Origin of the sequence: Pseudomonas putida (assembly GCF_001941965.1) — a bacterium.
Taxonomy (GTDB): domain Bacteria; phylum Pseudomonadota; class Gammaproteobacteria; order Pseudomonadales; family Pseudomonadaceae; genus Aquipseudomonas; species Aquipseudomonas putida_L.
In genome coordinates, this window is record NZ_MKZO01000001.1 from 112,733 (window position 1) to 166,808 (window position 54,076).

The 54,076-nt window shown below is 62.0% G+C and carries 59 protein-coding genes, 1 tRNA gene and 5 pseudogenes (2 of these 65 cut by a window edge); 38 read left to right on the forward strand and 27 right to left on the reverse strand.

Going from position 1 to position 54,076, the window contains the following annotated elements; genetic code table 11:
* Positions 1 to 129: the start of a fatty acid--CoA ligase gene (locus PSEMO_RS00485; protein ID WP_075801246.1), read on the reverse strand. 1,554 nt of this gene lie to the left of the window's left edge; 129 of the gene's 1,683 nt are visible here — the first part of the coding sequence; the start codon lies at positions 127 to 129; the stop codon falls past the left edge of the window.
* Between the two features lie 137 nt (positions 130 to 266).
* Positions 267 to 892 (reverse strand): annotated as a pseudogene (locus PSEMO_RS00490) (LysE family translocator).
* Positions 893 to 1,131: 239 nt separating this feature from the next.
* On the opposite strand from PSEMO_RS00490, the gene PSEMO_RS00495 reads away from it, so the two are divergent.
* The 5 genes from PSEMO_RS00495 (at position 1,132) to PSEMO_RS00515 (ending at position 4,942) form a co-directional block, all read left to right on the forward strand.
* Positions 1,132 to 1,707, forward strand: coding sequence for an NAD(P)H-dependent oxidoreductase (locus PSEMO_RS00495; RefSeq protein ID WP_075801247.1), 576 nt, complete (start codon positions 1,132 to 1,134; stop codon positions 1,705 to 1,707).
* A 13-nt stretch (positions 1,708 to 1,720) separates the two neighbouring features.
* Positions 1,721 to 2,077 carry a MerR family transcriptional regulator gene (locus tag PSEMO_RS00500; RefSeq protein ID WP_075801248.1) on the forward strand — a complete coding sequence of 119 codons (357 nt, stop codon included), beginning with the start codon at positions 1,721 to 1,723 and terminating at the stop codon, positions 2,075 to 2,077.
* Between the two features lie 19 nt (positions 2,078 to 2,096).
* Positions 2,097 to 3,053 carry a 2-hydroxyacid dehydrogenase gene (locus tag PSEMO_RS00505; protein ID WP_075801249.1) on the forward strand — a complete coding sequence of 319 codons (957 nt, stop codon included), beginning with the start codon at positions 2,097 to 2,099 and terminating at the stop codon, positions 3,051 to 3,053.
* Positions 3,054 to 3,105: 52 nt separating this feature from the next.
* Positions 3,106 to 4,104 (forward strand): class I SAM-dependent methyltransferase, encoded by a 999-nt coding sequence (locus tag PSEMO_RS00510; RefSeq protein ID WP_075801250.1) that lies wholly within the window; start codon positions 3,106 to 3,108, stop codon positions 4,102 to 4,104.
* Positions 4,105 to 4,357: 253 nt separating this feature from the next.
* Positions 4,358 to 4,942 carry a TMEM165/GDT1 family protein gene (locus PSEMO_RS00515; protein ID WP_178391948.1) on the forward strand — a complete coding sequence of 195 codons (585 nt, stop codon included), beginning with the start codon at positions 4,358 to 4,360 and terminating at the stop codon, positions 4,940 to 4,942.
* 136 nt (positions 4,943 to 5,078) lie between these two features.
* Here PSEMO_RS00515 and PSEMO_RS00520 read toward each other — a convergent pair whose 3' ends face one another.
* On the reverse strand, positions 5,079 to 5,897 hold the full coding sequence (locus PSEMO_RS00520) for a M48 family metallopeptidase (RefSeq protein ID WP_075801252.1): 819 nt from the start codon (positions 5,895 to 5,897) through the stop codon (positions 5,079 to 5,081).
* A gap of 1,243 nt (positions 5,898 to 7,140) precedes the next feature.
* Between PSEMO_RS00520 and PSEMO_RS34105 the strand changes: the two are divergent.
* Both PSEMO_RS34105 and PSEMO_RS34110 read left to right on the forward strand, forming a co-directional pair.
* Positions 7,141 to 7,341 (forward strand): annotated as a pseudogene (locus PSEMO_RS34105) (HAMP domain-containing protein); the annotation flags it as partial.
* A 114-nt stretch (positions 7,342 to 7,455) separates the two neighbouring features.
* Positions 7,456 to 8,199, forward strand: a complete 744-nt coding sequence (locus tag PSEMO_RS34110) for a methyl-accepting chemotaxis protein (protein ID WP_372239085.1) — start codon at positions 7,456 to 7,458, stop codon at positions 8,197 to 8,199.
* An 87-nt stretch (positions 8,200 to 8,286) separates the two neighbouring features.
* On the opposite strand, the gene PSEMO_RS00530 is transcribed toward PSEMO_RS34110, so the two are convergent.
* Genes PSEMO_RS00530 through PSEMO_RS00540 form a run of 3 tightly spaced genes read right to left on the reverse strand, consistent with a single transcriptional unit; the run spans position 8,287 to position 9,366 of the window.
* Positions 8,287 to 8,913 carry an SOS response-associated peptidase gene (locus PSEMO_RS00530; protein WP_075801254.1) on the reverse strand — a complete coding sequence of 209 codons (627 nt, stop codon included), beginning with the start codon at positions 8,911 to 8,913 and terminating at the stop codon, positions 8,287 to 8,289.
* Between the two features lie 10 nt (positions 8,914 to 8,923).
* Positions 8,924 to 9,184: a putative signal transducing protein gene (locus PSEMO_RS00535; RefSeq protein ID WP_075801255.1), complete on the reverse strand. Its 261-nt coding sequence runs from the start codon at positions 9,182 to 9,184 to the stop codon at positions 8,924 to 8,926.
* Positions 9,184 to 9,366: a CPXCG motif-containing cysteine-rich protein gene (locus PSEMO_RS00540; protein ID WP_075801256.1), complete on the reverse strand. Its 183-nt coding sequence runs from the start codon at positions 9,364 to 9,366 to the stop codon at positions 9,184 to 9,186. The genes PSEMO_RS00535 and PSEMO_RS00540 overlap by 1 nt, the downstream gene beginning before the upstream one ends.
* 107 nt (positions 9,367 to 9,473) lie before the next feature.
* Here PSEMO_RS00540 and PSEMO_RS00545 point away from each other — a divergent pair, with 107 nt between their 5' ends.
* Entirely contained in the window at positions 9,474 to 10,640 is a 1,167-nt protein-coding gene (locus PSEMO_RS00545) for a 1-acyl-sn-glycerol-3-phosphate acyltransferase (RefSeq protein WP_075801257.1), read from the forward strand.
* A 103-nt stretch (positions 10,641 to 10,743) separates the two neighbouring features.
* Here PSEMO_RS00545 and PSEMO_RS00550 read toward each other — a convergent pair whose 3' ends face one another.
* Entirely contained in the window at positions 10,744 to 11,004 is a 261-nt protein-coding gene (locus PSEMO_RS00550; protein WP_075801258.1) for a hypothetical protein, read from the reverse strand.
* A gap of 158 nt (positions 11,005 to 11,162) precedes the next feature.
* Here PSEMO_RS00550 and PSEMO_RS00555 point away from each other — a divergent pair, with 158 nt between their 5' ends.
* Positions 11,163 to 11,369: a hypothetical protein gene (locus PSEMO_RS00555; RefSeq protein ID WP_075801259.1), complete on the forward strand. Its 207-nt coding sequence runs from the start codon at positions 11,163 to 11,165 to the stop codon at positions 11,367 to 11,369.
* 161 nt (positions 11,370 to 11,530) lie between these two features.
* Here the strand turns inward: PSEMO_RS00555 and PSEMO_RS00560 are convergent, their stop codons facing one another.
* Complete coding sequence (locus PSEMO_RS00560) at positions 11,531 to 12,115, reverse strand: YajG family lipoprotein (RefSeq protein ID WP_009405912.1); 585 nt, start codon at positions 12,113 to 12,115, stop codon at positions 11,531 to 11,533.
* Between the two features lie 172 nt (positions 12,116 to 12,287).
* On the opposite strand from PSEMO_RS00560, the gene PSEMO_RS00565 reads away from it, so the two are divergent.
* Together PSEMO_RS00565 and mqo are read left to right on the forward strand one after the other, a co-directional pair.
* Entirely contained in the window at positions 12,288 to 12,521 is a 234-nt protein-coding gene (locus PSEMO_RS00565; RefSeq protein ID WP_075801260.1) for a hypothetical protein, read from the forward strand.
* A 605-nt stretch (positions 12,522 to 13,126) separates the two neighbouring features.
* Entirely contained in the window at positions 13,127 to 14,632 is a 1,506-nt protein-coding gene (gene mqo, locus PSEMO_RS00570; protein ID WP_075801261.1) for a malate dehydrogenase (quinone), read from the forward strand.
* A 173-nt stretch (positions 14,633 to 14,805) separates the two neighbouring features.
* Here the strand turns inward: mqo and PSEMO_RS00575 are convergent, their stop codons facing one another.
* The 4 genes from PSEMO_RS00575 to PSEMO_RS00590 all read right to left on the reverse strand — a co-directional run bounded on the left by PSEMO_RS00575 (position 14,806) and on the right by PSEMO_RS00590 (position 16,728).
* Positions 14,806 to 15,096, reverse strand: coding sequence for a PA4642 family protein (locus PSEMO_RS00575; protein ID WP_075801262.1), 291 nt, complete (start codon positions 15,094 to 15,096; stop codon positions 14,806 to 14,808).
* 61 nt (positions 15,097 to 15,157) lie between these two features.
* Positions 15,158 to 15,625: a hypothetical protein gene (locus PSEMO_RS00580; RefSeq protein WP_075801263.1), complete on the reverse strand. Its 468-nt coding sequence runs from the start codon at positions 15,623 to 15,625 to the stop codon at positions 15,158 to 15,160.
* A gap of 67 nt (positions 15,626 to 15,692) precedes the next feature.
* Positions 15,693 to 16,166, reverse strand: coding sequence for a WbuC family cupin fold metalloprotein (locus PSEMO_RS00585; protein ID WP_075801264.1), 474 nt, complete (start codon positions 16,164 to 16,166; stop codon positions 15,693 to 15,695).
* 4 nt (positions 16,167 to 16,170) lie between these two features.
* Positions 16,171 to 16,728 (reverse strand): hypoxanthine-guanine phosphoribosyltransferase, encoded by a 558-nt coding sequence (locus PSEMO_RS00590; RefSeq protein ID WP_075801265.1) that lies wholly within the window; start codon positions 16,726 to 16,728, stop codon positions 16,171 to 16,173.
* A 165-nt stretch (positions 16,729 to 16,893) separates the two neighbouring features.
* On the opposite strand from PSEMO_RS00590, the gene upp reads away from it, so the two are divergent.
* Positions 16,894 to 17,532: a uracil phosphoribosyltransferase gene (upp, locus tag PSEMO_RS00595; protein WP_075801266.1), complete on the forward strand. Its 639-nt coding sequence runs from the start codon at positions 16,894 to 16,896 to the stop codon at positions 17,530 to 17,532.
* 2 nt (positions 17,533 to 17,534) lie between these two features.
* Positions 17,535 to 18,809, forward strand: a complete 1,275-nt coding sequence (locus PSEMO_RS00600) for a uracil-xanthine permease family protein (protein ID WP_075801267.1) — start codon at positions 17,535 to 17,537, stop codon at positions 18,807 to 18,809.
* 68 nt (positions 18,810 to 18,877) lie between these two features.
* Here PSEMO_RS00600 and hemH read toward each other — a convergent pair whose 3' ends face one another.
* Together hemH and PSEMO_RS00610 are read right to left on the reverse strand one after the other, a co-directional pair.
* Positions 18,878 to 19,891, reverse strand: a complete 1,014-nt coding sequence (gene hemH / locus PSEMO_RS00605; protein WP_075801268.1) for a ferrochelatase — start codon at positions 19,889 to 19,891, stop codon at positions 18,878 to 18,880.
* A gap of 12 nt (positions 19,892 to 19,903) precedes the next feature.
* The gene (locus tag PSEMO_RS00610) at positions 19,904 to 20,806 is read right to left on the reverse strand and encodes a TIGR01777 family oxidoreductase (RefSeq protein WP_075801269.1); all 903 of its coding nucleotides are present in this window, start codon (positions 20,804 to 20,806) and stop codon (positions 19,904 to 19,906) included.
* Positions 20,807 to 20,998: 192 nt separating this feature from the next.
* Between PSEMO_RS00610 and PSEMO_RS00615 the strand changes: the two genes are divergently transcribed.
* From PSEMO_RS00615 to PSEMO_RS00635, 5 genes are all read left to right on the forward strand, one after another.
* Positions 20,999 to 21,985, forward strand: a complete 987-nt coding sequence (locus tag PSEMO_RS00615; protein WP_075801270.1) for an NAD(P)/FAD-dependent oxidoreductase — start codon at positions 20,999 to 21,001, stop codon at positions 21,983 to 21,985.
* A gap of 110 nt (positions 21,986 to 22,095) precedes the next feature.
* Complete coding sequence (locus PSEMO_RS00620) at positions 22,096 to 23,052, forward strand: YbgA family protein (RefSeq protein ID WP_075801271.1); 957 nt, start codon at positions 22,096 to 22,098, stop codon at positions 23,050 to 23,052.
* Complete coding sequence (locus PSEMO_RS00625; RefSeq protein WP_075801272.1) at positions 23,042 to 23,953, forward strand: MerR family transcriptional regulator; 912 nt, start codon at positions 23,042 to 23,044, stop codon at positions 23,951 to 23,953. Before PSEMO_RS00620 ends, PSEMO_RS00625 begins: the two co-directional genes overlap by 11 nt.
* On the forward strand, positions 23,944 to 25,383 hold the full coding sequence (gene phrB / locus PSEMO_RS00630) for a deoxyribodipyrimidine photo-lyase (protein WP_075801273.1): 1,440 nt from the start codon (positions 23,944 to 23,946) through the stop codon (positions 25,381 to 25,383). The genes PSEMO_RS00625 and phrB overlap by 10 nt, the downstream gene beginning before the upstream one ends.
* Positions 25,373 to 26,074: an SDR family NAD(P)-dependent oxidoreductase gene (locus PSEMO_RS00635; protein ID WP_075801274.1), complete on the forward strand. Its 702-nt coding sequence runs from the start codon at positions 25,373 to 25,375 to the stop codon at positions 26,072 to 26,074. Before phrB ends, PSEMO_RS00635 begins: the two co-directional genes overlap by 11 nt.
* A gap of 145 nt (positions 26,075 to 26,219) precedes the next feature.
* Here the strand turns inward: PSEMO_RS00635 and PSEMO_RS00640 are convergent, their stop codons facing one another.
* From PSEMO_RS00640 to hemA, 6 genes are all read right to left on the reverse strand, one after another.
* Positions 26,220 to 26,738: an acyloxyacyl hydrolase gene (locus PSEMO_RS00640; protein ID WP_075801275.1), complete on the reverse strand. Its 519-nt coding sequence runs from the start codon at positions 26,736 to 26,738 to the stop codon at positions 26,220 to 26,222.
* Between the two features lie 122 nt (positions 26,739 to 26,860).
* A complete protein-coding gene (murI, locus tag PSEMO_RS00645) occupies positions 26,861 to 27,658 on the reverse strand; it encodes a glutamate racemase (protein ID WP_075801276.1) in 798 nt (265 codons plus the stop codon).
* Positions 27,651 to 28,406 (reverse strand): molybdopterin-synthase adenylyltransferase MoeB, encoded by a 756-nt coding sequence (locus tag PSEMO_RS00650; protein WP_075801277.1) that lies wholly within the window; start codon positions 28,404 to 28,406, stop codon positions 27,651 to 27,653. The genes murI and PSEMO_RS00650 overlap by 8 nt, the downstream gene beginning before the upstream one ends.
* Complete coding sequence (gene prmC / locus PSEMO_RS00655) at positions 28,400 to 29,230, reverse strand: peptide chain release factor N(5)-glutamine methyltransferase (RefSeq protein WP_075801278.1); 831 nt, start codon at positions 29,228 to 29,230, stop codon at positions 28,400 to 28,402. The genes PSEMO_RS00650 and prmC overlap by 7 nt, the downstream gene beginning before the upstream one ends.
* Complete coding sequence (gene prfA, locus PSEMO_RS00660; RefSeq protein ID WP_075801279.1) at positions 29,231 to 30,313, reverse strand: peptide chain release factor 1; 1,083 nt, start codon at positions 30,311 to 30,313, stop codon at positions 29,231 to 29,233.
* Positions 30,310 to 31,587, reverse strand: a complete 1,278-nt coding sequence (gene hemA, locus PSEMO_RS00665) for a glutamyl-tRNA reductase (RefSeq protein ID WP_075801280.1) — start codon at positions 31,585 to 31,587, stop codon at positions 30,310 to 30,312. Before hemA ends, prfA begins: the two co-directional genes overlap by 4 nt.
* 303 nt (positions 31,588 to 31,890) lie before the next feature.
* Here hemA and PSEMO_RS00670 point away from each other — a divergent pair.
* The 9 genes and pseudogenes from PSEMO_RS00670 to PSEMO_RS00710 all read left to right on the forward strand — a co-directional run.
* Positions 31,891 to 33,498: pseudogene (locus tag PSEMO_RS00670) on the forward strand (tetratricopeptide repeat protein); the annotation flags it as partial.
* 4 nt (positions 33,499 to 33,502) lie between these two features.
* Complete coding sequence (gene lolB, locus PSEMO_RS00675; RefSeq protein ID WP_075801282.1) at positions 33,503 to 34,120, forward strand: lipoprotein insertase outer membrane protein LolB; 618 nt, start codon at positions 33,503 to 33,505, stop codon at positions 34,118 to 34,120.
* 1 nt (position 34,121) lies between these two features.
* On the forward strand, positions 34,122 to 34,967 hold the full coding sequence (gene ispE / locus PSEMO_RS00680) for a 4-(cytidine 5'-diphospho)-2-C-methyl-D-erythritol kinase (RefSeq protein ID WP_075801283.1): 846 nt from the start codon (positions 34,122 to 34,124) through the stop codon (positions 34,965 to 34,967).
* Positions 34,968 to 35,001: 34 nt separating this feature from the next.
* Positions 35,002 to 35,076, forward strand: a tRNA-Gln gene (locus PSEMO_RS00685).
* A 48-nt stretch (positions 35,077 to 35,124) separates the two neighbouring features.
* Entirely contained in the window at positions 35,125 to 36,066 is a 942-nt protein-coding gene (locus PSEMO_RS00690; protein WP_009405962.1) for a ribose-phosphate pyrophosphokinase, read from the forward strand.
* A 140-nt stretch (positions 36,067 to 36,206) separates the two neighbouring features.
* Positions 36,207 to 36,803, forward strand: a complete 597-nt coding sequence (locus PSEMO_RS00695; protein WP_075801284.1) for a 50S ribosomal protein L25/general stress protein Ctc — start codon at positions 36,207 to 36,209, stop codon at positions 36,801 to 36,803.
* Positions 36,804 to 36,879: 76 nt separating this feature from the next.
* Positions 36,880 to 37,464 (forward strand): aminoacyl-tRNA hydrolase, encoded by a 585-nt coding sequence (pth, locus tag PSEMO_RS00700; RefSeq protein WP_075801285.1) that lies wholly within the window; start codon positions 36,880 to 36,882, stop codon positions 37,462 to 37,464.
* Between the two features lie 21 nt (positions 37,465 to 37,485).
* Complete coding sequence (gene ychF / locus PSEMO_RS00705) at positions 37,486 to 38,586, forward strand: redox-regulated ATPase YchF (RefSeq protein ID WP_075801286.1); 1,101 nt, start codon at positions 37,486 to 37,488, stop codon at positions 38,584 to 38,586.
* Between the two features lie 187 nt (positions 38,587 to 38,773).
* Positions 38,774 to 40,018, forward strand: a complete 1,245-nt coding sequence (locus PSEMO_RS00710; protein ID WP_009686181.1) for a tyrosine-type recombinase/integrase — start codon at positions 38,774 to 38,776, stop codon at positions 40,016 to 40,018.
* Here the strand turns inward: PSEMO_RS00710 and PSEMO_RS00715 are convergent.
* On the reverse strand, positions 40,015 to 40,305 hold the full coding sequence (locus tag PSEMO_RS00715) for a hypothetical protein (RefSeq protein ID WP_009686180.1): 291 nt from the start codon (positions 40,303 to 40,305) through the stop codon (positions 40,015 to 40,017). The two genes, PSEMO_RS00710 and PSEMO_RS00715, sit on opposite strands and share 4 nt — an antisense overlap.
* Before the next feature lie 58 nt (positions 40,306 to 40,363).
* On the opposite strand from PSEMO_RS00715, the pseudogene PSEMO_RS33695 reads away from it, so the two are divergent.
* Positions 40,364 to 40,486: pseudogene (locus PSEMO_RS33695) on the forward strand (integrase); the annotation flags it as partial.
* Between the two features lie 97 nt (positions 40,487 to 40,583).
* Here PSEMO_RS33695 and PSEMO_RS00720 read toward each other — a convergent pair.
* The 5 genes and pseudogenes from PSEMO_RS00720 to PSEMO_RS00740 all read right to left on the reverse strand — a co-directional run.
* A pseudogene (locus PSEMO_RS00720) lies at positions 40,584 to 41,394 on the reverse strand (ISL3 family transposase); the annotation flags it as partial.
* A gap of 128 nt (positions 41,395 to 41,522) precedes the next feature.
* Positions 41,523 to 42,044 (reverse strand): signal peptidase II, encoded by a 522-nt coding sequence (gene lspA, locus PSEMO_RS00725; protein WP_008930575.1) that lies wholly within the window; start codon positions 42,042 to 42,044, stop codon positions 41,523 to 41,525.
* Positions 42,045 to 42,097: 53 nt separating this feature from the next.
* Positions 42,098 to 43,537, reverse strand: coding sequence for an apolipoprotein N-acyltransferase (gene lnt / locus PSEMO_RS00730; RefSeq protein WP_009686176.1), 1,440 nt, complete (start codon positions 43,535 to 43,537; stop codon positions 42,098 to 42,100).
* A gap of 294 nt (positions 43,538 to 43,831) precedes the next feature.
* On the reverse strand, positions 43,832 to 44,590 hold the full coding sequence (locus PSEMO_RS00735; RefSeq protein ID WP_008928738.1) for a ZIP family metal transporter: 759 nt from the start codon (positions 44,588 to 44,590) through the stop codon (positions 43,832 to 43,834).
* Between the two features lie 145 nt (positions 44,591 to 44,735).
* On the reverse strand, positions 44,736 to 45,632 hold the full coding sequence (locus PSEMO_RS00740; protein ID WP_008928737.1) for a cation transporter: 897 nt from the start codon (positions 45,630 to 45,632) through the stop codon (positions 44,736 to 44,738).
* A 98-nt stretch (positions 45,633 to 45,730) separates the two neighbouring features.
* On the opposite strand from PSEMO_RS00740, the gene cadR (PSEMO_RS00745) reads away from it, so the two are divergent.
* From cadR (PSEMO_RS00745) to PSEMO_RS00765, 4 genes are all read left to right on the forward strand, one after another.
* On the forward strand, positions 45,731 to 46,138 hold the full coding sequence (cadR, locus tag PSEMO_RS00745; protein WP_009686174.1) for a Cd(II)/Pb(II)-responsive transcriptional regulator: 408 nt from the start codon (positions 45,731 to 45,733) through the stop codon (positions 46,136 to 46,138).
* 675 nt (positions 46,139 to 46,813) lie between these two features.
* On the forward strand, positions 46,814 to 47,011 hold the full coding sequence (locus PSEMO_RS00755) for a hypothetical protein (protein ID WP_009686170.1): 198 nt from the start codon (positions 46,814 to 46,816) through the stop codon (positions 47,009 to 47,011).
* Positions 47,008 to 47,451 (forward strand): disulfide bond formation protein B, encoded by a 444-nt coding sequence (locus PSEMO_RS00760; RefSeq protein WP_081430179.1) that lies wholly within the window; start codon positions 47,008 to 47,010, stop codon positions 47,449 to 47,451. The genes PSEMO_RS00755 and PSEMO_RS00760 overlap by 4 nt, the downstream gene beginning before the upstream one ends.
* Complete coding sequence (locus tag PSEMO_RS00765) at positions 47,448 to 48,092, forward strand: DsbA family protein (protein ID WP_009686168.1); 645 nt, start codon at positions 47,448 to 47,450, stop codon at positions 48,090 to 48,092. The genes PSEMO_RS00760 and PSEMO_RS00765 overlap by 4 nt, the downstream gene beginning before the upstream one ends.
* An 81-nt stretch (positions 48,093 to 48,173) precedes the next feature.
* Here the strand turns inward: PSEMO_RS00765 and cadR (PSEMO_RS00770) are convergent, their stop codons facing one another.
* On the reverse strand, positions 48,174 to 48,626 hold the full coding sequence (gene cadR / locus PSEMO_RS00770; RefSeq protein WP_009686167.1) for a Cd(II)/Pb(II)-responsive transcriptional regulator: 453 nt from the start codon (positions 48,624 to 48,626) through the stop codon (positions 48,174 to 48,176).
* A 235-nt stretch (positions 48,627 to 48,861) separates the two neighbouring features.
* On the opposite strand from cadR (PSEMO_RS00770), the gene PSEMO_RS00775 reads away from it, so the two are divergent.
* The 6 genes from PSEMO_RS00775 to PSEMO_RS00800 all read left to right on the forward strand — a co-directional run.
* Positions 48,862 to 51,144, forward strand: a complete 2,283-nt coding sequence (locus PSEMO_RS00775) for a heavy metal translocating P-type ATPase (RefSeq protein ID WP_047149787.1) — start codon at positions 48,862 to 48,864, stop codon at positions 51,142 to 51,144.
* 16 nt (positions 51,145 to 51,160) lie between these two features.
* Positions 51,161 to 51,523 carry a DUF3703 domain-containing protein gene (locus PSEMO_RS00780; protein ID WP_009686164.1) on the forward strand — a complete coding sequence of 121 codons (363 nt, stop codon included), beginning with the start codon at positions 51,161 to 51,163 and terminating at the stop codon, positions 51,521 to 51,523.
* Positions 51,524 to 51,531: 8 nt separating this feature from the next.
* The gene (locus tag PSEMO_RS00785) at positions 51,532 to 51,990 is read left to right on the forward strand and encodes a hypothetical protein (RefSeq protein WP_009686163.1); all 459 of its coding nucleotides are present in this window, start codon (positions 51,532 to 51,534) and stop codon (positions 51,988 to 51,990) included.
* A 224-nt stretch (positions 51,991 to 52,214) separates the two neighbouring features.
* Positions 52,215 to 52,775 (forward strand): hypothetical protein, encoded by a 561-nt coding sequence (locus PSEMO_RS00790; protein WP_009686162.1) that lies wholly within the window; start codon positions 52,215 to 52,217, stop codon positions 52,773 to 52,775.
* Between the two features lie 370 nt (positions 52,776 to 53,145).
* Positions 53,146 to 53,475 (forward strand): hypothetical protein, encoded by a 330-nt coding sequence (locus PSEMO_RS00795; RefSeq protein ID WP_074918679.1) that lies wholly within the window; start codon positions 53,146 to 53,148, stop codon positions 53,473 to 53,475.
* A gap of 97 nt (positions 53,476 to 53,572) precedes the next feature.
* On the forward strand, positions 53,573 to 54,076 hold the 5' portion of the coding sequence (locus PSEMO_RS00800) for a DUF932 domain-containing protein (protein ID WP_075801287.1). It continues 465 nt past the right edge of the window; only the first 504 of its 969 coding nucleotides appear in the window; the start codon lies at positions 53,573 to 53,575; its stop codon lies off the right edge, out of view.

Consider the following 54,076-nt stretch of genomic DNA (forward strand, 5'->3'; position numbering starts at 1 on the left):
GCGCAGCTGGTCGCGATAGACGATCTCGCGGGTTTTCTCGTAGCGGCTGCCGGACATCAGCAGGCGCTTGATCAGCAGCGGGAACTGATACGCACCCTGGGCGGGAGCAATGACACGGGTCTGCAACATGGGAATCCCTTTTCTGGAGTTGCACGAGACATTGGACAAGCGGTCCTTACTCTAGAACGGGGCTGCGGCGGCAAAATCAGCCAAAGGAATGATTTGCCCGCCTTTCGACCGAACGGTCATGCCGTCCGGCCCTCTGTTCAGCGCATTTCGCTGAAGGCGATCTTGATCCCCAGGGCGATCAGCACCGCGCCCATGGTGCGGTCGAACCAGTGGCCCATACGGGCGAACGCCGCCCGCACCCGGGCCTGGCTGAAGAGCATGGCGACCAGGCAGAACCACAGGCCGGTGGCCAGGGCCAGGTACACGCCGTAGCCAGCCTGGACCAGCAGCGGGGTGTGCGGGTCGATGACCACGGTGAACAGGGAGAGGAAGAACAGGTCGCCTTGGGGTTCAGGCCGTTGGTCATGAAGCCGGCGATGTAGGCAGCGCGCGGGGTGCGCTCGACAGTGGAAACCTGGATCGCCTCGCCCGCTGCAGCCGGCCGGGCGCGCAGAGCCTTGAAGCCGATGTACACCAGGTAGGCCGCAGCGGCCCATTTCAGCGCGTTGAACAGCATGATCGACTGCGACACGATCAGGCCGATGCCCAGCAGCGAGTAGCCGACGTGGAGGAAGATCGCGGTGCCCACGCCAAAGGCGGTCCAGGTGCCGGCGCGGCGGCCATGGGTAACACTTTCCCGCACCACCACGGCGAAGTCGGGGCCGGGGCTGGCCACGGCGAGCAGGTGGATGAGTGCGACGGTGAGGAATTCTGCCCAGTACACGAACGGGGGCTCCTGGTGAGGAAGTGGGTCGACACCTTAACACCTTGTTACAACTTGAGCTGGGAAGGTGACCTCACTGGCCTCATCGCTGGCAAGCCCAGCTCCCACAGTGATCGCGGTGCACACGGACCCTGTGGGAGCTGGCTTGCCAGCGATGAGGCCCTCAGCATCACCACAAAACTTGACTCTCCCCCACAGGTCACATCCCAACCTGCCCGCTTTTCAGGCAGGAACCCACCATGACTCAACGCATCCTCATCCTCCTCGGTCACCCGTCCAGCGACAGCTTCTGCGCCGCCCTCGCCCGGCACTACCAGGACTCCGCCCGCCAGGCCGGCCACGAAGTCCGCACGCTCCATCTCGGCGATCTCGACTTCGACCCCATCCTGCGCCAGGGCTACCGCCAGCCCCAGCCCCTCGAAGCGGACCTGCTCGACGCCCAGCAGGCCATCACCCGGGCCACCCGTCTGGTCCTGGTCTTCCCCATCTGGTGGGGCGGCATCCCGGCGCTGCTCAAGGGCTTCCTCGACCGCATCCTGCTCCCGGGCTTCGCCTTCCGCTACAAGCCCGGCTCGCCCTTCCCGGAAAAACTCCTGGCCGGGCGCCACGCGCACCTGCTGGTGACCATGGACACCCCGCCCTGGTACTACCGCTGGGTCTACGCCATGCCCGGCCTGCACCAGATGCGCCGCACCACCCTGGCCTTCTGTGGTATCCGCCCGGAAAAGACGCTAACGTTCGGCCCTCTTCTCTCGTCCACACCCCGGCAGCGCCAGGCCTGGCTTGAACAGACCCACGAGCTGGCCCTGCGTTGAAAAAGGATTTTCGATGTACATCGGCGAAGCCGCCCGCCTGTCCGCGACCACCATCAAGACCATTCGCCATTACGAAAGCATCGGCCTGCTGGCCCCGGCCCCGCGCCAGGGCAAATACCGGGTCTATGACCAGCACGCCGTCGAGCTGCTGATCCTGATCAAATGTGCGCAGAAGCTCGGCTTTACCCTCAGGGAGATGCAGGCTCTAATGGCCGGCGGCCAGACCAGCCGCGAGGGCATCCGCGCCGCCATCGCGGCAAAGGGCGCGCAGGTGCAGCAGCGGATCGACGAACTGCAACGCCAGCTCGCCGAGCTGCACGCCTTCGACGCCAGCCTGCAGCAGGTCCCCGACAGCTGTTTCCATCTCTGAATTCCCCAGGAGCCTCGCCATGACCCACGCCGTCTTTCTCGACCATAGCTCGCTGGACCTGGGCGATCTCGACCTCAGCGACCTGCGCGACAGCTTCACCCACTTCGACGTGCACCCAGCCACCGCGCCGGAGCAAGTGGTGCAACGCCTGCAAGGCGCCAGCGTGGCGATCAGCAACAAGGTGCTGCTGGATGCAGCGGTGATCAAGGCCTGCCCGGACCTGAAGCTGATCCTGGTGGCCGCCACCGGCACCAACAATGTCGATCTGCAAGCAGCGCGCGAGCGCGGCATCGTGGTCTGCAACTGCCAGGGCTACGGCACTCCGTCGGTGGCCCAGCACACCCTGGCCCTGCTGCTGGCCCTGGCCACCCGCCTGCCCGACTACCAGCAGGCGGTCGCCGCCGGCAAATGGAGCCAGGCCAAGCAGTTCTGCCTGCTGGACTTCCCTATCGTCGAGCTGGAAGGCAAGACCCTCGGCCTGCTCGGCCACGGCGAACTGGGCGGTGCGGTCGCACGCTTGGCCGAAGCCTTCGGCATGCGCGTGCTGATGGGCCAGTTGCCCGGCCGCCCGGCCCGCGATGATCGCCTGAGTCTCGACGAACTGCTCCCTCAGGTGGACGCCCTGACCCTGCACTGCCCGCTCAACGACAACACCCGCAACATGATCGGCGCCGCACAACTGGCCCAGCTCAAGCCCGGCGCCTTCATCGTCAACACCGCCCGTGGCGGCCTGATCGACGAGCAGGCTCTGGCCGACGCCCTGCGGGCCGGGCACCTGGGCGGCGCCGCTACCGACGTGCTGAGCGTGGAACCGCCGGTCAACGGCAACCCGCTGCTGGCCGCCGATATCCCGCGCCTGATCGTCACCCCGCACAGCGCCTGGGGCGCGGTGGAAGCACGGCAGCGCATCGTCGGCCAACTGACCGAGAACGCCCGCGCCTTCCTCGCCGGAGCGCCGCGCCGCGTGGTCAGCTGAGGCGCGCCGGCTTCTGCTAGAATTCGCCCCTTTTTCTCAGGAGCCGCCGTCCATGGACCCGCGCAGTGAAGTGTTGCTTCGTCAGGCCGATCTGTTCACCGGCCCGCTGTTGCTCGCCGGGTTACCCGCCGACAGCCTGCTGGGCACTTTTCCACAGGCCCGGGGCTGGAGCTGGCATGCCGGCGACCAGGCGCTGCTCGACGCACGCTTCGCCGGCCGCAGCCATTACGGCGTAGAAGTGCCCGACGTTGCCTTCGATGCGGCCGTGCTGTTCCTGCCCAAGTCCCGCGACCTCGCCAACTACCTGCTCAACGCCCTCGCCTCGCGCCTGGGCGGGCGCACCCTGTACCTGGTCGGCGAGAAACGTGGCGGCATCGAGGGTGCGGCGAAGCAGCTGCATGCCTTCGGCAAGCCGCGCAAGCTGGACAGCGCCCGGCATTGCCAGCTGTGGCAGGTGACGGTGGATAACCCGCCGGCCGCGCAGTCGCTGGACAGCCTGGCCCTGCGTTTCGAGCTGCCGCTGAGCGATGGCCCGCTGCAGATCGTCAGCCTGCCGGGGGTCTTCAGCCACGGCCGCCTGGACCGCGGCACCGCCCTGCTGCTGGAACATCTCGACGGCCTGCCCGCTGGCCACGTGCTGGACTTCGGCTGCGGTGCCGGGGTGCTCGGCACGCTGATCAAGCGCCGTTATCCACAGAGCCGGGTCACCCTGCTCGACGTCGACGCCTTCGCTGTGGCTAGCAGCCGCCTGACCCTGGCTGCCAACGGTCTGGAAGGCGAGGTGATCAGTGGCGACGGGATCGACTCCGCACCTCGCGAACTCGACGTCATTCTGAGTAATCCGCCGTTCCATACCGGCGTCCACACCAACTACGCGGCGTCGGAAAACCTGCTGAAAAAATCCGCCGATCATCTGAAAAAAGGCGGGGAAATGCGCCTGGTTGCCAACAGCTTCCTGCGCTACCAGCCGCTGATCGAAGGCGCCCTGGGCAACTGCGAAACGCGTGCCCAGGCCGATGGATTCAAGATCTACCGGGCGCTGCGCGGCTGAAAAACAGCACTTGCGCAAACGAATCCGCGTAGGCAGAATCCGCTCCGTCCTAGGGGAGTAGTCTCCCGCGAGCGCCCTGCTCGCATGGTGCGACGTCAACATACTTGGTCCACAGACCATGGCGCGCACGACCCACGGTCCGCATCAGACGGATCCAGGGTTTGACAAGACCTATGACACGCACACCTTACCCGGGGCGGGGAGGTCGTACGTGTCATAGCCGTGTCGACCCGCCCCCGTAGGAATCCTGATGCTGGAATCGCTGCTCGTCCCCACCGGAATCGTTGCCCTCGCTGAAATCGGCGACAAGACGCAACTGCTTGCCCTCATTCTCGCCGCGCGCTTCCGCAAGCCGTGGCCGATCATTGCCGGTATCGTCGCCGCGACCCTTGCCAACCATGCCGCTGCCGGTGCCGTCGGGGCCTGGGTGGGCAGCTTCTTCAGCAATGTCACCCTGCACTGGATCCTTGCCGCGAGCTTCCTGGCGACTGCCGCGTGGACGCTGATCCCGGACAAGATGGACGATGACGAAGGCAGCACCGCCAAGCGCTACGGGCCGTTCCTGACCACCCTGATCGCGTTCTTCCTGGCGGAGATCGGCGACAAGACCCAGGTCGCCACGGTGATGCTGGCGGCACAGTATCCGCACCTGATCATGGTGATCATCGGCACCACCCTGGGCATGCTGATTGCCAACGTGCCGGTGGTATTGGCGGGTAACTTCGCGGCGGAGAAACTGCCGCTGACCCTGATTCGTCGCCTGGCGGCGAGTGCGTTCGTGGTGCTGGCGGTGATTGCCGTGTATTCGGCGATGCAGGCCAGTGGCTGGGTGGGCTGACTCGGTCTAACAGACTACACAAAACCCTGTGGGAGCTGGCTTGCCAGCGATAGGGCCAGACCTGACAACCAGGTTGCCTGATATGGCCTCATCGCTGGCAAGCCAGCTCCCACAGGGTCGGTGGAGACAGGAAGGTTTATTTCTTCGCCTGCTCGTACAACGGCATCACCTTCGGAATCGCCGCCTGCAACGAGGCGATCCGGCTGTCCGAAGCCGGGTGGGTGCTCATGAATTCCGGCGGAGATTCGCCTCCCGAAGCCTGGGCCATCTTGTTCCACAGGGTGATCGCGGCATTCGGGTTGTAGCCGGCGCGGGCCGCCAGCTCCAGGCCGATCAGGTCGGCTTCGTTCTCGTTGCTGCGGCTGTTGGGCAAGGTCAGGCTGTACTGCACGACGGTGTCGGCCAGTTGCAGGCTGTCTTCACCCAGCCCCAGCAAGGCGCCAGCCCCGGAGCGGGCCATCTGGATGCCATAGGCCTTGGACATCGCCTCACGCCCGTGCTCGCGCAGGGCGTGGGCGATCTCATGGCCCATCACCGAGGCGATTTCATCGTCGGTCAGTTTCAGCTTGTCGATCAGCCCGGTATAGAAAATGATCTTGCCGCCAGGCCCGCAGTTGGCGTTGAGCTCGTCGCTCTTGATCAGGTTGACTTCCCAGTTCCATTGCGCCGAATCCGGACGGAACTGCGGGGCCTGGGCGATCAGGCGGTCGGCGATGGCCTGGATGCGCTTGGCATTGGCGCTGGTCTTGTCCAGCACACCCTTGCCCGACGCTTCGCCCAACGTCTGCTGGTAGGACTGCGCATACATCTGGTTGACCTGGTCGGTCGACAGCATGCTGAACATATATTGCTTGCGCTCGACACCGACCGCCCCACCGCTGGTGGTGTTCACCGCCTGGCAACCAGCCAGCAGGATCGAAGCGCCCAAGGCACCGACAACAACCAATTTACGCATGTAAAAACTCCCTTCTGACATGGGCCGTATCCTAGGACGGCGCAAGTGATCGCGCTACAGCCGCTGGGAAAGATTTCTCTCTGACCACCTCATGATTTACTGGTTTCGCGCCGATAACAGCGGGGCAAGGCGACTTTTCCCGGCGTTCGGAGCCCAACCCATGAAGTTCAAGTCGATCCAGTTTTCCGTTGCGGCCCTGGCGGGCGCTTTCGTGTTGAGTATCGTCGCAGCACTGGTGCTGTATGCCGTGTATTCAGGGGCGCGCACCCAGGACCTGGTGGAACGCCGGACCCAGGAACAGTTCGATGCAGTGATCGAACAGCGCCTCACCGCCCTGGCCCAGACCCAGGCCAGCCAGATCCTGCGGCGCCTCGAAGCACCGCTGCTGATCGCCCGCGGCGTCGCCACCACCAACGCCCAGATCGGCATGAAGGACGAGGCCGGCAATCCGCGCCTGAACGTCGATCGCGCGCAACTGATCGGCCTGCTCAAGCAGACCCTTGTGGATAACCCGCTGGTGCTGGGCACCTATATCGCCTGGGAGCCGAATGGCGTCGACCGCAACGATGGTGGCTATGTCGGCACCTCGGTCGAAGGCATCGACCCGGCCAACGGCCGCTTCCAGCCCTGGTGGTACCGCAATACCGACGGCACCCTCGGCCTGGAAAAACTGGTCGACCTGAGCAACAACACCCTGCTTTCCACCGGCGTACGCGCCAGCGAGTACTACCTGTGCTCCCAGGAGACCAAACGCGCCTGCGCCATCGACCCGGCCCCTTACAAGGTCGGCGACAAGATGGTCATGCTCGCTTCCTTCATCCAGCCGATCCTGATCGACGGCAAGTTCCAGGGCATCGTCGGCGCCGACCTGTCGGTGAACTTCATCCAGGACCTGCTCAAGGCCGCCGACGCCCAGCTGTATAACGGTGCGGGCGAGCTGGCGCTGATCGCCAACAACGGTCGCCTGGTCGCCTATACCAAGGACGAAAGCAAGTTCGGCGAAAAGGCCAGCGAGGTGCTGCCGGCTGCCGAAGCGGCCGGCCTGAGCAAAACCAGCGGCGACACCCTGCGCTACGACCTCGACCGTGAAGCCGGGCAGATCCGCCTGTTCCTGCCGTTCCAGATCGGCGAAACCGCCCAGCGCTGGACCCTGCTGATCGACCTGCCGCTGAGCGCGGTGATGGCCGACGCAGAGAAAATGCAGAACGAACTGAGCGAACAGCGCCGCACCGACATTACCGGCATGACCCTGGTCGGCCTGGCCATCGCCGCCCTCGGCCTGCTGGTGATCTGGCTGCTGGCCCACGGTATCGCCCGTCCGCTGCGGCAGATGGTGGCGATGCTCGACGATATCGCCCAGGGCGAAGGCGACCTGACCCGCCGCCTGCACAGCGACCGCGCCGACGAACTGGGCTCGATCGCCAAGGGCTTCAATACCTTCCTGACCAAGCTGCAGACCATGATCAGCCAGGTGGTGACCTCGGTGCAGAAGGTCAGCGACTCCTCGGAGCACACCGCCGATATCGCCATCCGCACCAACCAGGGCGTGCATAAACAGATGGCGGAAATCGACCTGGTGGCCACGGCGGTACATGAAATGACCGCCACCGCCCAGGACGTGGCGCGCAATGCCACCCATGCCGCGCAGGCCGCGAGCAATGCAGACCAGGCGGCCAACCAGGGCCTGTCGATCGTCCGTGACACCTCGCAGTCCATCACCGCTCTGGCCGACGAGATCGGCCGCGCCGTGGGCGTGGTGCAGACCCTGGCCCGGGACAGCGAGAACATCAATGCCATCCTCGTGGCGATCCGCGCCATTGCCGAACAGACCAACCTGCTCGCGCTCAACGCTGCCATCGAGGCGGCGCGGGCCGGTGAACAGGGTCGTGGCTTCGCCGTGGTCGCCGACGAGGTGCGCAACCTGGCGCAGAAGACCCAGCAGGCCACCGAAGAAATCCAGCAGATGATCCAGCAGTTGCAACAGGGCACCCGCGATGTGGTGCGGGTCATGGAGGACAGCCAGGGCAAGACCGATATCAGCGTGCAGCAGGCGGCCAAGGCGGCGGATGCGCTGGAAAGCATCACCCGTGCGGTGTCGGTGATCAACGACATGAACACCCAGATCGCCAGTGCTGCCGAAGAGCAGAGCGCGGTGGCGGAGGACATCAACCGCAACGTGATCAATATCGGCCAGGTGGCCAACGAAGTGGCGGGTGGTGCCGACGAGTCGAGCAGCGCCAGCGCCGAACTGACCAAGCTGGCAGAGCAGCAGCGCCGGCTGATCAACCAGTTCCGCGTTTGATTCAGCCGCAAGCTGCAAGCCGTAAGCTGCAAGCAAAAGCGCCGCGTGCTGCTTCTTCTTACAGCTTAAAGCTTAAAGCTTGCAGCTCTAAGAAGAGGCGGGAGTCAGGCACTCCGGCGCATTGAGTTTCGGATCATTGACGAAGTTGGCCAGCACCCGCTCGCGCAAGGCGGCGGGAGGGCTGGCCAGCAGGGCATGGAGGTCGGCCAGCGGGGTCTCGGGATCCAGCCAGGCGGCCTGCCCTGCCGCATCGAGAATCAGCGGCCGGCGCTGGGTCATCGCCGCCTGGGTCACCACCGCCGTACTCAGCCAGACCTGCTCCTGCACCGGATACGCCTCCCAGATCGCCGCGAAGAACAACGACGAGCCTTCCCCCGGCGTCAGCCAGTACGGGCGCTTGCGCGCATTGCCGCGCCATTCGTAGAAGCCGTTGGCCGGCAGTAGGCAACGGCGCTTGGCGAAGGCTTCGCGGAACATCGGCTGGTCGGCGAGGGTTTCGGCACGGGCGTGGGCCGGGGTGCGGGTCAGGTCGGTCAGCCAGGGCGGGGTCAGACCCCAGCGGGCGCGGGCCAGGGTCAACCGGTCGTCTTCCCGGCGCTGGATCAGCACCTGGGCGCCAGGGGAAATGTTCCACTGCGCCTTCTGGTCAGCGGGAAAGCCGGGCAGCGCGGCGAAGGCCGGCGACCAGCGAAAGAGAGCGTAGCGTCCACACATCAGGCAAAACCTAGCAAATCAGAACTCCGGGGAAACTCTCCGGCTCATCGCCAGGAAGCGGCAAGGCGGCATTGTACGCGGCGATCAGCTCCCGTGCGTACTCGGCCTGGTCATCCGGCACGGCCAGACCGAGCAGGCCCTGCAACGGCAGCTCGCCGATACCGCCCATCAGGTCGCGGCCGACCAGATGGACATCGACGCCCTCGTTGCCGAGCATGCCCAGCAGGACTTCGGCTTCCAGCAGGTTTTCCGGGTCATAGATTCGCCGCATCACTCATTCTCGCTTTTCACATCGAGCATCCATTCGTCACCGTGCACCTGCAGAATGAAGGTGATCGGACGACAACAGACGGCGCAGTCCTCGATATAGGTCTGGTCGCCGCCGGAGAGGTCGATGGTGGTCTCCACTTCCTCACCGCAATAGGGACAATCGTAGAACGCAGTTTCGAGCATCGCGGCCTCCACGGTTACTTGTGCGTATAATTGCCGGTCCTGCGCCCCGAGCCCGGATTTGCGGCGCAACCCCACCCTTTACCCTAGTCGTTTCACAACAAGAGAGCATGATGGGCGAATTCGATGCCATCCGACCCTATGACGACGCTGAAGTCCCTGCCGTTCTGGCACGTTTGCTCAGCGATCCGGCATTCCTCGATATCCTGACCCGGTTCCGCTTCCCGCGGATGGCCGACAGCTTCGGCTGGCTGCTCAAGCCGCTGATCGCCCGGCGCCTGCGCAAGGAGTTCGCTGGGGTGACGTGCGTCGCGACCCTGCAGGACAAGGTCGAGTTCTACGTCGACCACACCATCGAGCGGGCCACCGACGGCGTCACCTATAGCGGCGTCGAGCAGTTCAAGTCGGGCAACGCCTATCTGTTCCTGGCCAACCACCGTGACATCGTCATGGACCCGGCCTTCGTCAACTACGCCGTGTACCACGCCGGCCTGCCGACCCCGCGCATCGCCATCGGCGACAACCTGCTGCAGAAGCCGTTCGTCAGCGACATGATGCGCCTGAACAAGAGCTTCATCGTGCACCGCTCCATCAGCGGCCGGCGCGAGAAGCTGGCGGCCTACCAGTTGCTGTCGGCCTATATCAATCACTCGATCCGCAACGATCGTGCCTCGATCTGGATCGCCCAGGCCGAGGGTCGGGCCAAGGACGGCGACGACCGTACCGATTCGGCGATCCTCAAGATGTTCCACATGAGCCGCAAGGACGAGCCGTTCGGCGAGGTGATCCAGTCGCTGAACCTGAGCCCGGTGTCGATCAGCTATGAATACGACCCGTGCGACCAGGCCAAGGCCCGCGAGCTGTATATCCGCGCGACCACCGGCACCTATGCCAAGGCGCCGGGTGAGGACGACCTGAGCATCGGGTTGGGCATCACCGGCTACAAGGGCCGGGTGCACATCAACTTCACCGCGCCGGTGACCGCCGCGTTCGAGGACACCAAGCAGCTCGCCGCGCATATCGACAAGCAGATCCTCGGTGGCTACCGGTTGTTCCCGGTGCATTACCTGGCGTATGCGCAATGGGCGGAGGCAGACCCGGAGCTTCAGGTGCCGAAGGCGAGCGAGGTGTTTGGCAGCGAAGAGCTGGCCAAGGCCCAGGCGGAATGGCAGCGGCGGCTGGAGGCTTGCCCTGAGGAGCACCGGCCGTACCTGGTGTTGCAATATGCGATGCCGGTGCGCAATCAGTATCGGGTCAAGGCCGGGCTGCCTTTGTAGGACTTCAGGGCCTCATCGCCGGCAACGCCGGCTCCCACAGGAACCGCGTGCACCGCAAAACCTGTGGGAGCCGGCGTTGCCGGCGATAGGGGCACCGCAGATTTCAGATCCAGGTACTGACCCACGACAACAGCAAGGCCATCGCCAGAAACGCGAAACCCATGCTGTAGTGGAAGCGGTTGACCCGCTGGGTCAGCAGGTCGATCGCCGCTTCACCTGCCGGCAGGTTGTCCATGGCCCGTGCCGCGCGCCGGCGGGCGCCGTGCAGGAGCAGGCCCGCCGGGCAGGTGAGCACCAGGGCGAACAGGTTGATGAGTTTGGCCGGGTGGGCAACGAACAGCCCCCAGAGCATTTGCAGCGACATCGCCTTACCTCGAATTGACCACGATTGCATCGAAACGCGCGCATTCTACCCAAGCCATCCGCTCGCGCTCGTGCTTTGCGACCAAATGACGGTCGCTTTCATACGTTCGTCATCATCTCAGGCCACCCTGTCGCCCTCGCAACGCACCGGAGCTTGTCATGCTGCACGCCGAAAACCAGGATCGCCTCTATCTGATTGCCCAGAGCGAGGAGCAGGAAGCGCTGATCGACGGTTTGGCCTTCAACGTCCAGGACCGCCAGTGGCTGGTCTATTGCGCCCTGGGCGGCCATCACCATGATCATTGGCCGGAAGTGGACAGCCAGACCGGCATCAGCGTGCTCGATTTCTACGTCGAAGCAGCCTGACAACGCGGACCCTGTGGGAGCTGGCTTGCCAGCGATTGCTGTAGTGAATTCACCGACGCCATCGCTGGCAAGCCAGCTCCCACAGGGTCCGCGCAAGCCGCAATAAAAAAAGCCCGCGCCCTGAGATCAGGACGCGGGCTTTTGTATTGCGGAGGTAACGCTTACTCGCCCAACACCTGACCGATGGTCGGGTCCTTGAACAGGCGGGTCAGGGCATCGCTCAGCACGTCGCTGACCAGCTTGGTGTTGGTTTCCTGGTTCGGCGCCATGCCGAAGCGCTGGTCCAGGGAAGCGCCATAACGGCCGCTGTAGCGACGGTTGGCGTTGTTCACGTCAGCCTTGAAGGTGGCGCCGATGGTCGCCTCGGTGACGTACATGCCCTCTTTCGGCGACTGGTACTTCAGCTCGGCCAGGGTCACGGTCAGCTGCGGCGCGTTGTAGGCGTTCGGCGTCGGGGTGAAACCGAGCAGACGCACGGCCGCCTCGGCCTGGGCCTGCAGTTTTGGCAGCACGTCATTGCCGGTCACGGTAATGGCGCTGGTTTCCGGGTACAGACCGCCGCGGGTACCGAGGGTCTGGGTGCCACGTCCGTCCACCACCCGTACCACCACCGGCTGGCCATGGCCAACGGGCGCTAGCTGGGCAGTGAGTTTCGGCTGCGGGCTGAGTTGTTGCGGGCTATGGGCGCAACCCACCAGGGTCAGGCTGGTCACCGCGATCAAACCGAACAACAAACGTTGCAACATGCGCATCTCTCCTGGAATGGCGGCAAAGGTCGCCAGTATACCCAGCGCCCATGGCGCCAGTCATCGGATCCCTGTGCTGTAAGACCCTTCTTTCATGCTCGGATTCCCCTTGTCATACGGACTTCATCATCGCCGGCTTATCCTTGCGCCAGCCCCCACAAGGTACTTCGCCATGAACAGCTTCTGGTCCCTGCTTTTCAAGCGCCAGCCACAACGTCATTTCGCCCGCCTCGATGCCAAGGGCCTGTGCCAGGCATTCAAGTGCTGCGAACAGCCGCCCGTCGGGGCCGGCTGGGTCGAAGTCAACGAATCCGGCCTGCACTGGCTCAACCGTCCGCTGCCCGCCAGCGCCCGGTTGGTGCCGCGTCGTCGCGGCAATCTGCTGCAACGTGCCCTCGCCGCCTGACGGATGCGCAAGAAAAACCTGTAATAAAGGCCATTTCTGCCCGCGACATCGTTATAATCTGCCCCCGATTATAAGGACGTCTCCTGATCGGGCCCCGCAACACCGCCAATGCCCAGCATCGGCACCTACCACCATCGCCCACAGAGAGCCGTTCACACAGGTCTTGCGCAGCCGGTGTGCCCGCTTTTCTCGGCCCTCCACGCTCTGCACTGAACCTGACGAGCCTGCCCTGCACGGCTCCTTTTGAGGTTCACGACTCCAAAAGAGCGTGAAAAAACGGGTTTTCACAACTTCACAAGAGTGTGGCGAGCATGAACAGTCTGGTATGTGCAAAAGCATCATCAGTGTCCCTGGCAGCTTCAAGCAGTGGGTATCGGTCCTCATCCGAGGTGCACGACTGAGACCGGTCCACAGCGCACGACGGGCGCCTCGACCATAAGTCGAATTGCCGCACCGGCCGCGAAATGCGTTCATATGCAACGTAGAGAGCCCGGTTGGCAGTGTCCGTGAACGTTGGAAAAACTGTGAAGTAGCGGATATGGCGATTCCGGCGAGCCGGGATCCTATGCTGTCAATTAGGTGCTGATGATTTTGGAGATGCGTTAATGGCGCAGAACGAAGCAGTCGATGTAGTACTGGTAGGCGCGGGCATCATGAGTGCCACCCTGGCCGTGCTGCTCAAGGAACTCGACCCGGCGATCAAGCTGGAAGTCGTCGAGTTGATGGATTCGGGTGCCGCGGAAAGTTCCAATCCGTGGAACAACGCGGGTACCGGCCATGCCGGGCTGTGTGAACTGAACTACACGCCTCAGGCTGCCGACGGCAGCATCGACATCAAGAAAGCGGTGCACATCAACACCCAGTTCGAGGTTTCCCGGCAGTTCTGGGCCTACCTGAGCAAGAAAGGCGCGTTCAGCTCGCCGCGGGCGTTCATCAACCCCGTGCCGCACCTGAGCTACGTCGAGGGTGACAAGGGCATCGCCTTCCTCAAGAAGCGCTACGAGCTGCTCAAGCAGCACCATGCCTTCGCCGACATGGAATACACCGAAGACCAGGCCGTGATGAAGGACTGGATGCCGCTGATGATGCCGGGCCGCCCGGCGGATCAGAAAATCGCCGCGACCCGCGTGATGAAAGGCACCGACGTCAACTTCGGGGCCCTGACCAACAAGCTGCTCAAGCACCTGGGCAACGCTGCGGACGCACAGGTCAAGTACTCCAAGAAGGTCACCGGCCTGCGCCGTAACGGCAGCGGCTGGACCGTCTCCGTCAAGGACGTCAACAGCGGCAGCAGCCGTGACGTCGACGCCCGCTTCGTGTTCCTCGGCGCCGGCGGCGCGGCCCTGCCGCTGCTGCAGCAGTCGGGCATCCCGGAAGGCAAGGGCTTCGGTGGCTTCCCGGTGAGCGGCCAGTGGCTGCGTTGCGACAACCCGGAAATCGTCAAGCAGCACCAGGCCAAGGTCTACAGCCAGGCCGCGGTCGGTGCGCCGCCGATGTCGGTACCGCACCTGGACACCCGCGTGGTCGACGGCAAGAAGTCCCTGCTGTTCGGGCCATACGCCGGCTTCACTACCAAGTTCCTCAAGCACGGTTCGTTCCTCGACCTGCCGCTGTCGGTACGCATGGGCAACATCGGCCCGATGCTCGCGGTGGCCCGCGACAACATGGACCTGACCAAGTACCTGGTCAGCGAAGTGATGCAGTCGATGGAGCAGCGCCTGGACTCCCTGCGCCGCTTCTACCCCGAGGCGAAAGCCGAGGACTGGCGCCTGGAAGTGGCCGGTCAGCGTGTGCAGATCATCAAGAAGGACCCGAAGAAAGGCGGCATCCTGCAGTTCGGGACCGAACTGGTGGCTGCGCAGGACGGCTCGCTCGCGGCACTGCTGGGCGCTTCGCCGGGTGCTTCGGTGACCGTGTCGATCATGCTGGAGCTGATCGAGCGCTGCTTCGCCGACAAGACCAAGGGCGAATGGGCCGAGAAGCTCAAGGAAATCTTCCCGGCGCGGGAAAAGGTCCTGGCGGACGACGCCGATCTGTACCACAAGATCGCCTCGTACAACGACGAGGCCCTGGGCCTGGTCGAAAGCAGTCCGGCGCCTAGCTACGCCTGATCTGCACCCATGAAAAAACGCCCTTCTGGGCGTTTTTTTATGCCTGGGATTCGTGGAGACTTCATCGCTGCGGTGCGGCGGTCCGACAAGCCAGCTCCCACAGGTACTGCACAAGTCTCAAGGTCTGTGCTGACCCTGTGGGAGCTGGCTTGCCAGCGATGAGGCCCGAACGATCAACCCCGAGCCTTGTCGATGATCTCGACATACTCCGGCGCATTGCGCTGGTCGGCGATCACCTCGACGAAGGTCTTGCCCTGCTCGTCCTTGCCGTCCAGGTCATAGCCTGCTTCGACGAAGAAACCGACAAAACGCTCGAAGTCGTCGATGCGCAGGCCACGGTAGCCCTTGATCAGCTTGTGGTGCGAGGGCGAGGTCAGGCCATCGGCCGGCTCGAACTGAAGGAACGACTTTACGTAGTCGTCGCTGATCTCGTCGCCAATCACCTGCTTCTTGTCTTTACGCATTACCGACTCCAACTGAACCATCAAGGACATTTTCCGATGGGCCGGGAGTGTACCCCGCCACTCAGCGCGTGCGAAGGGTTCCGGTATGCAGATCGGCCCAGATATGCCCGTTGGCGTAGCTGAGGAATTGCACATAGACGGTGTCGTTGCGCAGCAGGTCGAGGATCACCTGGTATTGGGCCGGCGCGAAATTCAGGGTCAGGGTACGGGTCGCACTGTCAAAGGCCGGCTTGCGCAGGCTCTTGCCCTCGCCATCGAAACTGATCAGCACCTGGCTGATGCTCGCGCCCTGGCTCAAGGGCTTGCCCTTGAGGCGCATGGTCAGGGTCGAGGTGATCGGCAGCGGCTGCTGGTTGGACTGGCGCTGGTTGCCCACCACCACCGAATAGCTGGTGACCTGCAGCAGTTGCTGGCTTTCCGGAGCGTCCTGGCGCACCGCCAGTTCATCCGGCGGCAGGAACTGGCTGTGCATCGGCGCGGCAGCCACGGGGAGACTGATAAACAGGAGAAGCGGGAGAATCGCACGCATGACAGGCTCCTTTGAGGCGGCCTGGCACTCTAGCATGGCAAAAGGGCCCCGACGGGGCCCTTGCGAATCAATCGAACTGCGAACGCATCCAGGCCTGGTAGGCCGCCACTTCCGGCTCGCCTTCGCGCGGCGCCCAGGACGCCATATCGCCATCGGCCACCGGCCGGTAGGGCCCGGCCTTGCACTCGAACATCGCGCTGTCAGGTTCCAGCACCACCAGACCATGGAAGGTACCAGGCGGCAGGTCGACGCCGAGGCAGTCGCCACCCAGTTCCAGCACACGCTTGTCGGTGACCGCGCCGGTCTCGTCGAAAATCAGCAGACCCAGCTTGCCCTTGAGCACGATCAGGGTTTCCGCCTTGTCCAGCGCCTGGTGACGATGCGGCGGGATGTAGGTCTCCGGCTGCAGACCGACCGCCATGCGATGGCACGGGTCGTCCATCTCGTGGAAATTGTGGTGCTGGCGGCCGCGCGGGCTCTGGGCGGCCTTCTGCGCGACGCTGGCAAACAGCGCTTGATCGAGGAACCGGGTCTTGCTCACGGTTTCAGAGTCCTTTGACGGCATAGATGCCATTGGCGTTGCGCCAATAGCCCTTGTAATCCATACCATATCCGAACACGTAGCGGTCAACGCAGCTCAGCCCGGTGAAATCGGCCTTGAGGTCCGGGCTGGCCTTGCGCTCGTGGTCCTTGTCGATCAGCACGGCGGTATAGACGTTGCGCGCACCGGCGTGGCGGCAGAAGTCGAGGATGGCGCTGAGGGTGTGACCTTCATCGAGGATGTCGTCGATGATCAGCACGTCGCGGTCGATGAACGAGACTTCCGGCTTGGCCTTCCAGAACAGGTCGCCGCCGCTGGTCTGGTTGCGGTAGCGGGTGGCGTGCAGGTACGAGGCTTCCAGCGGGAACTGCAACTGGGTCAGCAGCTTGCCGGCGAAGATCAGGCCGCCGTTCATCACGCAGAACACCACCGGGTTGCTCTCGGCGAGCTTTTCGCTGATTTCCACGCCGACGCGGACAATCGCCGCCTCGACTTCGGCTTCGCTGTGCAGGCAGTCGGCTTCTCGCATGACTTGGCGGATGTGCTCGAGATCAGCGGACATGATGCTCTCCAGGTGGTCAGGTTTTGGAAAAGCGGGCAAAGGTACGCATCCACACGCACCAGATCAAGCATTTATGGACTAACGTCCTGTATGCCTATAGGACCGCGCGAACGAATAGATTAATCTAGCGCGGTTTTTTTGCCCGCATTCCGGAGCCCTCCCCCTATGCCCATCCGTGAGATCCGCCATCCGCTGATCCGTCACAAGCTCGGCCTGATGCGCCGCGCCGATATCAGCACCAAGAATTTTCGCGAACTCGCCCAGGAAGTCGGCGCGCTCCTGACCTATGAGGCCACCCAGGACCTCCCGCTGGAAAACTACGAAATCGACGGCTGGTGCGGGAAAGTCCAGGTCGAGAAGATCGCCGGCAAGAAGATCACCGTGGTACCGATCCTGCGCGCCGGTATCGGCATGCTCGACGGTGTCCTCAGCCTGATCCCGGGCGCCAAGGTCAGCGCCGTGGGCGTGGCGCGCAACGAGGAAACCCTCGAAGCGCATACGTACCTGGAAAAGCTCGCCCCGGAAATCGACCAGCGCCTGGCCCTGATCATCGACCCGATGCTGGCCACCGGCGGTTCCATGGTCGCCACCATCGACCTGCTCAAGCGTGCCGGCTGCAAGGACATCCGCGCGATGGTCCTGGTCGCCGCGCCGGAAGGCATCGCCGTGGTGGAAAAAGCCCACCCCGATGTACAGCTCTTCACCGCGTCGATCGACCAGCGCCTGAACGAAGACGGCTATATCATCCCTGGCCTGGGCGATGCCGGCGACAAGATCTTCGGCACCAAGCAGAAGGACGCCTGAGCATGCAGGACGAGTTCAACGACCCGCTCTGGCGGCAGATCGTCTCTGGCGCGCAGATGCTCTTCGTGGCCTTCGGCGCCCTGGTGCTGATGCCGTTGATCACCGGCCTGGACCCTAACGTCGCGCTGTTCACCGCGGGCCTGGGGACCATCCTGTTCCAGATCGTCACCGGCCGTCAGGTCCCGGTGTTCCTGGCCTCCAGCTTCGCCTTCATCACCCCGATCATCCTCGCCAAGGGCCAGTTCGGCCTCGCCGAGACCATGGGCGGCGTGATGGCCGCAGGCTTCGTCTACACCTTCCTGGGCCTGGCGGTGAAGATCAAGGGCACCGGCTTCATCGACCGCCTGCTGCCGCCGGTGGTGATCGGCCCGGTGATCATCGCCATCGGCCTGGCCATGGCGCCGATCGCCGCCAACATGGCCATGGGCAAGGGCGGTGACGGCACGGTCCTGATGCCGTACAGCACGGCCATGATGATTTCCATGCCGGCGCTGCTGACCACCCTGATCGTCGCCGTGTTCGGCAAGGGCATCTTCCGCCTGGTGCCGATCATCGCCGGCGTGCTGGTGGGCTTCGCGCTGTCCTTCGCCTTCGGCGTGGTCGACGTGGCCAAGATCGCCGCGGCGCCTTGGCTGGAGCTGCCGAAGTTCACCGCCCCGGCGTTCAATTGGCAGGCCATCCTGTTCATCGTTCCGGTGGCCCTGGCACCGGCCATCGAGCATATCGGCGGGGTGATCGCGGTGGGCAGCGTGACCGGTCGCGATTACCTGAAGAAACCCGGCCTGCACCGCACCCTGCTGGGCGACGGTATCGCCACCACCACCGCCGGCCTGTTCGGCGGCCCGCCCAACACCACCTACGCCGAAGTGACCGGCGCGGTGATGCTGACCAAGAACTACAACCCGAAGATCATGACCTGGGCGGCGATCTTCGCCATCGTCCTGGCCTTCATCGGCAAGTTCGGCGCGCTGCTGCAAAGCATCCCGGTCCCGGTGATGGGCGGCATTCTCTGCCTGCTGTTCGGCTCGATCGCGGCGGTGGGCATGAACACCATGATCCGCCACAAGATCGACCTGAGCGAAGCGCGCAACCTGGTGATCGTCTCGGTGACCCTGGTGTTCGGTATCGGCGGCGTGCTGGTCGGCAGCGGTGACGGCCCGGATGACTGGGGCCTGAAGGGCATCGCCCTGTGCGCCATCGTCGCCATCGGCCTGAACCTGCTGCTGCCGGGCAACGACGGCTGGAAAAACAAAGTGATGGACGATCATCTGCCGTAAGGCCGGCGACCCTGCGTTGCAATGAAGAAGGGGCTGCGTTTGCAGCCCCTTCTTCATTTCTGGTCAGATCAGGCCCGCTCGCAGAGCGTGGTCAGGGCCTTGGTCCATTCCGGGTGATCGTTGAGACACGGCACCAGGGTCAGCTCCTCGCCACCCGCCTCGATGAACTGCTCGCGACCACGATCACCGATCTCTTCCAGGGTCTCGATGCAGTCGGCGACGAAGGCCGGGCACATCACCAGCAGCTTCTTCACCCCGGCCTTGGCCAGCTCATCCAGGCGTGCCTCGGTGTAAGGCTCGATCCACTTGGCCTTGCCCAGGCGCGACTGGAATGACACCGACCATTTGCCTTCCGGCAGGCCCATCTGCCTGGCAAACGCCTGGGCGGTGCGCAGGCACTGGCCGCGGTAGCAGACCGCAAGCATCTCGGCGGAGGCGTCGCGGCAGCAGTCGGCTGCCTGGAAATTGTGCTTGCCGGTGGGGTCGAGCTTTTTCAGATGGCGCTCCGGCAGACCGTGGAAGCTCAGCAGCAGGTGATCGAAATCCTGCTCCAGCCAGGGCTTGGCGCTGGCCACCAGGGCGTCGATGTACTCGGGCTGGTCATAGAACGGACGCAGCACGCGCATGTCCAGCGGCAGCTTGTGCTCGGCGATGGTCGCCTTCGCCTGCTCCACCACCGTGGTCACCGTGCTATCGGCAAACTGTGGATACAGCGGCGCCAGGGTCACCTTGCGCACGCCCTGGGCGGCGAGACGCTGCAACACGGCGGGCAGCGCCGGCTCGCCGTAGCGCATGGCGATTTCCACCGGGCCATGGGTCCAGTGCGGGCGCATGGCCTCCTGCAGGCGCCGGGTCAGCACCACCAGCGGCGAGCCTTCCGGCCACCAGATCGAGGCGTAGGCATGGGCCGACTGCTCAGGGCGCTTGATCAGGATCAGCGACACCAGCAGCCGCCGCACCGGCCATGGCAGGTCGATGACATAGGGGTCCATCAGGAACTGGTTGAGATAACGGCGCACGTCGGCGACGGAAGTGGACGCCGGCGAACCCAGGTTGACCAGCAGCAGAGCATGATCGGTCATGCAACATCCTTTTCAGAGGCGCGGGGACAAGGCATCCAGCGCCGATTGCACATCGTTGAAACGAAAAGTGAAGCCCGCCGCCAGGGCCCGCACGGGCCGGGCACGCTGGCCACCGAGCAGCAGCGTCGACAGCTCGCCCAGGCCGGCCTTGAGCACCAGCGCCGGCAGCGGCATGAACGCCGGGCGATGCAGGGCGCGGCCCAGGCGCCGGGCAAACTCGCGGTTGCGCACCGGCTCCGGCGCGCAGGCATTATAAGGACCGCTGGCCTCGTCGCGCTGCAAGAGAAAATCGATCAGGGCGATTTCGTCCTCGATATGGATCCACGGCATCCACTGCCGACCATCGCCGATAGGCCCGCCCAGCCCGAGCTTGAACGGCAGGCGCAGGCGCGACAAAAAGCCGCCCTCGGCGGACAGCACCAGGCCGGTACGCACCAGCACCACGCGGATGCCCAGGGCCTCGGCGCGCAACGCGGTTTCTTCCCAGGCAATGCACAGCTGGCTGGCGAAATCCTCTTTCACCGGACGCGAGGCCTCGGTCAGCTCACGCTCGCCGCCGTCGCCGTACCAGCCTACCGCAGAGCCGGAAATCAGCACTGACGGGCGCTGCTGGCGCTGCTCCAGCCAGGTCAGCAGGTGTTCGGTCAGGGTGATCCGGCTGCCCCACAACTGCGCCCGGCGCGAAGCGGTCCAGGGCCGATCGGCAATCGGCGCGCCAGCCAGGTTGACCACGGCGTCCAGCGGGCCGTCACCGTAGTCCTGCAACTGCGCAATACCGCGAACTCCTGCGCCGCAGAGTTTTCCAACCTGTTCGGGACGCCGGCTCCAGACCGTCAGGCTGTGCCCCTGGTCCAACCAATGGCGACACAGTTGCTGTCCGATAAGACCTGTACCGCCGGTCAGCAATATATTCATGGCCGTGTCCTCTCAGTGGCGTGGGCTGGTCTATTTTTAAGAGCAAGGCACTTTTTTGACCGTTCACTCTGGGATAAACAGTAGGCCAACCCGTTGTAACGAGCCGAACAATCTTATACAGAACATCAGAGTTGTACAGGTTTGTCGACAGCCAAGGCTGTCTGTACCGCATAAAGGTTCAAAGAGGCCATCATGACCGTACCTATCGCCATCATCGGTGCCGGCATCGCCGGACTCTCCGCCGCCCAGGCATTGCAAAAGGAAGGCTTGCCCGTCCACCTGTTCGACAAGGGCCACGGCAGTGGCGGCCGCATGGCCAGCAAGCGCAGCGATGCCGGCGCGCTTGACCTCGGCGCGCAGTACTTCACCGCCCGCGACCGGCGCTTCGTCGAGCAGGTCCAGCAGTGGGAGGACAAGGGCTGGGTCGCCGAATGGAAACCCCAGTTGTACAACTACCGCGAAGGCCAGTTGACCCCGTCGCCGGACGAGCAGACCCGCTGGGTCGGCACGCCGCGCATGAGCGCGATCACCCGTGGCCTGCTCAAGGATGTCACGGTGAACTTCAGTTGCCGGATCAGCGAGGTGTTCCGCGGCAAGCAGTACTGGCACCTGCAGGACACCGACGGCTGCACCCACGGCCCCTTCAGCCGGGTCATCGTCGCCGTGCCCGCACCGCAGGCCACGCCGTTGCTGGCCGCCACCCCGAAACTCGCCGCCGCCGCCGCCGGCGTGCAGATGGAACCGACCTGGGCCATCGCCCTCGGTTTCGACACCCCGCTCGACACCCCCATGCAAGGCTGCTTCGTCCAGGGCTGTGCCCTCGACTGGCTGGCGCGCAACCGCAGCAAGCCGGGCCGCGACGAGCAGCTCGACACCTGGGTGCTGCATGCCACCTCGGCCTGGAGCAAGCAGCACATCGACCTGCAGAAGGAAGCGGTGATCGAGCAACTGCTGGGCGACTTCGCCGAACTGGTGGGCTGCGCCGTACCTGCGCCAAGCTTTACCCTCGCCCACCGCTGGCTTTACGCCCGCCCCGCCGGCAGCCACGAATGGGGCGTGCTCGCCGATGCCGACCTGGGCCTGTATGCCTGCGGCGACTGGTGCCTGTCGGGCCGGGTCGAAGGTGCCTGGCTCAGCGGCCAGGAGGCAGCTCGTCGGCTGATCGAACACCTGGAGTAACCCCTGCGGACACTGCGGCCTCTACAGGGATATTGACTTGTACAACCTTGAGCCTATGCTGAGCAAAGTTGTACAGGTTTTTGTCTTTGTACAAGAAAGGTTGCCGCCGCATGTCCGATACCAAGCCGAAAATCGCCCTCAGCGCCTGCCTTGCCGGTGAAGAAGTCCGCTTCAATGGCGGCCACAAACAGTCCCGTTTGTGCACCGACGTCCTGGCCGAACACTTCGAACTGGTGCCCGTCTGTCCGGAAGTGGCCATTGGCCTGGGCACACCGCGACCCGCCATCCACTTGACCGGTGATCCGCAGAATCCCCGCGCCACCGGCAGCCGCGATCCATCCCTGGACGTTTCCGACGCCCTGCGCGCCTACGCCGAGCACACGGCTGTCGAGCTCGATGACATCTGCGGCTACATCTTCATGCAGAAATCCCCGTCCTGCGGGCTGGAGCGGATCAAGGTCTACCAGGCCAACGGCTATCCTGCCCAGGAGCGCGCCAGTGGCCTTTATGCCGCACGCTTCCGCGACCTGCGCCCGGACCTGCCGATGGAAGAGGAAGGCCGCCTGTGTGACCCGGTCCTGCGGGAAAACTTCATCACCCGGGTGCTCGCCTATGCCGACTGGCAGCGCCTGCGCAGCGAGGGCCTGAGCCGGCATGCGCTGATCGCCTTCCACTCGCGCTACAAGTACCAGCTGATGGCGCACAACCCCGAGCAGTACAAGGTGCTGGGCAAACTGCTCGGCAGCATGAGCCGCCAGGACGATCCCGAGGCGCTGGGTACGCGCTACTTCAGCCAGTTGATGAGCGCCCTGTCGCGCTGCGCCAGCCGGGGCACCCACGGCAATGTGCTGATGCACCTCAGCGGCTATCTGCGGCGCTTCCTCGGCCCGCAGGACAAGCAGGAAATCCGCCAGTTGATCGACCAGTACGTGGCCGGCGTGGTGCCGCTGGTGGTGCCGCTGACCCTGCTCAAGCACCACCTGCGCCATCACCCCGATCCCTACCTGCTGGCCCAGGTCTACCTGCAGCCACACCCGGAAAACCTGAGCCTGCGCAATGCCATCTGAACCCCTGCTGCCGATCCGCGAGATTGCCCGGCTGACCGGCGTCAATCCGGTCACCTTGCGCGCCTGGGAGCGCCGTTACGGCCTGGTGGTGCCACAGCGCACCAGCAAGGGTCACCGGCTGTACAGCAGCGACCAGGTGCAGCGGATCCAGGCGATCGTGTCCTGGCTTAACCGTGGCGTGGCGGTCAGCCAGGTCCTGCCGCTGCTGGACAGCGATCCTTCGCCCGCCACGCAGAACAGCGGCGATGACTGGAATGTGCTGTCTACCCAACTGACCAACAGCATCGCCCACCTCGGCGAGCGCCAACTCGACCAGCAATTCAACCAGGCCATGGCGCTGTACCCGGCCTCGACCCTTTGCGAGCAATTGCTGCTGCCGTTGTTCGCACAGCTGGAGGTGCGCTGGCAGGTCCATCCGTGTGCAGCGGTGGAGCGGGCGTTTTTCCACAGCTGGCTGCGCAGCAAGCTGGGCTTGCGGGTGTATCACAACAACCGCCAGCTCAGTGGCGTGCCGGCCTTGTTGCTGAGCGCCGGCAACCAGCCTTTCGATCCTCACCTGTGGCTATGCGCCTGGCTGGTCAGCGACGGCGGTTGCCCGGTGGAAGTCTTCGACCTGCCCCTGCACGGCCGCGACCTCGCACTGGCGGTGGACCGGCTCAAGGCCGGGGCCCTGCTCCTTAGCCTCAACAAGGTCGCGGACAGCGAACAGCTGCAACGCGACCTGAATCCGCTCAAGGTGCCGAAACTCCTGTTCGGCGCTGCGGTCACCTTACATAAGCAAGCATTGGGGATGGATCCCGACTGGCACCTGCTCGACTCGCCACTGGCCGCCCAGCGCTGCCTCCAGGGACTGGGAACGCTTGCCCCGCACTCTCCTGACGGAACGACTTCATGCAACTGATCTGGCTGCGCAACGACCTGCGCATTCACGACAACACCGCGCTCGCCGCCGCCAGCGAGCGCGGGCCGACCCTGGCCCTGTGGCTGGTCAGCCCCGGCCAATGGCGAGACCATGACGATGCCGCCTGCAAGGTGGACTTCTGGCTGCGCAACCTGCGCGAACTGAAGGAGGCCCTGGCCCACTACAACATTCCCCTGTTGATCCGCAATGCCGAGCACTGGAAAAGCGCTCCCCGGGTGCTGCACCAGGTCTGCCAGGAACACGGCGTGCAGAACGTGCATATCAACGAGGAATACGGCATCAACGAGGAACAGCGGGATCGCCAGGTCGGCGAACTGCTGCAGCGCCATGATATCCGCCTGCACAGCTACCTCGATCAGTTGCTGTTCAAGCCCGGCACGGTGCTGACCAAGAGCAACGGCTACTTCAAGGTCTTCACCCAGTTCCGCAAGGTTTGCTACCAGCGCCTGCACCACGCCCTGCCCGCCTTGCAGCGGCTGCCGCGCAAGCAGGACAGGCTGCCCATCGCCAGCGATGACATTCCCGACACCATCAAGGGCTTCGCCGCACCGCCAGACGCCCTGCGCGAGCACTGGCCAGCCGGCGAGAGCCACGCCCGCAAGCGTCTCAAGGACTTCGCCGACGACGCCATGGCCGAATATCCCGAACAACGTGACATCCCCTCGGTGGACGGCACCAGCCAGCTCTCGCCCTACCTTGCGGCGGGGGTGATCTCGGTGCGCCAGTGCCTGCACGCGGCGCTGGCCAGCAACCATGGTGAATTCGAAAGCGGCAATCCTGGCGCAGTCACCTGGATCAACGAGCTGCTCTGGCGCGAGTTCTACAAGCATGTGCTGACCGGTTATCCCCGTGTTTCCCGGCACCGTGCCTTCCGTCCGGCCACCGAGGCGGTGAAATGGCGTGACGCCCCGCAGGATCTCAAGGCCTGGCAGCAAGGCCGCACCGGTATCCCCATCGTCGATGCCGCCATGCGCCAGTTGCTCGCCACCGGCTGGATGCATAACCGTTTGCGTATGGTGGTTGCCATGTTCCTCAGCAAGAACCTGCTGATCGACTGGCGCGAGGGCGAAGCGTTTTTCATGCGTCACCTGATCGACGGCGACCTCGCCGCAAACAACGGTGGCTGGCAGTGGAGCGCCTCTACCGGAACCGATTCCGTACCCTATTTCAGGGTGTTCAACCCCGTCAGCCAGTCGGAACGCTTCGACAGCAAGGGGCGCTTTTTGCGACACTGGCTGCCGGAGCTCAAGGACCTTGACGATAAGGAAATCCACAGCCCCGGCGGCCTGTTTTCGGCAAAGGGTTACCCACAGCCCATTGTCGATCTGGGCATGAGCCGCCGGCGTGCAATCGAGGCATTCAAACAACTACCCAAAGAACAAGAAGCAGAGCACGAGCGTGACTACTGAGCATACGAAACGAATCTGGGTCACCGGCGCCAGCAATGGTCTCGGTCATGCATTGGCCTTGCACCTGCTCAGCCTCGGTCATCATGTGGCACTCAGCGGGCGGGCGTCCTTCGACCCGCTGCCGGACAACCTGACACCGCGCAGCCTGATGCTCGACGGCGACCTCAGCGATGCGGTCGACGCCGAAGCCATGAGCCAGCGCATCCAGAAGCACTGGGGCGCGCTGGACCTGCTGATCATCAATGCGGGTTCCTGCGATTACCTCGACGCGCACACCAGCGGCACCGCGATGTTCGAGGCCCTGATCGCCAGCAACCTGGCGGCCAGCACGCACTGCCTGAACAGCGCCCTGCCCTTGTTGCTGGCCGGCAAGAAAGCGCAGGTGGTGGGCATTCTCAGCAGTATCACCGCGCTGCAGCAGCATGAAAGCAGCCGATGGCCGGACGCACAGACCAGCCTGGCGCACTGGTTTAGCGAGACCCGCAGCGTGCTTTCGCCGCAGGAAATCGACCTGACCCTGATCGCGCCGCAAACCTTGAAGAAGCCGGTGACCCTGAGCATCGCCCTGCCGCAGCAGTGGACGGCGGACACGGCGGCGCTGGCGATCATCGATCGGTTGCCGCAGAGGATGCCGGAGATGGTGCTAGAGGCATTGTCGGTGAGCAGCCTGTGGCCTTTGCGGCGCCCCTGAGGGCCCTATCGCTGGCAAGCCAGCTCCCACAGGTCCGGCGGTGCACGCGGCTGTGGGAGCTGGCTTGCCAGCGATGAGGCCCGAAAGAACAACACAAAAAGAAACCCCGCCATCTCCGGCGGGGTTTCCTTTAATGCGTCAAACCTCAGAGCGCCATGCGGTAATGCAGGGCATAACTCTCGGCGCCATCGTTCGGCTGGCTGATCCCGGCATTGGAATAATGGATCGCCCGCACCCCGATCTCATGCCCACCGGCGAAGCGCAGGCCGAAACCGATGCGGTCCTCGAACTGGAAAGACCCACCCAGGTTGTTGCTTTCCAGCTTGGTGTGGGCGAACGCCGCGACACCGATCCCCGCCTCGATATAGGGTTTGACCGAACCGCCACCGAATTCATAAACGAACACCGGGGCGAACGACAGGCTGTGGTTGCTCGACGTCTCGTCGCCATCCCAATAGGTGTAGCCGGCGTCCCAGTAACCGGTCAGTCGGCCCACGCTGGTTTGCCACCAACTGGCATCCCAATCGGATTCCAGGCCGAGACGGTAGGTCATGGTGGAGTCGCTGGTCTGGCCGACTGCAAAGGTCAAGCCGGCAGCCTGCGCGGTAAATGCTTGCCCCAGGGTTGCAACTGCAAGTGCAGCTGCGCAAATCAGTTTCTTCATGAGAAACGTCCTTTAAAGGAAATCCTGTTGTTGGTTTTTTGTCTCATCAGACAACGTAGTAGAAATCTGCGCTTACAAAGGAGTTCACTGGATCTTCGACTTTTTGTGAAAATTTTGTCGAATCACCGGCTGAAGCTTCTCACAAGGTCAGATTTATTCCACAACAAAGGCAGGATTTTTCTCAGATGTTCTGGATCCGCGCTGGTCCAGAACTGCGCAGGAAGGGCCGGGCCGGGCGCCAGCAGGTCGCGCTCGGCCAGCAGGCGCTGGAGTTGCCGGGCCACGGCGGCGCCGGTATCGATGATCGCCACGGTCGCCGGAACCATCTGGCTCAACAGCGGACGCAGGAATGGATAGTGGGTGCAGCCGAGGATGATGGTGTCGCAACCGGCGGCCAGCAGCGGTTCGACATAGCCCTGAAGCAGTTGGCGCAGGGCCGGGCTGTCCAGGTCACCCGACTCGATCAGTTCCACCAGGCCAGGACAGGGCTGGGTCACCACTCGTACATCAGTGGCGAAGCGATCGAGCAAGGCCGCGAACTTGGCACTCTGCAAGGTGCCGGTGGTAGCGAGCACGCCGACCACACCACTGCGCGTCGCAGCGGCCGCCGGCTTGACCGCCGGCTCCATGCCCACCAGCGGCCATTGCGGAAACTGCTCGCGCAGGTCGGCAGCAGCGGCCACGGTGGCAGTGTTGCAAGCCAGGACCACGGCCTTCACGCCCTGCTCCTGGAAGAACCCGGCAACGCTGCGGCAGCGCTGGCGAATGAATTCGGGGGATTTTTCGCCGTAGGGGATATTGCCGCAGTCAGCCACATAGAGCAGCGACTCGTTGGGCAGCAGGCGAGAAATCTCGGCCAGTACCGACAGGCCGCCGACACCGGAGTCGAACACGCCGACCGGCGCCGACGCCTCAGCCATGGGTGCGCCCGCACACCGCGCAGCCCGGGTCGCGCTTGACCCGCAGCTCGCGGAAGCGCGTGCCCAGGGCATCAACCAGCAGCAGGCGCCCCACCAGCGGTTCACCGAAGCCGGCCAGCAGCTTCAGGGCCTCCAGCGCTTGCAGGCTACCGACCAGACCGACCAAAGGCCCGACCACGCCGGCCTCGCTGCAGGTCAGTTCGGCCTCGCTGCCGTGACCATACAGGCAGTGGTAGCAAGGACTCTCGGCGCGCCGCGGATCGAACACCGACAACTGCCCTTCCAGGCGAATCGCCGCGCCGCTCACCAGCGGCTTGCCAGACTTGACGCAGGCGGCGTTGACCGCCTCGCGGGTGCCGAAGTTGTCCGAGCAATCCAGCACCAGATCGACTGCATCGACGGCGGCAGCGAGGGAATCCTCGTCCAGCGCACGACGATGGGCAACCAGCTGGATATCCGGGTTCAGCGCCCGCAGCCGCGCCAGCGCCGAGTCAACCTTGGGCTGCCCGACGGTGCTGCCGTCATGGATGATCTGCCGTTGCAGGTTGGTCAGGTCGACCGTGTCGAAGTCCGCCAGATGCAGGGTGCCGACACCCGCCGCGGCGAGATACAGCGCTACCGGCGACCCCAGGCCACCGAGCCCGACGATCAGCGCGCTGGCGTTCTTCAGGCGCAACTGGCCGTCGATATCGATCTGCGCCAGCAGGATCTGCCGGCTGTAACGCAGCAGCTCCTCGTCGGTCAGCACGGCAGGCGCCCCAGGGTGATGCGTTCGTGGGCATTCAGGTCGAGGCGGCTTTCGATCTGCTCGAAGCCGTGGCGCGCGAGCAGTTCACGCACTGCCGCCGCCTGGTCGTAACCGTGCTCCAGCAACAGCCAGCCAGCTTCGACCAGGTGCGCAGGGGCGTCGGCGATGATCTGGCGCAGGTCGTCCAGGCCATCGGCACCGGCCACCAGGGCGCTGCTCGGTTCGAAACGCACGTCACCGGCGACCAGGTGCGGATCTTCGGCAGCGATATACGGCGGGTTGCTGATGATCAGCTCGAAACGCTGGCCTTCCAGGGCACTGAACCAGTGGCTTTGCAGGACCGTGACATTGTCCAGTTGCAGGCGCTCTCGGTTGCGGTTTGCCAGGGCCACGGCCTCGGCCACCCGGTCCACGGCGGTGACCTGCCATTCGCGGCGCTCGCTGGCCAGGGCCAGGGCGATGGCGCCGGTGCCGGTGCCGAGGTCGAGCACCCGCGCCGTGGCGGTGGGCTGCACGGCCATGGCGGTTTCCACCAGCAGCTCGGTTTCCGGACGCGGGATCAGGGTGTGCGGGGCAACCTCCAGATCGAGATTCCAGAAGCCTTGCTGGCCAAGAATGTAGGCCACCGGTTCACCGGCACGGCGCCGCTGCACATACTCGGCGAAGGTCTGCGCGGCCTCGCTGCTGACGATGCGCTCCGGCCAGGTGTGCAGGTAGCTGCGGCTCTTGCCGATGGCCGCGGCCAGGAGCAGTTCGATGTCCAGGCGCGCGGTCGGCGAGTCGGGAAGCTCCGCGCCGCGGAGCAGGCTGGCGATAATGGTCATTCAGTCACCCAATGCGGCCAGTTGATCGGCCTGGTATTCCGCCAGCAGCGGTTCGATTACGGCGTCCACGCCACCCGCCAGCACTTCGTCCAGCGAATACAGGGTCAGGTTGATGCGGTGATCGGTGACCCGGCCCTGTGGATAGTTATAGGTGCGAATCCGCTCGGAGCGGTCGCCCGAACCCACCAGCAGCTTGCGCTCGGAGGCCATGGCGTTCTGCGCAGCGCTGGTCTGCATGTCGTTGAGCTTGGCCGACAGCCAGGACAGCGCCCGGGCGCGGTTCTTGTGCTGGGAGCGCTCTTCCTGGCATTCGACCACGATCCCGGTGGGCAAGTGGATGATCCGCACTGCCGAGTCGGTCTTGTTGATGTGCTGACCGCCCGCGCCGGAAGCGCGGTAGGTATCGACCCGCAGATCGGCCGGGTTGATCTCGATCGCCACCTGCTCGTCCGGCTCCGGCAACACCGCCACGGTGCAGGCGGACGTATGGATACGGCCCTGGGATTCGGTCTCGGGGACGCGCTGCACACGGTGCGCGCCGGACTCGAACTTGAGCTTGGCGTAGACGTTCTCGCCTTCGATGCGGGCGATGATTTCCTTGTAGCCGCCGTGCTCACCCTCGTTTTCCGAGAGGATTTCCAGGCGCCAGCCACGCCGCTCGGCGTAGCGCGAGTACATGCGGAACAGGTCGCCAGAGAAGATCGCCGCCTCGTCGCCGCCGGTGCCGGCGCGGATTTCCAGGAACACGTTGCGGCCGTCGTTGGGGTCCTTCGGCAGCAGCAGGCGTTGCAACTGGTCTTCAAGCGCCAGCAACTGCTCCTTGGCTTCGCGGACTTCCTCCACGGCCATCTCGCGCAGGTCAGGGTCGCTGTCCTTGAGCAGGGCCTGGGCCCCTTCGAGGTCGTCCTGCAACTTGCGCCACTGCACATAGCCGGCGGCCACCGGCTCCACTTCGGCGTATTCGCGGGAATAGGCGCGGAAGCGGGTCTGGTCGGAAATGACCTCGGCATCGCCGAGCAGGGCGGTCAGTTCCTCGAAGCGATCCTGGAGAATCTCCAGTTTTTTCAGCAGCGACGCTTTCATTGCGGGGATTTATCCGTGGAGCCCTCGTTGAGGGCAAAGAGTTCCTGGGCCATGGCCAGCGCATCGACGCGGCCTTCGGCGGAGAGCTTTTTCAGTTGCACGCTGGGCGCGTGCAGCAACTTGTTGGTCAGGCCGCGGGCCAGTTGCACCAGCACGTCCTCGGCGCTGGCGCCGTTGGCCAGCAGGCGCTGGGCCTTTTGCAGTTCTTCGTCACGCAGCCGTTCGCTTTGCTGGCGGTAGGCGCGCAGCACATCAACGGCGGCCAGGCCGCGCAGGCGCGACATGAAGTCTTCGACGCCGACGGTCACCAGTTCCTCGGCCGCCTGGGCAGCACCCTGGCGGCTCTTGAGGTTTTCCGCGACCACGTCGTGCAGGTCGTCGACGGTATAGAGGTAGACGTCGTCCAGCTCACCGACTTCCGGCTCGATATCCCGCGGTACGGCGATATCCACCATGAAGATCGGCTTGTGCCGGCGCAGCTTCAGCGCGCTTTCCACTGCACCCTTGCCGAGGATCGGCAACTGGCTGGCGGTGGAGCTGATGACGATATCGCTGTTGACCAGTTCCTGCGGGATATCCGCCAGCAGCACCGCACGCGCACCGAACTGCTCGGCCAGGGTGCTGGCCCGCTCCAGGGTGCGGTTGGCGACCACGATACGGCGCACACCCTGCTCGTGCAGGTGACGGGCAACCAGGGTGATGGTCTCGCCGGCACCGATCAGCAGCGCCTGGCTGCGCCCGAGGTCACTGAAGATCTGCCGGGCCAGGCTTACCGCGGCGAACGCCACCGACACCGGGTTCTCGCCGATGGCGGTATCGGTGCGCACCTGCTTGGCCGCGCTGAAGGTGGCCTGGAACAGCCGACCGAGCAGCGGACCGATGGTCCCGGCCTCGCGGGCCACGGCATAGGCGGACTTCATCTGCCCGAGGATCTGCGGCTCTCCGAGCACCAGCGAGTCGAGCCCGGAGGCGACCCGCATCATGTGCCGGACCGCGTCGTGCTCCTCGTGGATGTAGGCGCTCGCCCGCAGCTCGTCGATGCTAAGGTGGTGATAATCGGCCAGCCAGCGCAGGACGCTGTCCGCCGCCAGGTGGTCCTGCTCGATGTACAGTTCACTGCGGTTGCAGGTCGAAAGGATCGCGGCTTCGCGGCTGGCGGTCAGTCGGCAGAGCTGCTGCAAGGCTTCGACCAGCTGCTCAGGGGTAAACGCCACGCGCTCGCGTACGTCTACCGAGGCAGTCTTATGGTTGATACCGAGGGCAAGGAAGGCCATTCAAAGTCGCTGGTTGTGACGTGAAGCCGATAATTGTCCTACTTCGCTGGATCGAGAACAACCACCGCTCGCGATTGTCCCTATAGTCTGTATCCATAACGCCATCGTGAAGTGGGTTTGCCCTGATGCTTGTGTCATGATGGCCTGACCGCAGGTTAGTCGCTCAAAATCCTCATTATGAATAGATCTTCCGCGTTGCTGCTCGCTCTCGCCCTGCTTCAGGGCTGCCAGGTCATGCCGGGTTCCGGGGAGGCCTCGGCGCCTGCCGTCGGACAATCCGTCGCACCGGCGGCCAAGCCGGAGCCGACGGTCTACGGCTCGTTCACCCAGGACACCCTGTATAGCCTGCTGGTCGCGGAATTGGCCGGGCAGCGCAACCGCTTCGACATTGCCCTGGACAACTACATGATCCAGGCCGAGAAGACCCGGGACGCGGCGGTTTCCGAGCGGGCCTACCGCATCGCCGAGTACCTCGGTGCCGACCAGTCGACGCTGGAGGCCTCGCTGCTGTGGGCACAGAACGACCCGGAAAACATCGACGCCCAGCGCGCTGCGGCCATCCAGTTGGCCCGGGCCGGACGCTACGACGATTCCATGGTCTATATGGAGAAGGTTCTCCAGGGCCAGGGCGATACCCATTTCGACTTCCTCGCCCTGTCCGCTGCGGAAACCGACCAGGACACCCGCGACGGCCTGCTGAAAAGTTTCGACCGCCTGCTGCAGAAGTACCCCGACAACAGCCAGTTGGTGTTCGGCAAGGCCCTGCTCCTGCAACAGGACGGCAAGTCCGAAGAAGCCCTGGCCCTGCTCGAAGCCCACCCGCCGCAGCAGGACAGCGAAATCGCCCCGATCCTCCTGCGTGCACGCCTGCTGCAAAGCCTCGACCGTGGCGACGAAGCCCTGCCGCTGCTGCGCAAGAGCATCGCCCGTAACCCGGACGACAAGCGCCTGCGCCTGACCTACGCGCGCATGCTGGTGGAGCAGGACCGCATCGACGACGCCAAGATCGAGTTCGCCAGCCTGCTCCAGCAATACCCGGACGATGACGAACTGCGCTATTCCCTGGCCCTGGTCAGCCTCGAAGCCAAGGCCTACGACGAAGCCGCCGGCTACCTGCAGGACCTGATCGACCGCGACAGCCACGTCGACGCTGCGCACCTCAACCTCGGGCGCATCCGCGAAGAGCGCAACGACCCCGAAGGCGCCCTCTCCGAGTACGCCCAGGTCGGCGCCGGCAACGACTACCTGGCCGCGCAATTGCGCCAGGCCGATATCCTCATTGCCAATGGCCGTACCGACGAAGCCGTGCGCCGTCTCGACCAGGCCCGCGACAGCCAGCCTGACTACGCCATCCAGCTGTACCTGATCGAAGCCGAGACCCTCGGCAACAACGGCAAGGAAGAACAGGCCCAGCGCGTCCTCGACAACGCCATCAAGCAGTACCCGGACGACCTCAACCTGCTCTACACCCGGGCCATGCTGGCCGAGAAGCGCAACAACCTGGTGCAGATGGAAACCGACCTGCGTGCCATCATTACCCGCGAGCCGGAAAACGCCATGGCCCTCAACGCCCTGGGCTACACCCTTGCCGACCGCACCACGCGCTATGCCGAAGCCAAGCAACTGATCGAAAAAGCCCACCAACTGACCCCGGACGACCCTGCCGTGCTCGACAGCCTTGGCTGGGTCAACTACCGCCTGGGCAACCTGGACGAGGCCGAACGCCTGCTGCGCCAGGCCCTGGCGCGCTTCCCCGACCATGAAGTTGCCGCCCACCTGGGCGAAGTGCTGTGGGCCAACGGCAAGCAGCGCGAAGCCCGCCAGGTCTGGGCCAAGGCCTTCGAAGGCCAGCCCGACAGCCCCATCCTGCGCAAGACCGTCCTGCGCCTGACCGGATCCGAGACCCTTTAAGCCTATGTTCCTGCGCCACGTCATCACCTTCAGCCTGATCGCCCTGCTCGCCGGTTGTGCCGGCTTCGGCCCCAAAGAAGCCGTCCAGGGCCAGGGCAGCCCGCAACTGTGGAAAGAACACAAGGCTCAGTTGAGTACCCTCGACGGCTGGCAGATCAACGGCAAGGTCGGTATCCGTGCACCGAAGGACTCCGGCAGCGGCACGCTGTTCTGGCTGCAACGCCAGGATTACTACGACATTCGCCTGTCCGGCCCGCTGGGTCGTGGCGCTGCACGCCTGACCGGGCGCCCGGGCCAGGTCACGCTGGAAGTCGCCAACCAGGGCCGCTTCGAAGCGCCGACCCCGGAAACCCTGCTGGCCGAGCAACTGGGCTGGGAATTGCCGGTATCGCACCTGGTCTGGTGGGTCCGCGGCCTGCCCGCCCCGGACAGCAAGAGCAAGCTGACCCTCGACGGCGACAGCCGCCTGGCCAGCCTGGAGCAGGACGGCTGGCAGGTGGAATACACCAGCTACACCGAGCAGAACGGCTACTGGCTGCCCGAGCGAATCAAGATGCACGGCCAGAACCTGGACGTGACCGTGGTCCTCAAGGAATGGCAACCGCGCCAGCTGGGGCATTGAGATGAGCGAGCGCCTGACCCTGCCGGCCCCGGCCAAGCTCAACCTGATGCTGCATATCCTCGGCCGCCGCGCCGATGGCTATCACGAGCTGCAGACCCTGTTTCAATTCCTCGATCATGGCGACGAACTGAGCTTCGCCCTGCGTGAAGACGGTGAAATCCGCCTGAACACCGAGATCGCCGACGTACCCCACGACAGCAACCTGATCGTCCGCGCCGCGCGCAAGCTGCAACAGCTGACCGGCACCCAACTGGGCGCCGACATCTGGCTGAACAAGGTACTGCCCATGGGCGGTGGCATCGGCGGCGGCAGCTCGGATGCCGCAACCACCCTGCTCGCCCTCGACCACCTGTGGAAAACCGCCTGCAGCGAAGACCAGCTCGCCGAACTGGGCCTGGGCCTGGGCGCCGACGTGCCGGTGTTCGTCCGTGGCCACGCGGCGTTCGCCGAGGGCGTGGGCGAGAAGCTCACCCCGGTCGACCCGCACGAGCCCTGGTACGTCGTGCTGGTCCCGCAAGTGACTGTAAGTACGGCGGAAATTTTTTCGCATCCTTTGTTGACACGTAATTCAAAGCCCATTAAAGTGCGCCCCGTTCCCGAGGGAAACAGTCGAAATGACTGTCAAGCGGTAGTTGAGCAAAGTTACCCAGAAGTACGTAACGCCTTGAATTTGTTAAACAAATTCACTGAAGCAAGACTCACCGGAACTGGAAGTTGTGTGTTTGGGGCCTTCCCAGACAAAGCTGAAGCTGATAGAGTTTTGGCCCTTCTTGCAGAGACCCAGACAGGGTTCGTGGCCAAGGGAAGCAACGTTTCGATGTTGCATCGCAAGCTACGAAATCTGTAGGAACCGAGTATCAGGTACTCGCAGCAGCAGATACAGGGGCGTCGCCAAGCGGTAAGGCAGCAGGTTTTGATCCTGCCATGCGTTGGTTCGAATCCAGCCGCCCCTGCCATTTTCCTTATACTCATCCAGGTATACCCTCAGCCTTCAGGTACTGCGCGTGTCCAAGATGATGGTCTTTACGGGGAACGCCAACCCCGATCTGGCTCGGCGTGTCGTACGTCAGCTGCATATCCCACTGGGTGATGTTTCTGTCGGCAAGTTCTCCGACGGCGAAATCAGCACTGAGATTAATGAAAACGTCCGCGGTAAGGACGTCTTTATCATTCAGCCGACTTGCGCGCCAACCAACGATAACCTGATGGAACTGGTAGTGATGGCCGACGCCTTCCGCCGCTCCTCAGCGTCCCGAATCACCGCTGTGATTCCTTACTTCGGATATGCCCGCCAGGATCGCCGTCCGCGTTCGGCGCGTGTTGCCATCAGCGCCAAAGTCGTCGCTGACATGCTCACCGTCGTCGGTATCGACCGTGTTCTCACCGTCGATCTGCACGCAGACCAGATTCAAGGCTTCTTCGATATTCCGGTAGATAACATCTACGGCTCCCCTGTATTGGTGGATGACATCGAAGACCAGCGTTTCGAGAATCTCATGATCGTTTCCCCGGACATCGGTGGTGTCGTGCGTGCACGTGCCGTCGCCAAGTCCCTGGGTGTCGACCTCGGGATCATCGACAAACGCCGCGAAAAGGCCAACCACTCGGAAGTAATGCACATCATCGGTGACGTCGAAGGACGTACGTGCATTCTGGTCGACGACATGGTCGATACCGCCGGCACCCTGTGCCACGCGGCCAAGGCCCTGAAAGAACACGGCGCTGCCAAGGTTTACGCCTACTGCACGCACCCTGTACTCTCCGGTCGCGCGATCGAGAACATCGAGAATTCCGTGCTCGACGAGCTGGTGGTGACCAACACCATCCCGCTGTCTGCCGCAGCACAAGCCTGTGACCGTATCCGTCAACTGGATATCGCACCGGTCGTCGCCGAAGCGGTTCGCCGCATCAGCAACGAAGAATCGATCAGCGCGATGTTCCGCTAAGGCATCTGCCTGGCGAACATCCGTTGACGTAAAGCGCCCCGCCCCAACACCCGTTGTTGGGGCGGGGCTTTTTTGCCCTCTCCGCTTTGGTGCTGGTCGCAAGCACCACCCGGAGCCGAGGCTAATTTTGGAGATACAAAATGACTGATTTCATCCTGAACGCCCAAGCGCGTACTGACCTGGGGAAAGGTGCGAGCCGCCGCCTGCGTCACGCCGCCAGCATCCCAGCCGTTGTCTACGGTGGTAACAAGGACGCCGAGTCCGTAACCATCCTGGCCAAGGAAATCGCCAAGCTGTTCGAAAACGAAGCTGCCTTCAGCCACGTTATCGAACTGAACGTCGATGGCAAAAAGCAGAACGTCATTGTCAAGGCAATGCAACGTCACCCAGCCAAGCAGTTCATCATGCACGCCGACTTCGTTCGCGTCGTTGCTGGCCAGAAACTGACCGCCAAGGTTCCGGTTCACTTCATCAACGAAGAAGCTCCGGTCAAGAAAGGCGGCGAGATCTCCCACGTAGAAAACGAGATCGAAGTTTCCTGCGAAGCCAAGGACCTGCCTGAGTTCATCAACGTTGACCTGGCCAACGCTGAAATCGGCACCATCATCCACCTGTCGGACCTGAAAGCTCCGAAAGGCGTAGAGTTCGTCGCTCTGGCCCACGGTGATGACAAAGCTGTTGCCAACGTTCACGCCCCGCGCGTTGCTCCGGAAGCTGAAGAAGGCGCTGCCGAGTAATCCACTCGGTTCGCCGGTGTTGCCCGGGTTGCGGCGCTGACGCCGCAACCCCCAACTCCAAGGAAGAGCCCCTGACGTGACCGCCATCCAGTTGATCGTCGGCCTGGGAAACCCGGGCCCCGAATACGAACAGACCCGGCATAACGCAGGGGCTCTTTTCGTTGAACGCATCGCCAGCACCCAGCGTGTCAACCTGACCGCTGACCGCAAGTATTTCGGCCTGACGGCAAAATTCAGCCATCAGGGCCACGACGTTCGTCTGTTGATCCCCACCACCTACATGAACCGCAGCGGCCAGTCCGTTGCTGCTCTGGCCAATTTCTTCCGCATCGAGCCAGATGCCATCCTGGTGGCCCACGACGAACTCGACCTGCCCCCCGGCGTCGCCAAGCTCAAGAAGGGCGGCGGCCATGGCGGGCACAACGGCCTGCGCGACATCATCGCGCAGCTCGGCAACAAGAACGACTTTCACCGTCTGCGGCTTGGCATCGGCCACCCGGGTGATGCCAAGCTGGTGTCCAACTTCGTCCTCGGCAAGGCGCCCCGCGCCGAACAGGACAAGCTCGACGCCAGTATCGACTTTGCCCTCGGCGTGCTGCCGGACATCCTCGCCGGCGAATGGGCGCGTGCGATGAGAGAGCTGCACAGCCAGAAGGCCTGACTTCACGAAGAGGGATTCACCATGGGATTCAATTGCGGCATCGTCGGCCTGCCCAACGTCGGCAAGTCCACCCTGTTCAACGCCTTGACCAAATCCGGTATCGCGGCGGAGAACTTCCCCTTCTGCACCATCGAGCCGAACAGCGGCATCGTGCCGATGCCGGACGCCCGCCTGGACGCCCTGGCGGCCATCGTCAAGCCGCAGCGCATCCTGCCGACTACCATGGAATTCGTCGACATCGCCGGCCTGGTGGCGGGCGCGTCCAAGGGTGAAGGCCTGGGCAACAAGTTCCTCGCCAACATCCGCGAGACCGACGCCATCGCCCACGTGGTGCGCTGCTTCGAAGACGAGAACGTGATCCACGTCTCCAACAGCGTCGACCCCAAGCGTGACATCGAGATCATCGACCTGGAACTGATCTTCGCCGACCTCGACAGCTGCGAGAAGCAACTGCAGAAGGTCGCGCGCAACGCCAAGGGCGGCGACAAGGAAGCCCTGGCGCAGAAAGCCATCCTCGAAAAACTCATCCCGCACTTCACCGAAGGCAAGCCGGCGCGCAGCCTGATGAAGAACATGGGTGACGACGAGAAGGCGGTGATCCGCGGCTTCCACCTGCTGACCAGCAAGCCGGTGATGTACATCGCCAACGTCGCCGAAGACGGCTTCGACAACAACCCGCACCTGGACGTGGTGCGTGCCATTGCTGAAGAAGAAGGCGCGGTCGTGGTGCCGGTGTGCAACAAGATCGAAGCGGAAATCGCCGAGCTCGACGAAGGTGAAGAGAAGGACATGTTCCTCGAGGCCCTGGGCCTGGAAGAGCCTGGCCTGAACCGCGTGATCCGTGCCGGCTACGCCCTGCTCAACCTGCAGACCTACTTCACTGCCGGCGTGCAGGAAGTCCGGGCCTGGACCGTCCGCGTCGGCGCCACCGCGCCACAGGCGGCCGGCGTGATCCACACCGACTTCGAAAAAGGCTTCATCCGCGCCGAAGTGGTCGCCTATGACGACTTCATCCAGTACAAGGGTGAAGGCGGTGCCAAGGAAGCCGGCAAATGGCGTCTGGAAGGCAAGGACTACATCGTCAAGGACGGTGACGTGATGCACTTCCGTTTCAACGTCTAAACAGCAACTTGTATTTCACCGGACCTTACCGGACACAGAACCCCTTGAGGAATGAAGCCTCAAGGGGTTTTTCTTTTCCGAAAAGGTCCGACAAGAATCTATACGATCCACATATTTACCGGGTACGCTACCGGGTATCGAAAAATTCACCCACCCATATAACCGGGTATAACAGGATTGAGCAGCCATGCCGCTTACCGATACCGAGTGCCGTACCGCCAAGCCCAAGGAAAAGCCCTACAAGCTCACAGATGGCAATGGCCTTTACCTTGAGGTGAAGCCTAACGGGGTTAAGGCATGGCGCTATCGGTTCGAGCTGAACGACGGAACCGGCAGGAAGGAAAGCGTGTTCGCGATTGGGGGCTATGTAATCGCGCCCAAAGGGGAATCACCCGAGCACGCCGAAGAGCGCCGCAAAGGGCGCCGCTTCACTCTTGCGGAGGCACGCGATGAGCGCGTGAAAGCCCGCGCCCTAGTCATACAGGGCATCAATCCCGCGCACCACCGGCAACAGGAGCGGGTGAAGCGCGACCACGAGAAGGCCATTACGTTTGAAGCCGTCGCCAAAGAGTGGCTTTCACTGAAGGACTGGGAGGAGATCACCAAGTCCAGACGACTCAACATGCTTGAACGCGTCGTTTTTCCCAAAATAGGCGATCTGCCGATTAAGGCCATCACCCCCGTGCACATTCTGGAAGTGCTCAGAGCAGCTACTCAAGACAATGGCCCATCTGTTGCCCAGGAAGCCAAGCGGAGCATGTCCGGAGTTTTCGAGCTGGCAATTTCCACGCTGCGAGCCAGCACCGACCCGGTACACCCCGTTCGAAAAGCCCTGCCAGCTAACAAGACTCAGCACAAACGCCCTCTCTCCACCGAAGAAATTGGCCAACTGTTACGCGATGTCGAATCTCACGGCGGGCGCCATGAGACCCTCTGCGCTTTCCAGCTCATGTGGCTGACTCTTTGCCGCCCCAATGAAGCTGTAGAGGCTCAATGGGCAGAGTTTGACCTGGAGAAGGCGCTTTGGCGCATTCCCGCCGAACGGATGAAAAAGCGCAAAGATCACACAGTGCCACTGCCGCGACAGGCAGTCGAAATACTGCGAGGCCTGCATTCCATAACAGGAAAATACACCCACGTATTTCCTCACCGCGACGTACGCACCCGCCCAATGGTTGCGGCCTCATTCCGCCAGATGCTCAACACACTAGGCTGGGGAGGTAAATACAGCCCGCATGCCACGAGGACAACGGGCAGCACCAGACTCAATGAGATGGGCTATTCAGCAGACTGGATCGAAAGACAGCTCGCCCATACCGAGCAAAACGCTGTCCGCCGCACCTACAACCATGCCGAGTATTTGAGTGATCGAGCCATGATGATGCAGAGATGGGCGGACATGCTGGACAGCTGGAAAAAGGAAAACCCTTAGACTGACTTGAAAGACACGTCCGTGACCACTTTTACACCTTCGGGCTTTTTAACCATATCAGAATCATCAACATCGAGCCCCTCATTGCCTAAGGTAAAGGACACAACCCAAACAAACTGGCCGAACTCCGACTCAGCTGTGAAGGTTACTGACCACTCCTCCGAGCCATCTTTATTTTTCAGGCCTGATTGCTTTTTCTGATCCCCCTGGGACAGTTTGCTGGCAGAAATTTGATGCGGAACGCGGTTTACCTCAAAAACGAGCTGACCTACTGGCTTAACTTGCATATTTCCTCCCATGTCGAAGCAGAGGACTATAAACGAGCCGCTTAACAGGCACTACTGAGTTGAGCGCAGACGCCCGATGATGGCCGGGTGGAGCGAGCACATCCAGCAAGCAGCTGCCGGCAACCTTGCGATGTCGGCTATCAAGGAAAAGCGGGACAGAAAGGTCGTTTCGATACACTGATGGATGGTCTGCTGCCGACCAGAGCGCATAACCGCCCAGACATAAAATCGGGTATCCGGATTAAGTGGTTGATGGGCCTTCCAGCCCCATCCAACCCTTAGTCCTTCCAGAAGGTTGATAGATCGACACCGAAGTTCTTCTCAGGCTCGGGGAGTCCCATGTTGTAGGTCATGGTGGCTCTGCCCAGAAACGGGGATTCCTTGACTTGTGGCGCCTTCTTCTTGTGCTTGGTGGTATAGAGCATCCGGGCTCGCATTACCTCGAACGAATAGCCCCGGCCATCACGGTTTTTGTCCTTGGCTAGGCGGTTTATCGACTACGTGAAAGCGTTGGTGATCGGGATGTCGGTCTCAAAGTAGGTCAGCATCTCTTCACGCCAGCCACTGACGGCGCTGACGAGATCCTTCCAAACCTCCTTCTGCCCCTGAGGGATGTTGTCAATCCAGGTGGCGAGAGCCTGTTCGGCACCACGCCGATTGGTACAGTCCCAGATATGGTAGAAGCGCTCCTTGTGCTCGTAAGCCGCCAAGAGCTGGGGGGAATGCTCCTGTCCAGGTCTCCATGATGAGCCGTTCGCGGTCTGAAACGTCGTGAGCGCGCTTCAGCAGGATTTTCCGGTCACCTTTGAGGGTCCGGCGCTGATTGGGCTTCAACTCCTTCCTTAGGCCTTTGCGGATCTTCTCTAAGGCCTCGTTGGCCATGCGCACGACGTGGAACTTATCGACCACGATACGGGCCTGTGGCAGCACCGTCTGGAAGGCGCGGCGGTAGGGCTTCCACATGTCCATGCTGACGATCTCGACCTGGTGGCGGTTGGCCATGCTCATGAGGCGTCTTGTCACCCTCTCTTGCTGACGACCGGGTAGCAGGTCCAGCAGGGTGCGCTCTTCCGGATTGGTTAGGATGCAGCAGAGCCCTTGGCAGCAGTCGTGCATCAGGAACGTACAGCTGGCTCATGAAGGCGTGCCGCCTTATCAAGGCCCAGGACGCGCCTATTCCGGAAGTCAAGCATGCGATAGCGAAGACGCTAGGCGATTCAGCGGCGGCGGCTGCCTGGTTGATGTCGTATTTCCGCCCAAATAAAGAGGGCGACACCGAGGAAGATCCATACGTCCGCTAGGTTGAACGATGGCCAGTGCCACTGGGCATAGTGAAAATCGAGAAAATCCTCTACGTAGCCTAACCGCAAGCGATCTGCGACATTGCCCAACGCGCCGCCGAGGATCGCACTGAGGGCGAGCCGATAACTCAGTACGCGTGGTGAACGCCAAAGCCAGTACACCAGTAATATCGAGATAACCAGGGCCAGTCCGATGAAAAGCGGCTGCTGCCAACCGCCGACATCCGCGAGAAAGCTGAAGGCCGCCCCCGTATTGTGGCGGTGGACCCAATTGAAGAAGGGTGCGGCAGGCACGCTTTCACCATGCGCTAGCATGGTGCTGGCAAGGTACTTGCTCGCCTGATCGACAAACAGTAACAGGAGCGAGAGCCACAGCCAGCGCATCGCCTTTCCCGGCTCGTGGGCTTTCTCTGCGAGCCGACTGCCATAAGTAGACATATCCCCTTCCTCCTGACCCAATCTAGAATTTGCTCGCTGCTAAATAACAAGCGTCATGTACCCAACCGATGATGCCGACGAATTCGACGGAGCAGGAGCAGGCCGAGTCCGAGTGCGGTCAGGCCAAGGACAGGCCAATCCCGCCAGCGCACATAAGGGGGCGCGCCAGTTCGCGGTGTCACTTCGGCGCTGAGGGTGGCCACTTCGAACTGCGGAGCACGCTTGAGCACTTTGCCCTCATGATTGATGGCTGCTGTGATACCGGTGTTCGTGGCTCGAAGAAGGTCACGTCCGGTTTCGATGGCACGCATGCGTGCCATCTGGAAATGCTGGAGGGGGCCGAGCGAGCTGCCGAACCAGGCATCGTTGCTGACATTCACCAGTAACTGCGCTTCGGGCAGAAGCTCAGTGACTTCGGCACCAAAGACCGCCTCGTAGCAGATGAGTGCCCCTACGGGCACCCCTGCTGCATTCAGGACGTGCGCTTCCCGTCCCGGTGTGAAGTCGGACATGGGCGCCCCGAGCACGTCGAGGGCCGACCCCAAAAGATCCCGAAACGGAACATATTCACCGAAGGGCACCAGGTGGCGTTTGTAGTAGAAGCCTGAGGGATCAGAGAGGCTTACCACGGCGTTGTAGGTACGGCCCTCCGCCTCGCGTACCGGGACGCCAATCATTAACGATGTGCCTGCCTGATCGGCTAACGCCTCAAGCTCAGCAAGATATGCTTTGGCCTGGTCATGCCACATCGGGATTGCCGCTTCTGGCCAGATCACGATATCGGCTCCGAGATGCTGCGCGGTAAGCGCCTGATAGCGCTCAAGTGTGATGTCCCGGTATCTCGGGTCCCATTTCTTGTCTTGCGCGATGTTTCCTTGCAAGAGGACGACATCGATCGGGTCAGCGGCTGGCTGCGTCCATTCACGATCCAGCAGTTGCAAGCCGGCGAGGGTAGCGACTAACACGGCACCGACTACCGCAGCACGGCGCAGGCTTGGCCCCTGGACAACCCAGGCAAGCCCGCCAGCGAGAAGTGCCACCAGTAAACTCACGCCAAGCACGCCAAAGACGGGAGCGATAGTGGCAAGTGTGGTGTCGGTCTGGCTGTAGCCAATGAAGAGCCAGGGAAAGCCGGTCAAGAACCAGGTGCGCATCCATTCACTCAGCACCCATGCCGCAGGTAGCCCTAGCCAGAGTGCCATTGCATCCATCTCAGGGCGCAGGCAGCGCACGAGGTACGCGACGCCCCATGGAAAGAGGGCGAGCAGCGAGACAAAGGCCGCCGTGACTAACACCGCCACCACGGGGCCATTGCCGTACTGGCTAATGCTGATAAAGACCCAGGAGACACCCACGCCGAAGTAGCCAAGGCCAAAGAGGTAGGCCGACCACAGCGCCTGACGCCTTGAAGACTGCGCGGTCAGGACAAAAAATGTTGCCAGAGCGATCACCGCAAGCCATGCCCAGCCCACAGGGGCAAAGGCAAGCGGCATGGCGCCTCCAGCAAGTAGAGCCATCCCCCCTGTCAGAAGCGGCTTATAGCGCACGCCCGTGTATAGGCTAGAGGGTAGCGCGCACTTATCACCCAATGCTCTCTCGCCTCCGAATCCAGGATCAACCCTGTGGCTCATGCTTTCTTGCTCCGCTTAATCAAGCTGCGTCAATTCATTCGGCCGGCTGGCCAGGGTGGCAAAGTGAATGTTTCTGGACTCGACTAGGTGCGCCGTAAGCTGGGAGCTGCTTCGTATTCGGCCAGCACGACAGTGGCTGTGTTGGGGAGCAGTACGTTAGCTTTGCGATACCACCCCTTCCAAGCCCGCTGATACCAGAACGAACAGGACGAAGCCGCCTATGAAAGCCAGCGGTGAGATGTGCGTATCGTCACCGCTCTCGTGAGCCTCGGAGACCATATCTTCGATGGCAGCGACCGTGAGAAGGCCTGCCGTGAACGTCAGTGCCGCTAGCTTAAATGCCTCCGGCTGGTTCCTGAGTACGAAGTAAGCAAAGACGGCTGCCGAGAGCACAGGAATCGCGAAGGAAGCAGAGAGCAGTATCCGCTTGCTACGAGGGATTCCTTTATCTTTCATGGTGGCGATCGTCGCAAAGCCCTCAGGAACATCGGCGAGAACCTGACCCGCCGCCAGGATTATCGCGACCGACGGTGAGACCGCCGACCCCGCCCCGATCAGGAGGCCATCGCTGAACAGGTCGATGGATACGGCGATATAGATCATCCAGACACTCGTCTGACCGCCTTCTCCCTGCTGGCCTTGTCGCTTCTGGAGACTCTCAACGAGCTTCTCGATACCTACGTAAGCAATGCCGCCCAGCGCGAAAGCGAGGGCGATTACCCAGGCTGAGAGGTTCTCTAGCACGCGCGGCATGATTTCAACCGCCACCACCGCAATGACGAGGCCGGCAGCGCCGTGAAGGGCGTAATTGAGACGGCGCCCGGTAGTTCGGGAGGCCTCCGCAGCGAGACCACCACTAAAATTGCCTAAGGCGGGCAACAGCGCCAGGCCGAGTACCAGCCAGATACTATCCATCATCTTCCTTCCTTGGTTGATTCCTAGATACGCTACCTTGCTGGCTCCGAGCCTTCGCGCTATATGCTGTCGTTCAGGCCTAGCGCGCTTGTACAGCCACTTCGATCAAGTGTCCCAGGCATCGATAGCTGCGTACCGTGCAGCCTCACCCCTTGAGCGCCAGGATGCGCCGAGCGCCGTTGAGGACGATCAGGCCCACGATGGTACCGATAATCAGGTCAGGGTAGCTGGACCCCGTCCAGGCGACCAAGGCACCGGCGGCGATGACGCCCATGTTGATCACCACATCATTGGCCGAGAATATCCAGCTTGCCTTCATATGCGCGCCGCCTTCGCGGTGCTTGGATATCAACAGCAGGCAACCGGTATTGGCGATCAACGCGACGAAGGCGATCGCCATCATCATCAGCGATTCAGGCTCACTACCGAAAACAAAGCGTCGCACCACCTCGACGAGTACGCCGATAGCCAAAATCAGTTGCAGTACCCCTGCCAGATGCGCGGCACGTACCTGCATTTTCGCACTGCGCCCTACGGCATAGAGAGCCAGGCCATAGACGGCTGCATCGGCAAACATATCCAGGGAATCAGCGATCAGGCCGGTAGACTGGGCGATCAGGCCAGCAGTCATTTCCACCACGAACATGATCGCATTGATACCGAGCAACACGCGCAGAGTGCCTGACTCCTGCGTAGCAGAGACTGCCGAGCTCTCAGCGGCCTTGATCGTCTCTGGGTCGGCAATGACGGTTTCCTGAAGAGAGGCGCCTAGCCCCAAGGTCGCCAGTTTCGCGGTAATGGGCTCAGCCTCGCCGTCATGCACGACCTCCAATCGGCGGTTCGACAAGTCGAAGGACAGCGTTCGAATCTCATCAAAGCCGTTCAGCGCCAAGCGGATCATCCGTTCTTCTGAGGGACAATCCATCTTCGGCACAGCATACACGCTGACCCATTCCCCTGACGCTTCGGAGGAGACCGGCATATCGGTATCCGCTGCAGGCGTTGCATCGCAGCTACATGGGCCACCACAGGCTTTACTCACGATACGGCTCCAGTTAACCAACATAGATTGCTAGTATTAAAAACTATATAGCTACTATAAGGTCAATGGGACAGATGATCCGTTGAGGAGTAAGCCTGATGCGCATTGGTCAGTTAGCCCAGATAGCGGGTATCGACACGCAGACGATCCGCTTCTATGAGCAGCAGGGCCTGTTGCCGCCGCCTGATCGGCAGGACAACGGTTACCGTGTCTATACCGAGAAGCATGGTGAGGGGCTGGCCTTCATCCGTCGCTGCAGAATCCTGGGCCTGTCACTGGCTGAGATTCACGAACTACAGAGCTATGAGGACGACCCTCATCAGCCTTGTACCGCCGTCAACGCCTTGCTCGATGATCACATCTCTCATGTGCGGTCGCAGATAACCGCTCTGCAAGCGCTTGAGAAACAACTCGTTTCACTGAGAGCGAGTTGCAACGATGACCGGGAAGTTGAGGCGTGTGGGGTTCTTGCTGGAATTAGCGAAGGAAACATGCACCAGCAGTAGGTGAAGCATCAACCAGATAATCCGATGAGATGCCGGTCTGTCTCACTCTCATGCAAAGGTAAGATCAACCATTTAATCCGCTTACCCTGATTTTTCCATCATGCATCCTAGCCCGCCCCACCTAAGCCGCACAGGTATCGCCATGGTGCTTGTGCCTACTCCCCGAGAATGGTCTCATTGCGGAGAAATTCGTACGGCGACCGTATCTTCATACCCATGAGGGTCGGAGCAAATACCTCTCACCTCTATACATATCGACATCATCCCGATGCCCAGGCGTAAGGTCACAATCCAAGTAGTGCTTACACTGAGCCTGGCATTGCTGCTGGTCATGGGTTGGCATATGTCTTCCCTGTTGGTTGGTGCAGAGCCGCAAGCGGGATTCAAGAGCGAAGCCGCGCACAGTAGCTTGCTCACAGAGGCAGCCCCCTCTTGCGTCTTTTGTGCAGGTCACCAGCACTCGCCGATGACTGCCGACCATGTGCACGAGACCCCTTACCTTGGGCCGCTGCTTATCCTGCCAGCACAGGCAGAAAGCAACATCCTGACTACCCTGCCGGATGAAGCCGCACCAACTCGCCTGGTCTACTTGATTGAGCGCCCTCCGCGATCCAGCCGCGTGATCTAAGCACAGCCGCACTGCGGCTAAAGACCACTGCAATCCAGGATCAACTTATGCAATCGCTTTCTCCGCGCGAGCCAGGGGCGTTGTTTGCGCACCTGCGCCGCCCGATGCGCTTATTACTGCTCGCTATCGTGCTGATGCTCATGGGCATGGCAGATGCACTGGCTCAAGACGTCACCACGAACGATATCGCGTCGACGGTAGTTCCCGTGCCACCCACCTCTGTAGAGGGTAGATATCAACCATGATGGAAACAGAGACAAACACTCGCTTTCCCAGCCCCTGGAGCCTGTTGCTTATGGCCTGGGGTATTGCGTTGGTTTCGACCTTAGCCGCCTTGTTCATCGGCGAGGTCATGGGCAAAACGCCCTGCGTGCTCTGCTGGTTCCAGCGCGCATTCATGTTTCCACTGGTCGTGATTCTGGCCGTTGGTTGCTACACCTCGGATTTCGGGGTCTGGCGTTATGCGTTGCCGGTTACCGTCGTGGGCTGGCTCATCGCGCTCTACCACAGCCTGCTCTACTTTGGGGCCATACCGGAGAGCATCAAGCCCTGCGGGGCAGGCCCGTCCTGCTCCAGCGCTGACATGACGATTTTCGGCAGCGTCCCTCTGCCACTGCTTTCGCTGGTCGCATTCACCCTTATCGCTGTTCTTCTTGTTCTCATCCGTCGGAGGTCTTCCCTATGAGCAGACGTGCAATCGTCCTCGTCATCAGCATTCTTACTGCGCTCGGCTTCACTGCTGCGGCATTCTTTTATGATCGATATTCGGTAAGTGAAGAGACCCCGCCAGTTGCTCCAGTGGCTAGCTCGTTGGTGCGCTTCCATTCGCCCGTTATCGGCACCGCCAATGCGCCCGTAACCATCGTTGAGTTCTTCGATCCGTCCTGCGAGGCCTGCCGCGCCTTCTTTCCAGTAGTGAAACAGATCCTGGCTGACAACCCGAATGATGTGCGCCTGGTGCTGCGTTACGTCCTCTTCCATGAAGGCTCTGAAACAGCAGCAAGAATCCTCGAAACTGCACGCAAGCAGGGGGTCTTCGAGCCTGTTCTGGAAGCACTCATGGTGGCGCAACCGCAATGGCACAGTGACCCACTGGTGCAGAAGGCCTGGGAAGCTGCTGAAGCGGCAGGCTTGGATGTGGAAAAGGCCCGTGCGGAGATGATGGCTGGCGATATCACCGAGGCCCTGAAAAGGGACTCTCAGGATGCCCAGGCTGCTGGCGTGCGCCAGACGCCCACGTTCTTTGTGAATGGCAAGCCGCTATTGAGTTTCGGCGCGCAGCCACTGATTGATCTGGTCAAAGCTGAAGTCGAACAAAGCAAATAAGCGCTAACCGTCTGCATACAGCTGAGCCAGACTCACCACCTGCCATGTAGCGTGCCTCGCATGGCAGGTGGTGGCGCATGTTTAGTGGCGGTGGCTTTTCCCAACATGAGTGTGGCCATCATCCGGAAGCGCACTGACACCGCCAGTGGTGTTCAGGCGCTGGAGGATTCCACACTCGTCTACGCCGCGCTCAGAGGCGCAACGGTGTCGTAACTCAACCAGCTGTTGTTGCAGGGCCAGCAGGCTGGTCACGCGCGCTTGCACATGCTCAATGTGCTCATCCACTAAGCTATTCACACCCTCACAGTTCCCCTCTGGCCGATCCATCAGCGCCAACAAGCTTCTGATCTCGTCCAGGGTCATGTCCAGTGTTCGGCAGTTACGGATGAACGTAAGTCGCTCAAGGTGCTCACTGCTGTACAGGCGGTAATTACCCTCGCTGCGGGCCGGAGCGGGCAACAGCCCCTCGCGCTCGTAATAGCGAACCGTTTCAACTTGGCAATCGGCAAGCTTGGCCAGCTCTCCAATCTTCATGAGTTACCTCTTCAGCAAACGCTTGACCCTGTAGTGGCTTCAGGGTGTTCACTCTGCACAACTGTTCAACGAGGATACCTTCATGGCTGGCTGCTGCGGTGACGAATACAAACCTGAAGCGGTTTCAAAGGATGTCTGCTGTGACTCCAACGAAGCAAGCAAGTGCTCTGCCACAGCGGCTACAGCAGTAAATGCCGTAACCGGCTCCAGGCTCAGCAGCTTCCGCATTGCGCAAATGGACTGCCCTACTGAGCAGACGCTGATTCAGGACAAACTGAGCAAGCTCGCAGGCATAGATAAGCTCGACTTCAACCTGATCAATCGGATTCTTGGGGTATGGCACAGCTTGCCGTCGACCGCGCCTATCGAAGCGGCAATCTCGTCCCTGGGTATGCAAGCAGAGCCGCTATCTGCTGAAGGGCAAGCCCGCATCAAAATCGAACAGATGGACTGCCCAACGGAAGAAAAGCTAATCCGCGACAAGCTGACCTCGCTACCCGGCATCAGTGCGTTGGAGTTCAACCTGCTTCAGCGCGTACTGACGCTCAGCCACTCAGCAGAAGCACTGCCAGCAGCACTGGCAGCTATTCGCGAGCTTGGTTTCACGCCAGTGGTTGAGGGTTCCGCAACAGCAAAAGAAGAAACGCAAAGCACCCCGCGCAAGAAGGCCTGGTGGCCCTTGGCGCTATCGGGCGTGGCCGCCGTATCGGCGGAAGTGATCCACTTTGCCGAGCTTGCGCCAGATTGGGCTGTGGCTGGCATGGCGCTGCTCGCCATTCTGCTGTGCGGCCTGACGACCTATAAAAAGGGCTGGATCGCGCTGAAGAACCGTAACCTGAACATCAATGCGCTGATGAGTATCGCGGTGACCGGTGCGGTGCTGATTGGACAATGGCCAGAAGCGGCCATGGTCATGTTCCTCTTTTCTGTCGCCGAGTTGATCGAAGCGAAGTCGCTGGATCGGGCGCGCAATGCCATACGCGGCCTGATGGATCTGACGCCGGAGCGCGCCACGGTGCAGCAGATCGATGGCACATGGCTTGAAGTTGACGTTAAAACCATCGCCGTAGGCGCATTGGTCAGGGTAAGACCGGGCGAACGAATCGGTCTCGATGGCGAGGTAACTTCCGGGAATTCCACCATCAACCAAGCGCCCATCACAGGGGAAAGCCTGCCTGTAGAGAAAACCATCGGCGATCCGGTTTTTGCAGGAACCATCAACGAAGCCGGCTCCTTGGAATACCGCGTCCTGGCCGCCGCAGCCAACACCACGCTGGCACGTATCATTCACGCGGTCGAAGAGGCGCAGGGTTCACGTGCGCCGACCCAGCGCTTTGTCGATCAGTTCGCCAAGGTATACACCCCTGTCGTATTCCTATTCGCCCTGGCTATCGCCATTGTGCCGCCACTCTTCATGGCCGAGCCCTGGTACGACTGGATCTACCGTGCCTTGGTGCTGCTGGTGGTCGCTTGCCCTTGCGCCTTGGTCATCTCGACGCCCGTCACCATTGTCAGTGGCCTGGCAGCGGCGGCGCGTAAAGGCATTTTGGTCAAAGGCGGCGTTTATCTGGAAATCGGTGGCAAGCTTGGCGTCCTGGCACTCGACAAAACCGGAACCATTACTCATGGCAAGCCGGTACAGACCGATTACATGCCGTTGGTTGAACAGGACTCAGAACTCTACCGTACTCATGCTGCCAGTCTCGCCAGTCGCTCTGACCACCCGGTTTCGCAGGCAATAGCCAAGCATGCCACTGAGAATGGCCTGACGTTTGCTGCCGTTGAGGGATTCGAAGCCCTACTGGGTCGAGGTGTTCGAGGCACCATCGAAGGCATAGATTTCCACCTGGGTAACCACCGTCTGGTGGAAGAGCTTGGCCTCTGCTCACCCGAGCTGGAAGCGACGCTGGAGCGTCTCGAACGCCAAGGTAAAACAGTGGTGGTGCTGTGCAATCCGCAGCGTGCCATTGCCCTGTTCGCCGTTGCCGATACCGTCAAGGACTCCAGCCGCCAGGCAATTGAGGAACTTCACGCGCTTGGCGTGAAGACCACAATGCTGACCGGCGATAACCCGCACACCGCAGATGCGATTGCACAGCAGGTAGGCATCGACGAGGCACGCGGCAATCTCCTGCCAGTCGACAAATTGCAGGCCGTTGAAGCATTGCAAGCGCGCGGCTACGTTGTTGGGATGGTCGGCGATGGCATCAACGATGCGCCGGCGCTGGCGAAGTCTGAAATCGGTTTCGCCATGGCCGCCGCAGGCACAGACACTGCCATCGAAACTGCGGATGTGGCCTTGATGGATGACGACCTGCGCAAGATCCCGGCCTTCATCCGCCTGTCTCAACAGACCGCCGCCATCCTCAAGCAGAACATCGTGCTGGCGTTAGGGATCAAGGCCCTGTTTCTCGCCATTACCTTAACGGGGCAGGCGACGATGTGGATGGCCGTCTTTGCAGACATGGGAGTCAGTCTGCTGGTGGTGTTCAACGGCCTGCGCCTGCTTAAAAAGTAGGGTTGGAGGATTGAAGATGAAAGCAGCATTGCAACTCGCAATTGAACAAGCCTTTCAGCAGGCCCGGCAGGCCATGCAGGAACAGCGCAGTACAGATGCCTTTCAATGGCTGGAGCGCGCGCACATCCTGACTCAGCGCCAACCTTTGCTGCATGCCAGGTCACACTGGCTGATGCTCACGCTCGGCTGGCAAATTGGCGATTATCGCGAGGTGGCCGGGCAAATACCGCGCATTTTCGCGGCCTTGTTGTTCTCCAAAATCTGGGTGCCCCTCGGCAATACAGGCCGCTCCAGAATCAGTGCGTTCAAGCCCATGCCGGTTCCTGAAGAACTCCAGACCTTGCTTGCGAGTGACGAGCAAAACCTGTCCAGTCGGTAATTGCGCCCATGCAAGTCGATCTCGCCACCCAGCTGCCGTGCCCACTCGCAAAGGTGATCGCCCAGGTGCGCAAACCACGCCTGTTGCGTCAGGTTGCTTCACCCTTATTGAGTTTCAGCCCGCTGGATCCGGCTGAGTTTCCTGATACCTGGAGCGAGGGCACCTACTGGGTCAAGCTGAAGCTATTCGGCGTACTTCCCATTGGCCGTCAGGCAATTGTGACTACCTACCCGCAGACGGAAAACGCTCAGGCCTTCATGCTCAGAGACAACGGCTACAGCCCGCTGATCAATAAGTGGGATCACCTGATTACGGCACAAGAAGTGAGTGGCGGAACGCTTTACCGAGATCGCGTGACTATCGATGCCGGCATCCTCACCCCGTTCGTGTGGCTTTTTGCGCGCCTGTTTTACGCCCATCGTCAGCGCCGCTGGGCAGTCCTGGCGGCAAATGGCTTTAACTACTGAAGCACGACATGCCCAGGCAGGCTGCTCATCCAGAAGGCAGTCCATCTTGGCCACTGAAAATTCGCTCACGCAGGCAACCTCCTTGGTCGGAGCAGCTTCAATACAACCTGTAGCAGGTACGGGATCAACTTTTGACCTGCATCAGGCTACACCCGTCTTCGAGGTCTATATTGACTACTGGTGACTCACCCCACGACCCACTTTCACCTGCAAGGAACTGAGCAATGAAAGCACCAAAACTCGCCACCTTCGCTTTGGCGGCTGCGCTTTTTCCGGCCTTAACCTTTGCGCAGCAGGACTCCAGTACCACCAGCCAGGCTCAACAGCAGCCAATGAGCGTTGAGCAATTTGATCAAGAGATGGCGAAGGCACAAGAAAACCTGAAGAGAATGCAGGAGCAAATGAGCCAAATTCAGAAAGCAAGCGACCCTGCACAGCGTCAGAAACTGATGCAAGAGCACCAAACCATGATGCAGCAAGGAATGCACATGATGAACGGAATGCGTGGCGGCGGAATGATGGGGTGCTGCGGAGGGGGCATGCAGGGCGGCCATATGATGGGTGACGGTCAGATGATGGGCGGGGGCCACATGATGGGTAACGGTAAGATGATGGGTGGGGGCCACATGATGGGCTGGGATCAAATGGGCAGCCACTACTCCCAGATGACGCCTGAGCAGATGAAGCAGCATCAATACATGATGGACAGGTACATGGGCATGCAACAGATGATGATGGATCAGATGATGCAGCATCAGCAGCATATGGGCATGCCACAGCGCTGAGACTTCACACTTATTCCACGGGCAGCATGCTGTTCCCGTACGGTATGAATACTCTCATGCGCCAGCCCAACTCACGCTAGGGGCGTTGGGCTCCCCCGATTCAATTTTTGGCTCACCTGAAGATTCAGCGCTAAAGCTCCTGTGAATGGTGACTTTTTTGTGCGCTCCGTCGACGCATCAACCAATAGGGGGCACGAATACGTCAACTCTGTATCAGCGGACACCTACATGTCTGGCTGGCTAATGGCTGCTTTTGGCCGACTCCAGCCAGTTCGCACTCAGTTAGCGCTGCTGAAAAGCAGCCATTCGATTCAAAAAAATCTCAGCAACACATTACCGCAATGACATCAGCACCAAGGAGGTTCGCCCCATGTCATTGCAGTGCCCCCGCTGTCACTCCCCCAAAGTCGCTTCTTTCCATCACGCCATGAAAGCTGGCGCGGCCATCGGCGCTGTCGGTGGTCTCGCACGAGGCATCAGTGCTGCTCTGGCAGGCGGCAAGGCCGGCGCAGCGCTCGGCGTAATCGCCGGCCCTGTCGGTATCACACTTGGTTCGGTATCCGGCGCCATTCTCGGCGGCCTGGCCGGAAGCGTCGGCGGCTGTGCGATTGGCGCTCAGCTCGGCGAGTCGCTCGACCGCCATGTCTTGGCTCACAACCTCTGCCTGCTCTGCGGTCATCGCTTCAATCTGCCGGCCTGATCCGGCAACTGCTCTCCTCATACTTATCCATCACTGATTGCCGGTGCTGCGCTCTGCGCGGCGCTTTATGCCGGCCTGCACCCAAAGGAAATTCGTCATGGCTCATCAAATCGAACAAATGGCCTATGTTGGCGCTACCCCGTGGCACGGCTTAGGCAACAACCTGCCGCAGAAACAGCCTATCGAGGTCTGGCAACGCGAAGCCGGCATGGATTGGCAGATCCTGGAAAGCCCCGTGCATTTCAAGTCGGACGCCATCGGCCACCTGGGCGCGATCCACTCATTCCCCGAGCAGAAGGTGCTCTACCGTTCGGACACCAAGGCACCGCTGTCGGTGGTCTCGCAGCGCTACCACACCGTCCAGCCTCGTGAGGTGCTGGAGTTCTACCGCGATCTGACCGAGGTCTCCGGCTACGAGCTGGAAACCGCTGGCGTGCTCAAGGGCGGTCGCAAGTTCTGGGCGCTGGCGCGAACTGGCCAGGGTGCAGCGATCAAAGGTAACGACCAGGTGAATGGCTACCTGCTGTTGGCCACTTCCTGCGACGGCACCCTGGCCACCACCGCAACGCCCACCACCATCCGCGTAGTCTGTAACAACACC

Coding starts and splice junctions, on each gene's coding strand:
- PSEMO_RS00495 (WP_075801247.1), top strand. CDS start 1,132: ATGACTCAACGCATCCTCATCCTCCTCGGTCACCCGTCCAGCGACAGC.
- PSEMO_RS00500 (WP_075801248.1), top strand. CDS start 1,721: ATGTACATCGGCGAAGCCGCCCGCCTGTCCGCGACCACCATCAAGACC.
- PSEMO_RS00505 (WP_075801249.1), top strand. CDS start 2,097: ATGACCCACGCCGTCTTTCTCGACCATAGCTCGCTGGACCTGGGCGAT.
- PSEMO_RS00510 (WP_075801250.1), top strand. CDS start 3,106: ATGGACCCGCGCAGTGAAGTGTTGCTTCGTCAGGCCGATCTGTTCACC.
- PSEMO_RS00520 (WP_075801252.1), bottom strand. CDS start 5,897: ATGCGTAAATTGGTTGTTGTCGGTGCCTTGGGCGCTTCGATCCTGCTG.
- PSEMO_RS34110 (WP_372239085.1), top strand. CDS start 7,456: ATGGCGGAAATCGACCTGGTGGCCACGGCGGTACATGAAATGACCGCC.
- PSEMO_RS00530 (WP_075801254.1), bottom strand. CDS start 8,913: ATGTGTGGACGCTACGCTCTCTTTCGCTGGTCGCCGGCCTTCGCCGCG.
- PSEMO_RS00535 (WP_075801255.1), bottom strand. CDS start 9,184: ATGCGGCGAATCTATGACCCGGAAAACCTGCTGGAAGCCGAAGTCCTG.
- PSEMO_RS00540 (WP_075801256.1), bottom strand. CDS start 9,366: ATGCTCGAAACTGCGTTCTACGATTGTCCCTATTGCGGTGAGGAAGTG.
- PSEMO_RS00545 (WP_075801257.1), top strand. CDS start 9,474: ATGATGGGCGAATTCGATGCCATCCGACCCTATGACGACGCTGAAGTC.
- PSEMO_RS00550 (WP_075801258.1), bottom strand. CDS start 11,004: ATGTCGCTGCAAATGCTCTGGGGGCTGTTCGTTGCCCACCCGGCCAAA.
- PSEMO_RS00555 (WP_075801259.1), top strand. CDS start 11,163: ATGCTGCACGCCGAAAACCAGGATCGCCTCTATCTGATTGCCCAGAGC.
- PSEMO_RS00560 (WP_009405912.1), bottom strand. CDS start 12,115: ATGTTGCAACGTTTGTTGTTCGGTTTGATCGCGGTGACCAGCCTGACC.
- PSEMO_RS00565 (WP_075801260.1), top strand. CDS start 12,288: ATGAACAGCTTCTGGTCCCTGCTTTTCAAGCGCCAGCCACAACGTCAT.
- mqo (WP_075801261.1), top strand. CDS start 13,127: ATGGCGCAGAACGAAGCAGTCGATGTAGTACTGGTAGGCGCGGGCATC.
- PSEMO_RS00575 (WP_075801262.1), bottom strand. CDS start 15,096: ATGCGTAAAGACAAGAAGCAGGTGATTGGCGACGAGATCAGCGACGAC.
- PSEMO_RS00580 (WP_075801263.1), bottom strand. CDS start 15,625: ATGCGTGCGATTCTCCCGCTTCTCCTGTTTATCAGTCTCCCCGTGGCT.
- PSEMO_RS00590 (WP_075801265.1), bottom strand. CDS start 16,728: ATGTCCGCTGATCTCGAGCACATCCGCCAAGTCATGCGAGAAGCCGAC.
- upp (WP_075801266.1), top strand. CDS start 16,894: ATGCCCATCCGTGAGATCCGCCATCCGCTGATCCGTCACAAGCTCGGC.
- PSEMO_RS00600 (WP_075801267.1), top strand. CDS start 17,535: ATGCAGGACGAGTTCAACGACCCGCTCTGGCGGCAGATCGTCTCTGGC.
- hemH (WP_075801268.1), bottom strand. CDS start 19,891: ATGACCGATCATGCTCTGCTGCTGGTCAACCTGGGTTCGCCGGCGTCC.
- PSEMO_RS00610 (WP_075801269.1), bottom strand. CDS start 20,806: ATGAATATATTGCTGACCGGCGGTACAGGTCTTATCGGACAGCAACTG.
- PSEMO_RS00615 (WP_075801270.1), top strand. CDS start 20,999: ATGACCGTACCTATCGCCATCATCGGTGCCGGCATCGCCGGACTCTCC.
- PSEMO_RS00620 (WP_075801271.1), top strand. CDS start 22,096: ATGTCCGATACCAAGCCGAAAATCGCCCTCAGCGCCTGCCTTGCCGGT.
- PSEMO_RS00625 (WP_075801272.1), top strand. CDS start 23,042: ATGCCATCTGAACCCCTGCTGCCGATCCGCGAGATTGCCCGGCTGACC.
- phrB (WP_075801273.1), top strand. CDS start 23,944: ATGCAACTGATCTGGCTGCGCAACGACCTGCGCATTCACGACAACACC.
- PSEMO_RS00640 (WP_075801275.1), bottom strand. CDS start 26,738: ATGAAGAAACTGATTTGCGCAGCTGCACTTGCAGTTGCAACCCTGGGG.
- murI (WP_075801276.1), bottom strand. CDS start 27,658: ATGGCTGAGGCGTCGGCGCCGGTCGGCGTGTTCGACTCCGGTGTCGGC.
- prmC (WP_075801278.1), bottom strand. CDS start 29,230: ATGACCATTATCGCCAGCCTGCTCCGCGGCGCGGAGCTTCCCGACTCG.
- prfA (WP_075801279.1), bottom strand. CDS start 30,313: ATGAAAGCGTCGCTGCTGAAAAAACTGGAGATTCTCCAGGATCGCTTC.
- hemA (WP_075801280.1), bottom strand. CDS start 31,587: ATGGCCTTCCTTGCCCTCGGTATCAACCATAAGACTGCCTCGGTAGAC.
- lolB (WP_075801282.1), top strand. CDS start 33,503: ATGTTCCTGCGCCACGTCATCACCTTCAGCCTGATCGCCCTGCTCGCC.
- ispE (WP_075801283.1), top strand. CDS start 34,122: ATGAGCGAGCGCCTGACCCTGCCGGCCCCGGCCAAGCTCAACCTGATG.
- PSEMO_RS00695 (WP_075801284.1), top strand. CDS start 36,207: ATGACTGATTTCATCCTGAACGCCCAAGCGCGTACTGACCTGGGGAAA.
- ychF (WP_075801286.1), top strand. CDS start 37,486: ATGGGATTCAATTGCGGCATCGTCGGCCTGCCCAACGTCGGCAAGTCC.
- PSEMO_RS00710 (WP_009686181.1), top strand. CDS start 38,774: ATGCCGCTTACCGATACCGAGTGCCGTACCGCCAAGCCCAAGGAAAAG.
- PSEMO_RS00715 (WP_009686180.1), bottom strand. CDS start 40,305: ATGCAAGTTAAGCCAGTAGGTCAGCTCGTTTTTGAGGTAAACCGCGTT.
- lspA (WP_008930575.1), bottom strand. CDS start 42,044: ATGTCTACTTATGGCAGTCGGCTCGCAGAGAAAGCCCACGAGCCGGGA.
- lnt (WP_009686176.1), bottom strand. CDS start 43,537: ATGCCGCTTGCCTTTGCCCCTGTGGGCTGGGCATGGCTTGCGGTGATC.
- PSEMO_RS00735 (WP_008928738.1), bottom strand. CDS start 44,590: ATGGATAGTATCTGGCTGGTACTCGGCCTGGCGCTGTTGCCCGCCTTA.
- cadR (WP_009686174.1), top strand. CDS start 45,731: ATGCGCATTGGTCAGTTAGCCCAGATAGCGGGTATCGACACGCAGACG.
- PSEMO_RS00755 (WP_009686170.1), top strand. CDS start 46,814: ATGCAATCGCTTTCTCCGCGCGAGCCAGGGGCGTTGTTTGCGCACCTG.
- PSEMO_RS00760 (WP_081430179.1), top strand. CDS start 47,008: ATGATGGAAACAGAGACAAACACTCGCTTTCCCAGCCCCTGGAGCCTG.
- PSEMO_RS00765 (WP_009686168.1), top strand. CDS start 47,448: ATGAGCAGACGTGCAATCGTCCTCGTCATCAGCATTCTTACTGCGCTC.
- cadR (WP_009686167.1), bottom strand. CDS start 48,626: ATGAAGATTGGAGAGCTGGCCAAGCTTGCCGATTGCCAAGTTGAAACG.
- PSEMO_RS00775 (WP_047149787.1), top strand. CDS start 48,862: ATGGACTGCCCTACTGAGCAGACGCTGATTCAGGACAAACTGAGCAAG.
- PSEMO_RS00780 (WP_009686164.1), top strand. CDS start 51,161: ATGAAAGCAGCATTGCAACTCGCAATTGAACAAGCCTTTCAGCAGGCC.
- PSEMO_RS00785 (WP_009686163.1), top strand. CDS start 51,532: ATGCAAGTCGATCTCGCCACCCAGCTGCCGTGCCCACTCGCAAAGGTG.
- PSEMO_RS00790 (WP_009686162.1), top strand. CDS start 52,215: ATGAAAGCACCAAAACTCGCCACCTTCGCTTTGGCGGCTGCGCTTTTT.
- PSEMO_RS00795 (WP_074918679.1), top strand. CDS start 53,146: ATGTCATTGCAGTGCCCCCGCTGTCACTCCCCCAAAGTCGCTTCTTTC.